Origin of the sequence: Planomicrobium sp. MB-3u-38, assembly GCF_002836425.1 — a bacterium.
GTDB classification, from domain to species: domain Bacteria; phylum Bacillota; class Bacilli; order Bacillales_A; family Planococcaceae; genus Planococcus; species Planococcus okeanokoites.
Genome location: NZ_PJBO01000059.1, coordinates 1 through 57,671 on the forward strand (window position 1 = coordinate 1; position 57,671 = coordinate 57,671).

The window sequence follows — 57,671 nt, forward strand, 5'->3', positions numbered from 1 at the left end:
TTAAAATATTTAAAACCTTTAAGTGTTTTAATTTCTCAATTCTGGCTATTTATTTATCTCATTCTAAATACCAAAAAAGGAGAAAATTTAATAGTATATCACTCACTTTGGTTAATGTATCCTTTATATGTAGCAAAAAAAATAAAAAAGTTTAAATTGATATTAGAAGTTGAGGAAATATATCAAGATGCTAGAAAAGTTTCAAAAATTAATTCACTTTTGGAACATAAAACGATTAACTTAGCAGATAAGTATATTTTCCCGACATCGCTATTAAACGATAAAATTAATTCGCAATCAAAAGGTCATACAATTCTATACGGCACATATAAAATAGAAGAAAGAAGAGTATCGAATTTTTCTGATGGTAAAATCCATATTGTATATGCTGGAACCTTTGATCCGAATAAAGGTGGAGTGCAGACAGCTATTGAAATAGCACCTCATCTATCGAATAATTATCACTTGCATATTATGGGCTTTGGAAGCTCAAGTCAATTAAAAGAAACAATAAAACAAATTACTAAAACATCCGAACTTTCTGAGTGTGAAATAACCTATGAAGGAGAATTAAAAGGTAAAGAATACGTTTCCTTTTTGCAGAAATGTCATATTGGTTTGAGTACTCAAAGACCGGATGCTGATTTTAACAAAACATCATTTCCTTCTAAAGTTTTTTCCTATTTAGTAAATGGTTTAAGAGTTGTATCTATAAAATTAGAGGTTTTATCGCTGTCACCAGTCGATTCTATTATCTATTATAGTCAGAGTTCTAGTTCAGAGAGTTTGGCTAAAGCAATTATGTCAATTGATGTAACAGAACGTTATAATAGTTCGAAGTTAATTAATATGTTAGATAATAAATTCGAGAAAGAACTGGAAGATTTAATAGGAATAATTAATGGCTAAATTTATTATAAATCGAGATAACAAAAGCCTTCTTGTCAATATCTTTGGCTCTTTGACTATCAAAGGTGGTGCTTTGATAGTTTCATTGGCAACATTGCCTGCATATATTAGTTATTTTGACAATCAGCAAATTTTAGGAATTTGGTTCACATTACTTTCTGTTTTAACTTGGATTTTAACCTTTGATTTTGGTGTAGGAAACGGACTTAGAAACAATTTAGTTAAAGCTTTTGTGTATAACGATCATGTTTTAGCAAAAAAGTATATTTCTTCAGCATACTTTTTTATGGGTTTATTGAGTCTAGTTACAATAAGCATTTTTTTACTTGTTTCAAAATATATAGATTGGAAGTCTGTTTTCAATATTACAGAACTGAGTATATCATCAAAAACTTTTAATTTAGCTATAGTAATAGTGTTTGTTAGTATAATTCTGCAATTGTTTTTAAAATTAATAAATTCTATTTTATACGCTATGCAAAAATCCGCATTGACTAATTTACTCACATTATTAACAAGTATATTAGTCCTTATATATGTCGCAAATTTCGGATCATTAGACACTTCTACAAACTTAATAAATCTTGCTTTAGTCTATTTAATTGCAGTAAACGCTCCGTTGTTAATAGCTACAATTATCGCTTTTAAGACAACGTTATCAAAATCAAAACCGAATTTTAAGTATTTGGATAAAAAGATTGCAAAGAATATTTTTGTACTAGGTGGTGTCTTTTTTTGGATTCAAATCATGTTTATGTTTATTACAACAACTAATGAATTTTTAATTACATGGTTTTTTGATCCTGCAATGGTTGTAGAATACCAAGTTTATAACAAATTATTTACACTGATAGGTACCCTTTTTAGTATAGGGTTAATACCTATTTGGTCTGCAGTAACAAAAGCTATAGCAGAAAAGAATTATCTTTGGATAAAAAAAATATTTTCAGTTTTGAAATTATTGACACTTGCAGCCATCCTTGTTGAATTTACTTTAGTTATTTTATTACAAGACGCTATTAACTATTGGTTAGGTAAAGATTCATTAGAAGTGAATTACAAATATGCTATAATCTTTGCGATTTCTGGAAGTTTATTCATTTGGAATGGCGTTATATCAAGTATTGTTAATGGGCTTGGGAAGTTGAAAGTACAAGCTATATTTTTAACTTTTGGAGCAATCCTAAAGATACCTCTTTCTATTGTATTGATGAATTACTTCGACTCTTGGATTGGGGTTATTGTAGCAAATGTAATTGCTATGAGCATCTATTGTATTATTCAGCCTATCACATTGGAAATTTATTTAAATAAGAAAGTTAAAGGAGATAAAAATTATGTTTAAAAATAAAGTATTATTAATTACTGGGGGAACCGGGTCTTTCGGAAATGCGGTGTTAAATAGATTTTTAGATACAAATATAAAGGAAATACGTATTTTTTCAAGAGATGAAAAGAAGCAAGAAGACATTCGTAAAAGACTTAATAACCCGAAAGTGAAGTATTATATTGGAGATGTTAGAGATATAAATAGTATAAATACAGCTATGAAAAATGTTGATTATGTATTTCACGCAGCTGCATTAAAACAAGTTCCTTCATGTGAATTTTTTCCTATGGAAGCAGTCAAAACAAATGTAGTTGGCACAGAAAATGTACTAAATGCAGCTATTCAAAACAATGTCAAAAAAGTCATTTGTCTTTCAACTGATAAAGCTGTATATCCCATTAATGCTATGGGGATTTCGAAAGCAATGATGGAAAAAGTAACTGTAGCTAAGTCTAGGACTGTCGATGTTGAAGATACTAACATTTGTGGAACTCGATACGGTAATGTTATGGCTTCGCGCGGCTCAGTAATACCGCTTTTCATTGACCAAATAAAAGCTGGTAAACCTTTAACTATTACGGATCCGGAAATGACTAGATATCTAATGTCTTTGGAAGATGCAGTTGAATTAGTCCTATTCGCTTTCTTAAACTCAAATCAAGGAGATATATTTGTTCAAAAAGCTCCTGCTTCTACGATTGGGGAACTTGCGCAGGCACTTAAAGATTTGTTTAAAGTTGATAATCCAATCGAAGTAATTGGAACTCGCCATGGTGAAAAATTATATGAAACTCTTCTTACTAGGGAAGAAATGGCTGTTGCTACTGATATGGGGGGGTACTATCGTATCCCAGCTGATAATCGTGATTTAAACTACAATAAATATTTCACTGAAGGTGAAGAGGAAATTTCCGAAGGTTGGGAGTACAATTCTCACAACACACATCGGCTATCAAATCAGGAGATTAAAGAGTTATTGCTAACTCTTGATGTAGTTAAAGAAGAACTTGCTAAAATGGGTGTCAAACAATGACAAAAATTTTAGTGACAGGTGCTAATGGATTTGTCGGTAAAAACTTAGTGGCAGAATTAAGAAATCAAGGTTACAAGGATTTATACCTATTTAATAGAGAGAGTTCATTTGAAGATCTAGAAAATTATACAAAAGACTGTGATTTTGTTTTTCACTTAGCCGGTGTGAACCGTCCGGAAAATGAAAGTGAATTCAAAAAAGGAAACCATGGCTTAACTTCTAGATTGCTTCAACTACTAAAAAAAAATAAAAATAAAACCAAAGTATTGATGACTTCTTCAATTCAAGCAGAGAAAAATAATCCATATGGACAAAGCAAAAAAGCTGGAGAAAATGAATTATTTGCTTATACACAAGAAACAGGTGCAAAAACATTTATATACAGGTTACCAAACTTATTCGGTAAATGGAGTAAGCCAAATTATAATACAGTAGTTGCGACTTACTGTTATAACATAGCAAGAGATTTAGATATTCACATAAGTAATTCAGCAGTGCTTCTAGAATTGGCTTACATTGATGATGTCCTGGAAGAATTTATGAGAGCACTGAAAGGCAATCCATCTGTCAATGGAGATTTCTGCATTATACCAGTTACTCATAACATTACACTGGGAGAATTAGCGAATCAGATTAGAAACTTTAAGTACAGCAGAACCTCCTTAGCAGTTCCCGTGATGAACGATGAACTGACGAAGAAGTTATACAGCACTTACCTTAGTTTCTTACCGGAAGATAATTTTTCTTATGATTTAAAAATGAATATTGATAACCGGGGTTCCTTTACTGAATTCCTCCGTACACCAGATCGTGGCCAGGTTTCAGTAAACATTTCTAAACCTGGTATTACGAAAGGAAATCATTGGCATCATACAAAAAACGAAAAGTTCTTAGTAGTAAGCGGGAATGGTTTAATTAGATTCAGAAATATTGATTCAACAGAGATTATAGAATACTATGTGAACGGTGATAAACTGAAGGTTGTAGATATTCCAACAGGCTATACACATTCAATCGTGAACATTGGAGAAACAGACTTAGTCACAGTTATGTGGGTGAATGAAAGCTTCGAGCCAGATAAGCCGGACACTCATTATTTGGAGGTTTAAAATGAAAAAATTAAAAGTAATGACTGTTGTAGGAACAAGACCTGAAATCATTAGACTTTCAGCAGTTATCAATAAATTAGAAGAATCTAATGCAATTGAACACATTCTTGTACATACTGGTCAAAACTATGATTATGAACTAAATGAAGTTTTCTTCAAAGATTTTGACTTGAGAAAACCGGATTATTTCTTAAACGCTGCAAACGGCACAGCTGTTGAAACAATCGGAAATATACTTTTGAAAATCGATCCGATTTTAGAAGAAGTGAAACCAGAAGCATTACTGGTACTTGGAGATACAAATAGCTGCCTATCTGCTATTGCTGCCAAGAGAAGACAAATTCCTATCTTCCACATGGAAGCCGGCAACAGGTGTTTCGATCAGCGTGTACCAGAAGAAACAAATCGTAAAATTGTCGATCATACTGCTGATATCAATTTAACCTATAGTGATATTGCCAGGGAATATCTTTTAAGAGAAGGATTGCCGGCAGATCGAATTATAAAAACTGGTAGTCCGATGTTCGAAGTTCTTAATTCAAGAAAAGAAGATATTAAGAACTCAAATATAATTGAGGAATTGAATCTTCAAGAAGACAATTATTTTGTAGTATCTGCTCACCGAGAAGAGAACATCGGTTCTGAAAAGAACTTTATGGATTTATGTAATAGTTTAAATGTGATTGCAGATCTGTATAGTCTGCCAATAATCATTAGTACTCATCCTAGGACTCAGAAAATGATTGATGCAAAAGAAATTAAATTTAACTCACTAATAAAGATGATGAAACCATTGGGTTTTAATGATTATGTGAAGTTGCAAATTAAAGCTAAAGCAGTTCTTAGCGACAGTGGGACTATTAGTGAAGAATCATCCATTTTAGGTTTTAAAGCACTGAATATAAGAGAAGCTCATGAGCGTCCTGAGTCCATGGAAGAAGCTTCGGTTATGATGGTGGGTTTGGAGAAAGAAAGAATATTACAGGGGTTAGAAGTTCTAGATTCACAAAGTGAAAACATCTTACTAAAAGTTCAAGATTACAGCATGCCAAATGTATCTGATAAAGTACTGAGAATAATTATTTCTTATACTGATTATGCAAATAAAATTGTATGGAAAAAATACTAAATAAGTTGGTGTTTGTATGTATAAAATAGCAGTAGCCGGAACAGGTTATGTCGGTTTAGTCGCTGGTGTCTGTTTTGCTGAAATGGGTCATAAAGTGACTTGTGTAGATATAGATGAAAAAAAGGTTAAGATTATGCAATCTGGCGTATCGCCAATTTATGAAGAAAACTTAGAAGAATTGATGCAGAAAAATTATGCTTCTGGAAAAATAGAATATACTACCGACTATAAAGTAGCGTACAAAGATGCCGACGCAGTGTTTATAGGTGTTGGAACTCCGGAGAACGAAGATGGTTCAGCGAACTTATCATATATAGCAACGGTAGCAAGACAGATTGCTGAGAACGTTGAAAAAGACTGCTTAATCGTTGTTAAATCTACTGTCCCAGTTGGTACTAATGATAAAGTGGAACAATTCATTAATGATTTTTTGGTAAATGATGTGCGGGTAGAGGTAGCGTCAAATCCCGAATTTTTAGCACAAGGCTCAGCAGTGCATGATACGTTATTTGCAAAACGAATTATAATCGGAACAGAAAGTGAATGGGCAGAAAATTTATTGAAGAAAATCTATGAACCATTTAATTTGCCGATTGTAGCAGTGAACAGAAGGTCCTCAGAGATGATAAAATATGCTTCTAACGACTTTTTGGCTTTAAAAATTTCTTATATGAATGATATCGCTAATCTTTGTGAATTAGTTGGAGCGGATGTGCAAGATGTTGCTCAAGGAATGAGTTTCGATGACCGAATCGGTAGTAAATTCCTAAATGCTGGAATTGGTTACGGTGGTTCATGTTTCCCTAAAGATACAAAAGCATTGGATTATTTGGCTACACAAAATGGCTATGAACTGAAAACAATTAAAGCAGCTATTGATGTGAATAGAGATCAGAAAACTTTGCTTTATAAAAAGGCAAGCAATCGCTTAATTACATTCAACGGATTAAAAGTAGCCGTTTTAGGCTTGACCTTTAAGCCAGGAACAGACGATTTGCGGGAAGCACCGTCTCTTGAGAATATTCCTCTTCTTCTTGCACAAGGAGCAGATATCTATGCGTTTGATCCTGTTGGTTCGGATAACTTTGCTAAAGTTTATCCAGAAGGGGCAAACGGAAATGGTACCATTACTTACGTACAAAGTGCAGAAGCTGCTCTGGAAGATGCTAATGTATGTTTCATTTTTACTGAATGGGGAGAGGTTAAGCAAGTTCAGCCTGAAGCATTCAAAATGCTTATGAGAACTCCTTTAGTATATGATGGCAGAAATCTCCACGCTGTTGAAAGCATGGCTGAAGCGGGAGTGGAATACTACTCTATCGGACGCGCACCAGCAAATAAAAATGGTTTGAAGGAGCTGAAGAAAGTTGAGTTACAATCTTCTAGACTCTGATAAAACTTACCTGGTGACTGGAGCTGCTGGGTTTATAGGATATTATTTATCTATGCAGCTACTAGATAATGGTTGTAATGTAATTGGTATTGATAATTTAAATGATTATTATGATGTTAAATTAAAGGATGAAAGATTGAAGAGTTTGTTAGAGCAGGAAAATTTTCTTTTTATAAAGGGAGATATTTCAGACCAATCTGTCATTAATCAAATTTTCGAGGAACGTAAGCCCAATCTAGTTATAAATCTGGCTGCACAGGCAGGAGTACGGTATTCGATTGAGAATCCCGACGTCTATATACAAAGCAACATTATAGGATTTTACAATATTCTTGAAGCATGTAGACATTATCCGGTTGATCATTTAGTCTATGCATCTTCCAGTTCTGTATATGGATCAAATAAGAAAGTGCCTTTTGAAGAAACTGATTTTGTGGATACACCGGTTTCACTCTATGCTTCTACAAAAAAATCCAATGAATTGATGGCTCATACATATAGTCATTTGTATAACATCCCTTCAACAGGTCTACGCTTCTTTACAGTTTATGGACCGATGGGAAGACCAGATATGGCTTATTTTGGATTTACTGATAAGTACTTTGCTGGAGAAGAAATTAAAATCTTTAATGACGGAGATTTCGAAAACGATTTATATCGAGACTTCACATATGTAGATGATATTGTCGAAGGCATTCAGCGTTTATTGTCGAATCCTCCAGTCAAAACTGAAAATGCTCCTCATAGAGTTTTTAATATCGGAAACAGCAGCCCAGAAAAGTTAATGACATTTATAGGAACACTTGAAAAGTGCTTAGAAAATAGTTTAGGTAGAGAAGTAGAGTTCAAAAAGAAATATGAACCTATCAAACCAGGTGATGTTCCAGCAACTTTTGCTTCCACAAAGTTACTTGAAGAAGCGGTTGGATTTAAGCCAAAGACATCAATTGAAGAAGGCTTACAGCAATTCACCGACTGGTATTGTAAATACTATAATAAAAAGTGATTAGTTAGAGATTGTGAAAAGAAGGTGTTTAAGTGCAGGTCAAAAAAGCGATTATTCCAGCAGCAGGCTTGGGAACTCGATTCCTTCCGGCCACAAAAGCAATGCCTAAAGAAATGTTGCCGATCGTTGATAAGCCGACTATCCAATACATAGTAGAAGAGGCAATTGCTTCTGGCATTGAAGATATCATTATTGTAACGGGTAAAGGGAAGCGGGCAATCGAGGACCATTTCGATCATGCTTTCGAACTTGAAGAAACCCTTTTGAAAAAAGGAAAGACAGACATGTTGGATTCTGTTTTACAAACGTCTAACGTTGAAATTCACTATATCCGCCAGAAACAACCACTGGGATTAGGTCATGCAATTTGGTCTGCCCGTAAATTTATCGGAAACGAGCCCTTTGCAGTTTTGTTGGGGGATGACATCGTCGAAAACGATGAGCCAGGCTTGTTGCAATTGATAAAGCAGCACGAGCAGGTTGGTAAGAGTGTAATTGGTGTCAAGCAAGTATCTGATGAAGATACACAGCGTTACGGCATTATTGATCCGGTATTGGTGGACGGCAAACTGATTGAAGTTAATAAGTTTGTTGAAAAACCTGCAGCTGGAACTGCTCCATCGAATTATGCAATCATGGGCCGTTATGTGCTAACTCCGGAAATCTTTAATTTCCTGGGTGAACATCAGTTAGGCGCGGGTGGAGAGATACAATTGACGGATGCTATTCAGAAGTTGAATGAGACTCAGTCGGTTTTTGCCTATGAATTTGACGGTCGCCGTTTTGATGTTGGTGAGAAGTTTGGGTTTATCGAGACAACTATTGAGTTCGCTTTACAGCGTCCAGAGTTGCGGGAGCAGTTGTTGGAGTTGTTTGAGAAGAAGTTGGAAGAATTAAATGTTAAAGATAGTAAGTAGTTAGTTTTTATAACTTAAAAGCGAAAAAGGGCGTTTAATAAGTTTATTCCAGATATTGGAGTCTTATTAGACGCTTATTTTTATATGATTTTTTAGCTTATATTTAATGTTAGACCATTTCTTGTTAAAAATTACTATTAACCAATAGATATATTTGTTTAAATTTTAATCACAATAATATTAAAATAAATGACCCTTAGAATTTTCATAATAAATTCGCGCCCCTGTGTCAGACACAACTCAGTTTATTCATGACAATTGCATACAAAAGAAGCTGTATCCAGGAACACCAATGGTTTTCGATGCAGTTTTTCTATGTTTATCCGAAAAGGTAAATAGTCATAAAAGTGTGCGACACAGGGACAATCTGGGAACTGCTGGAAATGGCTTTGGGTGCAGACCCGAAAATAGCTCGCGAGCCACCCTTCTCGTGAAAAGACCCACATCGGATGAAAGCGCGATTCCCTCCAATCCCGAGCAGCCATTCCATCATTTAAGAACATCGGGTCTGTCAAACAACTTTTACACCTTGGATTGCACAGCGCTCCGCCTTGTTTTATTGTATAGAGAGAACGAGAACAGCAAAGAGGTGAAGCGGCATGGAAAAATGCCAAACGTGTAAAAAGGATGAATCCACTATTCGTTACGGGGAAGAACGGTTCTGTTTAACATGCTACAATACCCTGATGACAGAGGAACTCGGTGTAGAGGCCACCAGCTATCCGAAATCGCTGTCTATAAGGGATGGACTAGGAGAAGTGCATCGTTATCGCTTACGTAAGCGCCTGGATCCGATTGGTGTCATCATGGAGGCTGAAGAGCAGGTGGAAGAAGGTGGCTATTTCTTTCAGCTGTCTGGTGACTTAAATTGTGATCAGGAGAAACTGTTGATGCAATTGTTGGCCAAAGCTGAAAAGGGGATGGCTGAAACATACGTTGAGGAGAAATTATTTGAAGATGAAACCACTTACCACGGTCTCCGTAACGAGCGTTTAGCGGGCCGAATCGAATGGAATCCGGCAGCTGAAGAAATTCCGTTGCTGGTGGTGGACGGAAAACCCTATACGTGGGAACAAATTGGGAAGCTGCTGATGCACTATGAAGGATTTCAGTTGAAGATGGAGATATTGGATCCTGGAGAAGAAATCGAATGGAACAAAGATAAATAGAAAAAGAGCAAGGACAGTAATTTCACTGTCCTTGCTCTTTGATCGTTTCGAAAAATACATCGGCTACCTCTATTTCTTTTTTGCCTTCTAATTGGGAATAGATATAATCCTGATCCAATTCATTTGCTTCATAGAGTTTCGTCATCCATTTGAGCTGCTCTTTCTCTTTCCAGTGCACTAGTGCCCGTAACCTGTCACAGAATATATCTTCCGGACTGATCATATGAACAATGCAACCGTCATCAGTCAGCACATCTCTTACTTTTTCGTAACTGCCAGCCAGATGGTTGTCAGGTACTTCGACGGAAACTTGCAATTCCTTTAAATAGCTGTCTTTTCCCTGTCTTTCGAAACCTAACTCCACAAGAGATTCCATAATTTTTTCATGGGAAGTTGCAACAAAATCAATATCAGCTGTTGCATATTGGCCGGTGGTATAGTATTCAACACTCAGACCTCCGACTACTATCAATAAAATATTCGGATGCTTGTTTTCAATATACTCTGTTACAAGTCCAGCAACACGGATATTCTTTTCTGCTAAAGGAAGGTCTTTCAAGCGAGCTAATTTTTCTTTATATTGTTCTATTTTGTTCTCCATACTCTTTTTCAAACATCAGAAGGATTTTAGTCTCATCTTCAGATCGGGGACGCTGTCTGCCCGGCTTTAAATCAGAAACAATTTCTCCTGTCCTCTCTTCTAAAGTTCTCAGGAAATCATCCGGCAACATCGACTTTGAATTTCGACGCTCCTTCATGGCAATGCTTGCAATTTCCAGTTTACGCTTAGAATCCATCGTCGATCACCTCTTTCTTATATAATAGCATATTTTTATTGTAATCAATAAGAAATCAATTCTGGACAGGAGCCAAATTTAAATCGCGCCCCTGTGTCAGACACAAATCAGTTTATTCACGACAACTGCATATAAAAAATGGTGCATCCATAAAACCACTAGGGTTAGAGGATGCGGCTTTTAAATTTTTATCGAAGCGGATAAATAGTCATAATTGCACCGGACACAGGGACAATCTGGGAACTGTTGGAAGCCGCCCGCCTACATCACCGGCGGCTCCATATCCTCCACATGCTTGTCTTCCTCCGCATTCTGGGCATATGTCAGGCAATACATACAATACGCCGTGTTGTTCTTCTCAAACGGTTCCGGCAATAACTCCCTTAACATCTCCCGGTCCAAGAAAGCCGGAGCGGCAATCGACTCATCCCAATACAACGGAAATGAACTGTACGGATACTGCTCCAGCCGCTCGACCATCGGCTTTTTCGTCTGGATCGGGTTACGGTGGATATAGCTGCTGACGGTTAGGAGCCCCAGACGGGAATCCACTTCCTTTGCAAAATAGCGCTTCTGGTAAATACGGCCGATGTGGTTATGGCGCTTCGCATACGACAGACTATAACGCCGGTTGATCTGACTCATGACTTTGTGGAGCGGATCTCGCAGCGGTTTGATCAGGATATGATAGTGGTTCGTCATAAAACACCACGCCAGGATTGTGAATGGATAGCTGGCATGGACTTCCACAAATACCCGCTTCAGTTCATGCATATCCTCTTTTGTCCCAAAAACCGACTGTCGGTTATTGCCGCGCAGAATGACGTGGTAATAGGAATTCGGATTGAATTCACGCTTCCTCGTCATCTTCGGTTACCGCATCAACGAATTCTGCGCAACTGAAGCGGAAATTTTCCACTTCAGCGCTTCATCCACCGCCCCATCCGACACGGCATCTTCATTCCGCACATCCGCAATCGTCCTTGCCAGCCGCAGGATTTTCAGCGTCGATCGGCTGCTCAGGTTCTCTTCGAAACTGGCCGCTTCGATCCGCGCCAGCTGTGCGGAACTGAAGGACACCTTCTCCTCGAACAGCTTAACCGGCACAATGGCATTCGTGTAGTTTGCGCCGTAGCGGAGCCGCTGCCGGTCACGTGCTACCGCCACCATCTCCCGCATTTCTTCGGACGTCGCCGATGTCACTTGTTCGAACACGCTCTGGCTTTTCAATGCCAGCACAAAGTCGATGCGATCAATGATCGGTCCGGTGATTTTCTGCATATACTTCAAGCGTACCTTGTCGCTGCAGACGCAGTATTTCTCCCGGGCGCCGTAATAGCCGCACGGACAGGGATTGGTCGCTGCGATCAGGTTGATGCTCGCCGGAAAACGGTCAGAGCCTTCAACCCGATTCACCACCGCGAATCCCGATTCGAGCGGCTGCCTTAAAGTATCAATGACACGTCGCGGAAAGTGACCTAGTTCATCAAGGAATAAAACACCCCTGTGGGCAAGCGACATCTCTCCGGGTTTCGGGTAACGCCCGCCGCCGACAATCGCACCTTCCGACGAAGAATGATGCGGCGAGCGGAACGGCGGACGCTCGGACAGGCTGCGTGCTTGTTTTGCCAACTGGTAGATGCTGTAGACTTCCAGCACCTCATCATGTGTCAAATCCGGCAGAATCGTGTGGAACGCGTTTGCGAGCAGACTTTTGCCGCAGCCGGGCGGACCGCTCATCAGCACATGATGGCCGCCAGCCGCCGTAAGCAGCAATGCCCGTTTGGCATCCGTGTGGCCGCGGATTGCCGAAAAACAGATATGCGGTGCTTTTTCCGTTTCTTCGTAAACCGTTTCCGTTTGGAGAAGGGTGATTTCATTGTCAAAAAGTGAAGGCTGGCCCTTGAGGTGGGCGAGCAATGAGGGCATGTCCGGCATACGGATCAACTCGATATCCGCTGCTAAGGCAAAAAGGGAGATTTCAATGGGTGGAATGTAAATGCGTTTAAAACCGAGCAGAATCGCCTGATGGATCGTCGGAATCATGCTGTGGAACGTCGTCAGCTGCGCGTCCAAAGTCAGCGCGACGATGAAACAAGTTTTTTCCGGTATCTTGATCGGCTGTTTTGCCATCGCCTGCAGCACCGCCAGGAGCATCGCTGCATCATATGAAGTGCCTTGTTTCCGAACATCCGTAGGCGACAGGTGGATGGTGATCTTTTTCATATCGATATCTTTGCCGAGCGCATGGAGACAATTCAATATCCGCTCCCGCGACTCTTTGATCGACACATCCGGCAAGCCGATGATGACACATGACTCCTTGTCGTCACGGACGGTCGCCTCGACTTGAATAATCTGCCCGGCAAGCCCGGACATGCCGACACTGTAAATGTAATTGCTTATGGGAATCCCTCTTTTCTAATGAGTATTGGCTTGCCCTATAAGTATAATAGAAGAAAAGTTTATTGTCTAAATAATCTGATAAAAATAAGTTGTTGGTAATCTTCATAATATCTTCTCTTAGAAAACACCAAATGTGCTATCCTAAAAACAATAAAAGCACGAGAGAAGGAAGTTAAATGAAGAAAATGAAAGAGAACCCCGATTTTATTCCATGTACAGCAGTGGAAGGAGACGAAATGCTCGGTGGCTTTCCATTCAATTGGCATATCACCCGCGCCACTGAATGGATAAAGGAGAACCTGGATCAGGTCGAACTGTCTGTTGTGCAGATTGGTCCGCCGGGTCCAGGTGCCGATTCACCGAGGCTCGATGAGGAATTCCTGCCAAAAGCGGATTTGACGAGACCGATCATCATGGTCCGCATGCGTCCGGAATTTTTCAGATTGATCGATGGCAACCACCGCGTGGCCAAAGCGAGACGCTTGGGTGTAAATGAACTGCCTGCCTATTACCTGACACAGGAACAGCACCGGCAATTCTTCACATCCAAAGACATGGACAAGAGGTATGTGGATTATTGGAATGGCAAGCTGAAAGATTTTAGTAAAGATAATGGGCGATGGGCCGTTGTAGGGGAAGTTGAAGTTTAAGAAAAATAGACGTTAATTGAAAATGGAACGATCAATAAAACCGCCTGCAGAAATCAAAAATTCTGCAGGCGGTTTAGTTCTGTATTAACTTTCTTTCTCAAGTGCTGTGTAATCGGGTAGTCTATGAGATGCTTTCCTGATTAGAAAAGCAATGATAATCCACATTAAAACAGAAATGATTTCAAACTTATATATTAGGTGACCTTCGAAAACCTGTAAAAATAAAATTGCAGTGAAGTAACCTAAAAGTATTCTAAAATCTGTATCAATTACTTTTGCTTTTCCAACAGCAAAAGCTATTGAAAAGAGCAATGCACCGACTAACACGAGACCGATGAAACCGGATTGAAAAAAGACCTGGACATATAGGTTATGCAAATAGCCGCCAAGCTCTTGAAATTCATTATTAACCCCTAACCCCGTCCAAAAAGCACTGTTTTGAAGAACGTTTTCTACAGCTTCGCTCCAAATACGGTCTCTCCCGGAAAAAAAGTTTTTACCTGTGACTTGGATGCTAAGATCATTCAATGATTGGCCAATGGAGGTATGTTTCAAATAGATATAGAGTCCTGTAATCATCGGACTTAACAGAATAAGAGAAGTCACTATATAGAATATATATTTATAGAGATATTTTATTGCGAAAAAAGTGAAGACAACAATGAAAAAAGCCATCATAGCGGTTCTGGATGTTGCGGTGAAAAGAGTAATAACCAACAAGATAGTGGTATAAATATTTAGCGATTTTAAGATGATATTTTTCTCTTTAAGGTTAATCAGACAAAAGAATAGCAATAAAAACGCGATTATCCCATTTGAGTTTGCTGCAATCAATTTATTGATGGACAACAAAATCGGTAAAAAGAATACATTAGCATAGATAAATACAAAGACAATCCACATACGCTTATCTACAATTCTATTCTTGAAAAATACGATTGCTGTAAAGAGCAAAACGATAGTTAGGAAGTATGTTATGTATTCAAGTTTTAACGGTGCATCTCGGTTGATATTCAATACATAATAAGTAGCAAAAAGTATTAGTGAACCAGTGACGAGTAAATTGTTCTTATTTGCGATCAATTTTCTATCGATCAGCAAGTGGTAGATCAATACAATGGAAAGGATAACGGTGGGAAAGATTAAAGACTCCTTGCTTGTAAAATGATGTACTGTGAACTGCATTCCCATAACGAGTAGAGTAGCAAATATAATGGCCGTTGCAATGAGTTGTGCAACTGGTCTTACTCTTGTTGAATCCAAATTCTTCACCTCAAAATCAATTTTGCAATCAGGATCAGAGCCTATGATAAGACGACCATATTCCAAAATCACACTTTTACTATTATATAACAATTTCTTTTATATAAGAATGGTGTAGTGAAAAATCATAAAACTGTTTTTAAAATGATAAAGCTTGTTATGTAAAGACTCTATTTAAGGGTTTTTACTTATTCTGAAATAACAGTTGTCATTAAATACCAGGATGAGATTGGTATGCAGAGTGAAATTGATTGTTCTACTAAAACTGCTTGTAAATATAGAAGTAATAACCATTATTTTGTATTTAAGAATTTTTATCCTAAACTCTCAAAGTTTCTAATTACCAAAAAAATACTAAATAGCCACACATTTTATCAAAATCAACTAGACACCAGAAAGGAGAATCTTTATACTATAATAATGTGTGCAAAAGAAATTCTTCTTTTTACACAAAATAACAACTTAGTATTTCTTACATAAGTTAGTAAATGGAGAATGAACGTGAAAAATCTAAATGAAATTAATATCATACGGGCAATCATGTGTCTTGCGATTGTTCTAACACATTCCATCTCGAATTATTTACGCAATGTAGAAGTCGACCAGGCTGCCTACGATCAATATATCCTCTGGATCCGTTTTGCACTTCTATGCTCAACCCCGATCTTTATTCTGCTGTCAGAAACCTTGATCTCCAAAAACTATCCGAACGGTTTGCAGAAAGGCTTCTTCTGGAAACGGATCAAGTTTATTTTGATTCCTTATCTGCTTGTTGGTTTAGTGGTCAGCTATAAGAGTGCCGGGGGAGACCTGGCCGTATTTATTGATGTGATCCAGAAGAAGGTGCTCTATGGCCAGTGGTACGGTTTCTTTGTCATCGTCATCTTCCAGTTTTATATCCTGCACTGGCTGATCGGGAAATACCTGGCACGCGTCAATCCGATCGGGCCGATCCTGATTTCGTTCGTCATCTCGTTTGCCCATGTCTACTGCTATGTACATATGGAGGCGTACCAAAATTTCATCCTGAACGAATATCCGCTCTGGTATAAGACGCATATCTTTACGTGGCTGTTCTACTTCATCGTGGCCTTCTATATCGGTCAGTATTATGAGCAGCTCGTCACTTTCCTGACCCACAAAATCTGGGTGCCGATCCTGATGACTGTCTCCAGCTATGGTGTCATTGTGTTCAACTACAAAGTCATGGACTATGGAAGAATCTCGAGCGAACGCTACGACATGTTCCTGTTCTCTGTAAGTGTTTTCTTCCTGCTGGTGGCGTTGATCCGGAAATTCAGTTTTGATAACCACACGTTGGTGATGATCAGTAATTTCTCATTCTTTATCTATTTGACACATATGATTTTCCTGCCATACTTCGTGAAGCTATCCATGACATTCGGCGATCACTTCTTCAGCTACGTCATCTCGATGGCGTTCCTGACGGTTGCATCTTGTATAGGTGTGGCGTTCTTGTTGTATCAAAGTAAGTTAACCAGGCATTTTACTGGGAAGATTAAGTATTTGGAGCCGGCTGTAAAAACTCCTAAAACGCAAACCACTCAGAAGAGAGAGCCGGAGTATGTGAATAATTGATTTGAAGTTCCTAATAAAGAATATATGCAATAAGCCGTATTCAGAACCTTAATCAGGTTTTGGATACGGCTTTTGCATTTTTATCAAGGCAGATAAATAGTAATAGCAATATCACACCACTGTGTTAAACGCAATTCACGATGTACAGTAAACTTGTATAAAAACTACTCGAATTGAGCATAACGTCGAGCTTGTTTTCATTTTTTTAAAAGAAGTAAGTTCTCATAGATGTGTAGTACACAGGGATATTCTGGGAACTGCTGAAAAAAAACACTTAAACTTGCCAGCTTCTATTTTTGAAATCCTCCACCATCGGTAGCTCTAAATCATCCAATCGTTTATCTTCCTTCTCATTCAACTCATATATCAAGCACTTATGTTTAGTGTTTTCATTCGATTACTAAATATTGGAAGTATTGAAATTGAGCCAGTAATACACTAATGAAAAGTTAATAAAATTAATTATTACATGAGAAACTCCTAGGAAAGATTTTTATCACGGGTTAAGTTCAATCCGGAATATGTATTATATTGTAAAAATAAGTGATATAATAACTAATGATTTTACAGATAGCTGATTATTTTAGTTGCTTGTTAAATTAATTATATTAAGTAAAAAGTCACCGGTTAGAGAAGGAGGAGTCAAAATTAAGTTAAGTAATAAGATTCCATTATTCTTAACTTCTACACGAAGTATACATAATTGAGAAAATATATTATGGATAAAATTTTGAGGTGTCATTTGGGTTACAAAATTATTAATTGCAATTATTGAGGATTTTACTACATTAGCGGAGGCAATCATGAAGAAACTATCATTTTTAATTATATTTATTATGTTTATTAACTTAGCAATACCGAAAGTTCAAGCGAATGAGTCAGGTACTATTTTAGGAGGAATTATCAATTCAGATACGATATTAACGGCCGCAAATTCGCCTTACTTTTTAACCAAAGACCTTCAATTAGCAGAAGGAGTTAAACTAACAATCGAAGAGGGAGTAACAATTGATGGAAAGGGATTTTCTTTAACTGCTTGGGGAGCTTTGGATATAAGAGGGACGAGCAATCAGGTTGTTAAAATTAACAACCTGCACATCAACACAGGAAGTCAAAGTTATTATAGTCAAGAATTACCACCTACTATTGACATTCAATTTGCTCATATTCAAGGGGGGAGTTTGTTGAATCCTGGAGGAAGTACTGGAGTAGGAAATTTGAGTCTTCGAGACAGCGTGATAAAAGAGGTTGAAGAGTATAAGTATTCTTATATTTGGTATCCTACAGAAGATGTATACATTGAAAGGAATATTTTTTTAAATGCAGGAAAATTAGATATAGGAATTGATAGCGATATCAAAGTCTATATAAATAACAATGTTTTTTATAATGATAGAGAGAGATCATATTATAATGATGCTGATATTGTCAACTGGGTTTCCTACAGTGAATCAGAAGTACTTGTAAGAAATAATAGTTTTCTATCTCCCGAAGGTTTTTCATTAAAGCTAAAAGAAGGATATGATCAAACGGCTATAGATGGTAGAGAAAACTATTGGGGAACTGTTGATGAGACAGAAATCAGTAATAAAATATTTGATAAAAATGATGACCTAAGAGCCGCTTCATATATTGAGTATCAGCCATATTTAGAAGAACCTCATAAAGATACACCTGAATTTCATTATATGAAAATCCCATTACCAACTGTTTTCACTGTATACGATTATTCTACAGTAGTAGAGGGACATCTTGGTATAAAGATTGCAAGTGGAAAAGTTATAGTGAAAGACTGGGCTGGAGAGGTTTTGGGTGTTCAAGAAGGTTATGATGGAGTAACTGATTTTAAGGTTTCAATTCCTAAACAGCATGCAGAGATTCCTTTGTATGTGACAATAGTAGATCAACATGGAAACGAAAGTGAGCCCTACGAGTTACTTGTTGAGGATGGAACTCCTCCGAAAGCGCCAACTGTCTACCCAATGACAGATGTATCGCTCGATATAAGTGGGAAGACGGAACCGTACATTTCAGTGAAATCAGTAAGTTCGGAGGGAAAATTCTTAGGTGAAACCCAATCCGATATGGATGGAGAATTTGTTATTCCAATTGAGATGCAAAAAGCAGGAACAAAGATTATTGTTACTGCTATGGACTACATGTCAAATGTTAGTGATGAAACAAGTGTGATTGTTCAGGATAGTACACTGCCTTTAATACCAAGTTTTGAACCTATTACAGATCAGACAACTCAAATTATAGGTAAAGCTGAGGCAATGTCGACCATAATAGTGACAGATAAAGATGGAATAAGACTTTATAGTGCGGTGGTTAAACAAGATGGAAGTTATTTAATTCCTATTGATAAACAAGATTCACAAAAAGTTCTTTATATCTTCGCTGAAGATACAGCCGGAAATCAAAGTGACAAAGTAGAAATAGTGGTCATAGATGCTACAAAGCCACTGGCCCCTAAGGTAGATGAAGTAAATGATAAGTCTGAAAAAATTACTGGAAAAGCCGAAGCAGATTCTTCAATTCAAGTAAAATCGGGTTCTACAGAAATCGGAATGGCAACAGCCAATGTAGATGGAACATTCACTGTTAGCATTCCTAAACAAAAAGCTGAAACTAAGCTATTTATTACTGCAACTGACGCAGCGGGAAACAGGAGTGATATTACTGAAATTATAGTTTTAGATACTACTGTACCTGCAATTCCCGTAGTTGACGAAGTCACAGATCAATCAGTAGAAGTGACTGGAACTGCTGAAGCTGCAGTACAGATTTCTGTTAAAGCCGGTGATTCAGTTATCGGTACATCGATAGTCAAAACAGATGGAACATATGCAGTATCGATTCCGTTACAAAAAGCAGGGACTAAGTTGAGCATAACAGCGACTGATGCAGCTGGAAATATCAGTACTGCAATTGAAATTGCGGTCCTAGATGTAACAGAACCAGCAGCGCCAACAGTTAATGAAGTCACAGACAAATCGACAACGGTGACAGGTACTGCTGAGGTAAATGCTTTAATATCTGTTAAATTAGGAAGTACAGTTCTTGGAGAAACGAAAGTTGAAGTTGATGGCACCTATGCAGTATTGATTGCTAAACAAAAAGCAGAAACAAAGTTGAGTGTTACAGCAAAAGATTCTACAGGTAATATTAGTTCTGCTAAGGACGTTATAGTTCTTGATGTCACAGCACCAACAGCACCGACTGTAAACAAAGTGACCGATCAATCTACAATAGTTGGAGGAGTTGCTGAAGCCGCATCGCAGATTTCTGTTAAAGTGGGGAATTCATTGATCGGTACATCGGCAGCCAAGGATGACGGAACGTATTCTGTTTCAATTCCGAAACAAAAAGCGGGAACGGTTATAGCTATCAAAGCAACTGATAAAGCAGGAAATATCAGTGCTGTAAAACAAGTCAGTATTCTTGATGGCACACCACCATCCATTGCAGTGATTAATAAAATCACTCATCATTCAACACGTGTAATCGGAACAGCTGAAGCAGATGCAAAAATTGAGGTTCTTGCTGGAACGAAATCCATCGGAACGGCGAATGCTGATTCTGCTGGCAAGTATGAAGTGACTATTGCTAAACAAAAAGTCGGTACTAAGTTATCAGTTGTGGCAACGGATGCTGCAGGAAACAGCAGTAAGCCGATACTTGTTACAGTTGCTGATGGCAACTACCCTGACTTGAAAATTACACACTGGGCATTAGAAGAGATTATGTATCTAGCTGACGACCAAATAATTGGCGGATATCCAAATGGCGAGTTCCAATCTGAAAAGAAAACGACACGTGCAGAAGCAGCTAAAATGCTGGTTTTAGCTTTGGATCTTCCTCTTAACGATGTATCTTCTGGCTATAAAGATGTTACAAGTAAACACTGGGCGAAGAATTACATTGCAGCTGCATCTAAAGCAGGTTTGTTCAATGGTAATCCGGACGGCACATTCGCACCGGATAAAACGCTGAAACGATCAGAAATGGCGAAAATTATCAGCATCGCCTATGACTTTAAAGCAAGTGGCCAAAATCATTTCACTGACGTGAAATCTGGCTACTGGGCAAAAGGCTATATTTCCGGCCTATATGATAACGGCATCACAACCGGCTATCCAGACGATACATTCCGCGCCGAGGAATCGACTACCAGAGCGGAGTTTTCTGTATTTCTGGCAAGAGCGTTGAATAGTGAATTTAGATAATTGGTATTGGAAACAGCTTGGACTTTTAGTCTGGGCTGTTTTTATATCTACTAATTAAACACATTAGTGGATACTCAAAAAAGAATAAACTGAATTTAAATGGTTATTTATTACAATTGAGTATATGATGTAGAAATAAGGTGAATGATAAGTTTCCTGCGCATCGCTCCTTTTTTCGGACACAACTCAGTTTAATCATGACAATTAGATCCATCAGAAGCTGCCTCCCAAAAACCTAATGGTTTTTGGGAGGCAGCTTCTCTCTATAGAGCCGGCAAATTATGAATACGTGTAGGTTTATATGGAGATATTCAGGTCAATATAAGTATATATAGGTATTTTTTCTATGCAAAATTGAATTTGGTAAAATATATAATTTTTTTGGAGCGCTGTTTATTAAAAGCAATAGCTTTTTTATTGTACAGAACCGTTATAAAAGGGCAGGTTCTATAGGTTTTTATTTTATAGCCCGGCTTTTGCCAAGGAGGGATGTCTGTTATGGAACATACGCAGGAAGAACTCACCGCAAGATTGAAAGACAATGTAACGTATTCAAAAAAAGGCAGCTTGAATATTATTAATAAGGAAATTCCTTTTGAGGAAGAGAGCCGCGGTTTGGATCCAAGGGTGAGGAACTTTCTGGCAAATGAGGTCGACCCGAATGCAAGACGTCCGCTCACAATCGATGACCTGGAGATTACTCGGAGCAAAACAGAAGTGAATAATAAAGATTTAAGCCGAGGCATCCGTTCGGAAAATGCGAAGTTTGTTTATGCGGATCATGAAGTTCCGTTAGGGATCTATAACCAGACAGAGGAAAAAAAGCCGGTCCTTATTTATCTTCATGGCGGCGGATTCTTTGAGCGGGATGTAGAGGTTATGGAGAATATATGCAAACTGTTGGCGCAAGAGGCCAATGCGGTAGTAGTAGGTGTAAACTATCGCCTTGCCCCAGAGCACCCTTATCAGGAAGGGGTGGACGACTGTCTGGAAACAGTGCGCTATATTTACGGAAACCCGGAAAAGTTTAATGTGGATGCTGAAAAAATCGGTCTTGTCGGAGACAGCGTAGGTGGCAATTTTGCACTGGGCGTGCATCAATTAAGTGAAGAGGAAGAGTGGAAGATAAGTTACATAGGGCTGTTGTGTCCACTGGTGGATTTATCTGACGTCTCCCGGAATACCTGGAATATCAACCACTACGACACGACTAAGGATTACGACTTGATCTATCAGGAGCTTGTGACCATGAAGGACTCGCTTCTTTTCATTCAGTCGCTGTATCTTACAAATTTAGAAGATGTGCTGCTGCCGCTCGTTTCTCCTTTACTGCGCGAAGTAAAAACTACCCTGCCGCCAATCACGCTCGTGACGGCAGAATTCGATTTTCTGCGCATTCAGGGAGAAGAGTTTTCAGCACAGCTGGTAAAAGCCGGCGTCCCGGTACGGCATATTGAATACAAAGGAATGGATCACGCCTTCGTTAGAAAGCTGGGCTATTATCCTCAAGCAGCGGATGCTATAAAAGAAATTGCCAGCCATTTTTTAGAGGAGCTGCGGTAAACTTTAATAAATTTGGATAAATAAACTCCCTCGCCTTGAACTGTTTGTTCAGGGTGGGGGAGTTTTGATTTTTATGCAGTTAATTTCCCCAATATTACTTTTATTTTATTTCTGTAAAAGAGGATTTAGAAGAAGGAGAATCGGTTATTTACGGAGAAACAAACTACAATCTTTCGGTGCTGGAACTCTTGGAGCCACTGGACTTATGCAGCAGGAGATTTTGGACATAGAGGAGGATTATTTATGCCGAGCATGAAAGACAGAGGAGATTATCTCGAAATTACAACTGGAGCCTCGCGGGTGATTTTTACGAAGCAGTGCAAACTCACAAGGACGATCAATGATTTGCTCGTCGGGATCTTCTTCGTGTTCGGCAGCTTGCTCAATTTTCTCGGAGCAGCGGAATTCTATGGCAATGTGCTGTATCTTCTCGGCAGTTCGATTTTAGCCGCCCGTGCCTTCTACAGCATCAGGGAAAACATTCGGGTGGAGCATGAAGTGAAGCAGCGGAGTTTTGATGAACCGGGAATTGAAGTGGAAGGTGCGAATTGGGATTGAAAGCAAAAGAACATCCGAAGCCAAGAGTAGTGCATTCTTGGAATCGGATGTTTTTTTAAAATCGCTTCCCTGCGCCAAACACAGTGAGTGCCTGGATTAAGCTCTTCCTATTAATGGGGAAGATTCAGTTGCCACGAAACTCCATAACGGTCATTCAGCCAGCCGAATTTCTTACTGAATCCATAATCGCCTATTGGCATAAGAGCTTGCCCGCCTTCGTTCAGTTTCTGATAAAGGCTGTCAATTTCTTCTTCCGTGCTGCAAGTGACATATAGTGAGAACGAAGGTGTGAAAGAGAACTCGTGTTTTATATTGCTGTCTATACACATGAATTCCTGGCCTTTCAGAGTGAAAGTTGCCTGCATAACAGTTCCTTCATCGCCCCCTTCATTTGGGCCATATCGAATGAGGTTTGAAATTGCTGAATCCTCAATCAGTGATGTGTAAAAATTCATTGCTTCTTCTGCTTTGCCCTCTTGAAACATTAAAAACGGCGTGACTTTTTCCATTATCAATCCACTCCTTTTAGTATCCTTATTTTATATTACTCCTTAACTATTCTATCCTTTCTACACTGAAACTGCGCGTTAGTTCAACAAGGCTTGTTAAATTCAGCTGAAATAAATATAAATATGTTTGCCTGCCTGGGAAATAAACCAAGATGGACTGCAAAAGCATCCGCTCCTAAGAGTAAAGAAATCTTAGGAGCGGATGCTTTCTGTCATCTATTCTTCGTCTTCGCTTTTCCGTTCTCTTTCTTCATCATCTTTCGGCTTGTAATCTTCTTTGTAAAAAGCCTGTTTCGCGCCTGAGACGATCTGCTGAGCTGCGTTGACATCCATTTCGTCTCCGGTCAACTCTTCATCCCGCTGTTTCTTATCGCTCATTTTGGCAGCTCCTTTCGTTTGATAGAGTTTAGTGTTTTATTTCCCATTTAGGTTATGAGATAAACGGTTCGTCGGCGATGCGAGATAAATGCTGAGTGTGTAATGAATGATCGTGTGTGAGAAGGAATAATTTCCTTGATTGTTGAATTTATTTTAAGAGGTGAGGGCTTTCGAAGCTTATTGGAAATTAGTGTGTATAAAAGGGAGGAATTTAATTGAGCTACAAGATTGTTACGCTGCCGTCCTATCGGGCAGTGGGGTTGAAATGGGAGGGAACGTTTGCTGAAATCGTGCCGGATTTAAAGAATGTTATTCGGCAGGCCAAAGAGCGTGCTGATGAATTGGAGCATAAGGTGAATCCCGGCGTTCAGCTTGGTTTATCGTATCATGTGGTCGAGGATGGTTTTGCGCATTACGCGGTGTATGAAGTGAGTGAGGAGCAGGAGATACCGGAGGGGATGGTTGAGATCTGGGTGCCGGAATGGACTTATGTGATGACGGCGCATCCCAAAGGCGAAGATGTCCAGCAGACGTATACGGATTTGCATCAGTGGCTGTTCGACAGCGAGTACACGGCATTGAGGGAAGCTGGTGTAGATTATTCTGATCCGTATATGCCGATCAAGCATGAGTATTATCCGGCGGACCAGGATCCGGATGATCCGCATTTTGAGGTTTATGTGCCGGTTGTGAGGAAGTGAATTGAGTCACAGTGTCATAGTGGATGCAAATAATCTTTTTAGAGATGGCGTCTTCCGTCGAGCTGCTGGTAGTAGCCGATATTACAGGAGATGCCTTTTTCTTTTTTCAGGATTGTTAAGAGCCTCATAACCATCAATTTCTGGTCAGGCAATAATCGAAACTTTTGAATACCGTAAAATAGTATAAATAAACAAAAAGAAAACCCGGGAATCGATTGGATTCCTGGGTGTATCTTCTACTCAATTAAGCTTTTGACCACGGTGGTGGTTGGATTCCTGCCATTTCGGTTTCTATTCCTATAGACCAAGGATTTGGCTGAATACCCGCTAGTTGTGGTTTTACCGACCAAGGATTTGGCTGAATACCCGCTAGTTGTGGTTTTACCGACCAAGGATTTGGCTGAATACCCGCTAGTTGTGGTTTTACTGACCAAGGATTTGGCTGAATACCCGCTAATTGTGGTTTTACTGACCAAGGATTTGGCTGAATACCCGCTAGTTGTGGTTTTACTGACCAAGGATTTGGCTGAATACCCGCTAACTGCGGTTTTACTGACCAAGGGTTTGGCTGAATACCTGCTAATTGTGATTTTACTGACCAAGGATTTGGCTGAATACCAGCTGTTTCGACTGCTATTGCAGCAAATTCTTTTGAAGTTGAACTATTAATTTCGGATGAAGTTAATCCATCGGCCGCTAGTACGCCGACCAGTCCGAATGTGAAGACCGCTAAAGTTAAACCGACTTTTTTTATCATGTTCATGTTACCCCCATTTTAGATTAATTAATAGATATTGCTTTTCTGTAAATTTCTCCGGATTTCCGGTATAGCTCCATTGCTTTTTCTTTCTGATCAACATTGCGGTAATAGTCAGCCACAAGTGTGCAATAGTATGCATGATCAATATCGTAACCATTTGTAGCGAAATGCGGAAGAACTTCCATTTCAGCAAGATACTCAAAGCGTTCATGATTCTCGTGGACCAGTGACTTCATCATATGGAATTGATTGAATACTTCAGCGATAATCTTATTGGATAGAGCACTTTCTTCCATGTCAATCGTAGTCCGAGTACCGAGTTCACACCATTGCAAGGCTGTATCTTTTCTGCCCAGCTCCCAGTTGGCTTTGATTAAGGTAGTATAGCATCGAAGTTCTTCAATTATGCTACCCGGTCCAATAAGTTCCAAACACTTTTCCGTATGACGGATCGTTGCTTCAAAATCTTGGAACTGGAAGTAAAAATAGCCAAAGTTGTATTCTACAATAAACTCAAGATCCGGCAGATTCACCTCTTCAACTACCTTCGCGGCCTTCGTCAAATAATTTAGACCATTTTTATAGTTGCGAGTTCTATGCTCTGCTAAACCTATACATACATTACATTCTGCTATTCTCTTTGGATAAAACATATCTTGATACAACTCTAGTGCTTTTTCCGAATAACGCACCGCGTCACGAGGTTTTACAAGTTGTGCTGAGGTGATGCCCAGTGTATAAAAAAGATCAGCCATTTCAGGTGAAGGTAAATCTAAAGGAGCGGCCGTTAAGCAGCCTTTATAAATATCCATTGCCTCTTGGTATTCACCTTCAGAATAATAAATGTTTCCTCTATATTTATTTAAGAAGAATAATTGATTAGAATTCATCAAATCTTTAAACTTATGAGCCTTTTTATACGTTTCTAAAGCTGCATTCACATCACCGGTAACGATGTAGTATCTGATGGTATGTATCAATAATTCAACACGGTAAACTTCTTTCAAATGATCTTTATTTTGGTTTTGAATAAAGTCAAACGCTTCAATCATTTTTGAGCGACTCTTGATATGAGTCAGTAATGATTTCAATTCTAAGATACCATTTTCTACTAAAGGCAGTACGAAAGGATCTGATGGGATTCCTAATCGAAGACAGAGCTTTTTATACACTTTGTCCTCTAGTGGAAATTGTTCCATTTCAGCTAGTCGTAAATTTTCTTGTGAAAGATTTCCTGCAGCAAGTTCTTTTAAAGATAACCCTTGCTCAATACGATGATATTTTACTCTCAAACCTCTACTGTAATTTTCAAATTCTGATTTGTATGTACCAACTCCTTCACTTCTATATACTGTAGAGCTTGAAGAAATTTCACGCAGCATAGTCATTAAATGACTTCCCCCTTGTAATGATAAACCACTTTCTCTATCTATTTCGGGTCTCTTAAGTTTTATTCCCTCAAATATTATACCATCTGGGTGAAATCAAACCACTAAATTTAATCAGTAAAATAGCCTATTTTCAATGACAATAGGCACTGTTAGAATTTCGATAATAAACCTTTATACCTATTTTATAATAAGCTTTTATTTTTTTCTTTATAAGCACTTATTAGAAGCTGTTCTTACCAAAATCATCACTATGATATAATTATTAATATTTTAATGGTTTATTAATTCTGATAATTTAGGAGGGCTCCTTTGGGAAAGCGAATTTTAATGGGTTCCGTATTAATGGGGCTGATCCTTGTCGCTGTGGTTCTAGTGATGACGAGGGAAACGGACAACACGCCGCCGGAAGTGCAGGGCGTTGAGAAGGATTTGTACAATGAAACGGTTACGCCGATTTTTGGTGAAGGCACCGGTGTGTTGAACGGCGAAGAGTTCTCTAGCGGTACGGCCATCTCGGAAGACGGCGCTTATACGCTGGAAGTGACGGACGAAAATGGGAATACGGCGGTGAAAGAATTTACGATTGACCAAACGGCGCCGGAAAAGCCAGCTGTAGGTGAAGTGGATGATAAGACGGAAACGATAGAAGGAAGTGCTGAGCCGAACAGCAAAGTGAAAGTGTGGTCGGATGAGGAACTTCTGGCGGTTGGGATGTCGGATGATGACGGTGGATTCAGTTTACCAGTGGCTGCTCTTGCTGGGGGTTCTGCAGTTTTTATTGCGGCGATCGATATGGCTAGGAACCAAAGCGCGATGACTGAGGTTGAAGTGCGCGACGTCACAGCGCCGGATGCGCCGGAAGTGACTGATATAACTGACAGCGATGACCGGATCGAAGGGCAGGCGGAGGCTCGCTCGACTGTTTTCATCTATGCGGGGGACGACAAGCTGGCTGAGCTGGAAGCGGAAGATGGGAAGTTTTCTGCTCCGGTTGAAAACTTAGCGGCTGGAAATGAGCTTAGTGTGTATGCCGTGGACGAGGCAGCCAATAAGAGTGAGGCGGTTACTGTGACAGTCAAAGATGGCACCGCGCCGGCTGTACCGGAAGTCAGTGCAGTGGCTGTTGGGGCGACGGCGGTTTCCGGGAAAGCGGAGGCGGGAGCTGTCGTTCGGGTTTTTGCGGGTGATGAGAAAATAGGCGAAACCGCTTCTGGTGTCGATGGTTTATTCGAGGTGAAAATTCCTCAGCAGGCGAGCGGGAAGGAGCTGGTGGTTACGGCCACTGATGCGGCTGGCAATAAAAGCGGTGCGCGGACTGTAAAAGTAGGTGAGGGCCAGGGAGCGGCGGTGGAGCCGACTTATATCGACGGCATTCTCGTCGCCAATAAAAAATACGGCCTTCCGCCAAGCTATGCGCCAGGCGTCGATCCGACAGCCCAGTCAGCGTTGAATCGGATGCTTGCGGATGCGGCGAAAGCCGGCCATGATTTGAGCATCATCAGTTCTTACCGGTCCTATTCATACCAGAAGGATTTGTATAATCGCTATGTAGCAACGCATGGCGAGGAACAGGCCAAGCGATTTGCGGCGCTGCCGGGTCACAGTGAACATCAGACCGGGCTGGCGTTTGACCTCGGCGGCACGGAAAGCGAGGGCGACTGGCTGAGCGGCTCGTTCGGCGATACGCCGGCTGGCAAGTGGCTCGCTTCAAATGCGCATGAATATGGTTTTATTGTGCGCTACCTGAAAGGCAAAGAAGCCATCACCGGCTACATTTACGAGCCGTGGCATTTCCGCTACCTGGGCGTCGAAAACGCGACGGCTGTTTATAACAGTGGATTGACGCTGGAGGAGTATTTGGGGATTAGCGGGAGGTAGGTTGTTGGTGGTAGGGGGAGGATATCGGGTGGAAATTGGCGAACGTCGATATAATCTTCTGAGTGTTGATATAATTTCCTGAGCGTTGATATAATTCGCTGAACGGAGATATAAATCGCTGAGCGTTGATATAATTCCCTGAACGCCCGATTAACTCACTGAACGCCTGAATAATTTTCTGAACACCCGAATAACTCGCTGAGCGCCTGAATATTTTTTTGAACGCCCGATTAATGCCCAGATTACGGATATCTCCTGATATTCAGACGCTAATATGAAAAAAATGATGTATAAAACCCTAAACAGCCCCCAATAAGGCGGCCATTCCTTCAAATATCAAATTCAAAAGACTGAATGGATGCTTTTCGCAGGCGAAAAGCGATGAAAGATCTGGCGACTGGTTTGGAACCAGTGCAGAATCTCCACAATAATTGCGTATATGAAAAAGCTGTCACCAGAAAGCCCATAGGGTTTCTGGTGACAGCTTTTCTTCTTGTTTCAAAGGTCACGCGTTAGCCGCTTCGTCCTCAGCAATCACTTGCTGCAAAGCCTGGACGAACAGCTCAGTCGGCTGGGCGCCGGTGAGGGCATATTTTTTATTGATCAGATAAAATGGCACACCGTTAACGCCGATCTGACGGCCTTCTTCTTCATCCGCGCGGACGGCATCCGTCATGTCGCCGCTGTCAAGCATCGCTTTGACGTCTTCACGGTTGAGGTCAACTTCGGCAGCGAGGTCCGCCAAGGTTTCGTGATCGCCGATGTGCTTGGACTCCGTGAAGTAGGCATGGAGAATGCGTTCGGTCATTTCGGCCATCAAGCCGTGTTCTTTCGCGAACATGGTCAGGCGATGGGCGTCGAAGGTGTTCGTCAGAATCAGTGTATCCATTTTATAATCCAGGCCGGATTCTTTCGCCATCTGGACCATATTATCAGTATTCGCTTTCGCTTGCTCGATTGTCATGCCGTATTTCTGGGCAAGTTTCTCGTGCATATTTTCTTTGATATCCCGCTCTATCGTCGGATCCAGCTCGAAGCTTCTGTACGTCACTTCGATTGGATGGTCAATCTTCTGAATGGCGTCTTCCAGACGCCGTTTGCCAATATAGCAGAACGGTCAAGCAAAGTCGGTCCACATTTCAATCTTCATGGTTAGATCCCTCCAAAAATGTTGTTAAGTAAAAGGATATAAGAAATTGGGGGAAATTACACGTGATTAGATTTGGAGGATGACTGCATCGATAAGTAGCTGGACGAGGGAGAAATGGACGAACGCGGATATAAATATTTGAACACGGATATAATTTTCTGAGCGCAGATATAAATCGTTGAAAGCGGATATAATTTTTTGAGCACCGATATATTCAACTGAATACGGATATCCGCTTTTATTGCCCCAATGGTGAGGGGAAAAGTCGCTCAAAATCAATATCGGGAAGACTATTCTTCACATATTAAGTTCAAAAGACTAGAATGGATGCTTTTCGCGGGCGAAAAGCGAAAAAGAGCAGGAAGGATCATTGTAAAGAAGTATGGTGATCGAAGAAAGGGAAGCTTTAACGCAATTTTTCAATCGTAAGCGAGCGGCAATAGGCTTTGTTACAAAAACAACTCTTGCATTACTATTTGGGTAAAGTTTCCGATTTTATTATTTAATAGGATATAATGAAAATCGTAGAAGAAACTAAAAATATGCTGAAGGAGACAACTATGACTGACAAAACGAAGACTCTTCTCAAAAAGCTGAATTTTTATAGCGGCAGCCGCATTGCTGTTCTTTATTTTCGCGGCAGCGCCGACCTCGGCCGCGTCGTCGTTCTCGGATGTTTCGAAGAGTTATTGGGCGTACAACGAGATTACGGAGCTGGCTGGTAAAGGCGTGATCAAAGGGCATACCGACGGCACATATCGGCCGAATGACGATGTGACGCGTGCGCAGAGCGCCATGATGATTGTTCGTGCGCTCGGCATCTCGACAGCCAATCGGCCGGACCCGAATTTCCAGGATGTAACGCCGAAGACGTCGGGTTACGCGGAAATTGCGGCGCTGGTTGACCTTGGTGTGTTTTCGAAGGATAAGAAATTCAATCCAACACAGCCGGCGACACGTGCGCAAGTTGCGAAGATCCTTGTAGAGGCTTTCGATTTGACTGGATCGGGTTCAGGCGTCAGGGCGTTTACGGATGTCTCGGCATCGCAGTGGTATTATTCCTATGTCGATACACTGGTCCATAATGGCATTACGACAGGCACGACAGATACGACATTCAGTCCGAATCAAAACGTCAGCCGCGTGCAGATGGCGGTATTCATCTACCGCAATTTGCATGCGGATGGGGTTCCGGTTGGCGAAACGGCGATGATGACCGAAGTGTTGAACCTGGTCAATCAGGAGCGGGCGAAAGTCGGCGCGCCTGCATTGAAATCGCATAAAGGTTTGCAGGATGCAGCGTTGCTGAAATCAAAAGACATGGCTGACAGGAATTATTTCAGCCACCAGTCGCCGACATATGGCAGTCCGTTTGATTTGCTTAAGTTACGCGGGATTTCGTACACAGCAGCTGGCGAAAACATCGCTGCTGGCCAACGGAGCGCTGAAAGCGTCATGACTTCATGGATGAACAGTCCAGGGCATAAGGCGAATATCTTGAACAAGGATTATACGCATTTAGGTGTTGGAATCTATAAAGGCGGCTCGTACGGCATTTACCATACGCAGTTGTTTATACGGCAGTAAGAGGGAAGACCACTTCAGGGATGGGGTGGTTTTTCTTTATTCTCATAAGTGATTGCAGGTTTACGATTCGGGAATCTCCTTTAAAATAAAGAAAGGAGGCGAACGCAATGACAACGAAAATGTTTGCAAGCGATAATAATTCAGGGATCCATCCCGCCATAATGGAAGCCATTGCTCGGGCGAACGACGGGCATGTGCCTGCTTATGGCAGCGATCAGTACACGGCTGCGGCCATAAAAAAGTTCAAGGGACATTTTGGGAAAGAGAGCAAAGTCGAGTTGGTTTTTAATGGCACCGGCGCGAATGTGACGGGACTGAAAGCGATGGTGCGGTCGCATCAGGCAATCATTTGCACGAACGGCGCGCATATCAATTCCGATGAAGGCGGCGCGGCGGAAGGGTTCATCGGCGGCAAATTGCTGACGGTCCCTTCGGCGGACGGCAAGCTGACGGTTGAAGGGATTGAGCGGCATTTGCACAATATCGGCAATCAGCAGCGGAGCCAGCCGAAAGCCGTTTCCATTTCGCAATGCACGGAATACGGGACGGTTTATACGATTGAGGAGATTAAAGAAATCACTCGTTTTGCGCATGCCAACGGACTTTATGTACATATGGACGGGGCGAGGCTGAGCAATGCGGCGGCTCATCTGGGTTGCAGTCTGGCTGAAATGACGGTGGATGCCGGCATCGGTATGTTGGCGTTTGGCGGAACGAAGAATGGCCTGATGATGGGGGAGGCCGTCGTTTGTTTTAATAAAGAGTTGTCCTCTGAGCTCAAATACATCCGTAAACAAGGAATGCAGCTGGGTTCGAAAATGCGTTTTATCGCTGCGCAATTCGAGCGCTTATTGACGGATGATTTGTGGCTGGACAATGCCCGCCACGCCAATAAGATGGCTGGGCTGCTTGCGGAAGGTTTGACAGAGTTCCCGGAAATTTCACTGACGCAGCCTGTCGAATCCAACGCTGTCTTTGTTTCATTGCCAAAAGCCCAGATTGAACGGCTTCAAGAAAAGCATTCGTTTGCGGTATGGAATGAAGGAAAGAATGAGATCCGGCTTGTCTGTTCTTTCGACACCTCTAAGGAAGATGTGGAAAACTTTCTTGCGGATGTCCGGAAGAGCTTTTCATAATTGCTACATATAAGGTGCGTGGAGACTTGGGTCTTCATGCATTTTTTGATGTGTGTAATGGATTGCCGGATGTTTATAGCCAGGCAGGAAGGGAATAAAGACGATAGAAATAGCTGAAGCTAATTCAAAATAACAGAAGAATTTCAATTTGGAGGTAATCGTATGAACAAGACAACTCAGGCAAAACACATGGACGAGCAGCAGGTCATTTTCTTCAAGAGCCAGGAAGATTTTGCAAAGGCTTTGAGAGAAAGCGCGGCTGAAGAAAACGGATTTATGGAAGAGCTGGGCGAAGAATAATAACGAAGCGAAGCAACTCCTATAGGGAGTGCTTTTTTATTTTCAGGGGAATTATTGGCTGAGCGATAGTTAGGTTTAGACATCTTTTTCATTTCCATCCTCCGTGATTTGGTGTTTAATCTGGAACAGAATTCTGTCCTTCCGGATCAGGATATTGATATGATGGATGGAGTAAAAAGAGGCGATGAGGTGGAGACGATGAGGAAGATACATAGCGATATTGTGCAGTTCCGTGGCAGCCATTTCGATTTGGGCTATTTGCACGGGCAGTATTTGAAGGATTCGATCACACTTGAGAACAGACGGAAGCAATGGACTGCGAAGCGGCCGCGATTTGAAATCGATGCGAATGAAACGATGGATGCGTTTCGGCAGTTTGCGCCTGGCGTCTGGGATGAGTTGCTGGGGATGCAGGAGAGTCTGGAGCTGCCGATGGAAGAGGTGCTGCGCGATTACGGCGGCTACCGGATTGATGCGCTGCCTTCGGGGTGTTCGATTGTAGTGGGCGATGATTTTCTGGTGCGTAATTATGATTTCCATCCGCAAACTTACGAAGGACGCTATGTTTTATTTCAGCCGACGGATGGGCATGGTTATGCGACGATTGGTCCGGCCCAGCGGATTACGGGCAGAATGGACGGCATGAACGAGAAAGGGCTGGCGATGGGCTATAATTTCACGCACCGCAAAAAGCCGGGCGACGGATTTGTGTGTTATACGATCGGCCGGATCATTTTGGAGACGTGCGCGAATGTGGATGAAGCGGTGGCGCTGTTGAAAGAGATTGCGCACCGGGGTTCGTTCAGTTATGTAATAAAGGACCGGTCGGGGAAGAGTGCGATAGTCGAGGCGAGCCCGCGTGCAGTCGATGTGCGGTCCGCGAATGTCTGCACGAATCATTTCGAGATTCAGCAGGCGGAGAACCGTAATTATTTGAAGGATTCTTATGAACGGCTTGAGGCGATGGCTGCTCGGCCTGACGATACAGGGGATGTGGCGCGGGCTTTCCGATTGTTGAATGATACGGATGGCGGCGTTTTCGCTAAGCAGTATAAGAGCTGGGCGGGGACGATTCATACGTCAGCGTATGTGCCGGAGAAGGGGCAAGCCTGGTTTGCGCTGGGCGGCGATCAGGAGCCGGAGGTGTTTGATTTTGACAGCTGGCTGGCTGGCGAAGAGTTAAGTGTGAGGAAAGTTTACGGCGAAGTGGATACGGATATCGGGTTTGGGCATTTGGATCGGCTTTATGGGCAGGTTGTTTCGAAAGGATAGCCCTGTTTTAGAGTGTGAGATAGGGTAAGTAAATTGTATAAAGGTTTTAGCGGCCCGTCGGCACGACGGGCCATGTTTTTTGTAATTGGGGTTTTGGGTTGGTTTTTGGTGAGGGCGGGAGCGGGGGCGGATATGCAGCTGAAATGTGTGAACGCCCGATTAAGTCGCTGAGCGCCGGAATAATTTTTTGAACGCCTGATTAAATCGCTGAGCGCCTGAATATCTTTCTGAACGCCCGATTAATCATCTGAGCGCCTGAATAATTTCTAATTTGAGATATCGGCGGGATTGTACTCAGGAATATAAAGAAAAGCGGTTGGAAAACTGCTACTGACTAAGGTGGGAATGAGTATTCCTTCAAATAGTAAGAGCAAAACCTCATAATGATTGCTTTTCGCAGGCGAAAAGCGAAAAAGAACAAAGAAATATAGGAGAGAATTGGCGAACGCCGATATAACTCGTTGAACGCCGATATAATTCGCTGAACGCCGATATAATTTCTGACCGGTCATACCTGGTGGTTTCAAAGCTTTTAATTTGAGAAAAAAGAGCAAAAAAAGCTGATGCTAACAAAATTACGTCTACTTTCCTTCAAAGAATAAGACCGAAATCCAAATTACATGCTTTTCGTAGGCGAAAAGCGAAAAAGAACAAACCAAAGCCAGTCGCCCAGCGGCTGGCTTTATTTATTTGCTGTCAATAGTCTTATTTGCGTTTCCGGCTGTCAGCATTTTGTAATTTCTTAACAAATTTCGATTCGATATGCCAATTACTGTTTACGCCTCAATTCCTGCGGGAAGAATTCGTTATCGTACATAATTGAGGGGGAAGTATTTTGGATCGTTTTTTGCAAGGAGTCGCTGATTTTTCAGCATGGTTATGGGGGATTCCGCTCATTACCATGTTATTGGCGGCAGGGCTTTATATGACGTTTAAGCTTGGATTTTTTCAGTTCCGTTATTTCGGATACATAATTGGACAGACGCTCGGCAGTATTTTCAAGAAGCCGAAAGGCGAAGGGACGGTCACGCCGCTGCAGGCGCTGACTTCAGCTTTGTCTTCAACTATTGGGGCGGCTAATATTGTCGGGGTGCCGGCGGCCATTATGTTTGGTGGACCCGGTGCTATATTTTGGATGTGGGTGATTGCCTTGATCGGCATGGCGCTCAAGTTTTCGGAGAGTGTGCTGGCGGTTGAGTACCGCGAGATCAATGGGAACGGCGAGTATGTTGGCGGACCCATGTATTACATGACGAAAGGTTTGAACATGAAGTGGCTGGGGATCTGGTTTTCATTCGCGTTGATGATTGAACTGATTCCAAGCATCATGGTGCAGGGGAATTCGGTGGCCAACACGGTGGAGGCGTCGTTTAATATTCCTCCGCTGTGGACAGGGATTGCGAGTGCGCTGCTGGTGTCGGTGGTCGTTTTCGGCGGCATTAAGCGCATCGGTAAGGTGACTGAGATTTTTGTGCCGTTTATGGCGCTGATTTATGTCGGCGGGGCATTTGTGATTCTTTTGATGAATGTCAGTGCGGTTCCGGAATTCTTCATGCTGATTTTCAGCAACGCATTTTCACCGGCGCCTGTGATGGGCGGTTTTGCCGGAGCGGCGATTGTGGAAGTGATTCGCTGGGGCTTTGCGCGCGGACTCTACTCCAATGAATCCGGACTCGGCACCGCGCCGATCGCCCATGCGGCGGCGACGACGGATCATCCGGTGCGCCAAGGGTTCTGGGCAGTCATCGGTGTGGTGATCGATACACTGATCGTCTGTACGGCGACCGCATTTGTGGTTTTATCTTCAGGCGTTTGGATGAAAGAAGGGGCGATGGAGAATTCATCGGCGCTAACAACGCTCGCGTTTGAAGCGTATTTCGGCGAATTCGGCGGTATCCTGGTAACGATCGCGCTTATTTTCTTCGTGTTTTCAACAATTCTGGTTGTCATCTTCTACGGCGCGAAGCAGGCTGAATTCCTGTTCGGCTTGAAAGCGTCGTATGGGATCCAAGTGGTTTATGTAGTGGCAGTCGTGTTGGGAGCTGTAGGTGCGGCTGAAGTGATCTGGGGCTTCCTGGACATCATGCTTGCAGCAATCCTTATCCCGAATTTAATCGCGATTCTGCTGCTGAGCAATAAAGTAAAACAACTGAAAACGGAATTCTTCACATCGGACAAGTACTATAAGAAAGATATGAAAGAGAAGAAAGCGGCTAAGTCGAATTAATAGTTTGCAATAAATATTATGAAACCAATTTAAATTATGCAAGAAAAATGCATGAGGATTTACATTCTGCAATAAAAGAATGAATCTTCATGCATTTTTATGCTTTATATTAAATTGTCATAATTGAACGTTTAATGGGTATTCCTTTCACTAACTAAAGTTTTTTTCGAAAAAAAACTTTTTAAAAAACATTATATTATAGTTGTTTTATAGTGACTCTTTGGAATGCGTTTTCAAAGAGGAATACAGCTAAGTCAGTGGAAGTAAGCTTTCATTCCCTTTTCAGAAACCTGCTCTGCGTATAGTCTTTAGACTGAAAGTATATAAGAAAAACGAAAAGATGTCTGAATTATAAGAATTTTATCCAGGTACTTTACATATTTTAGCTTGTAATATAGGTTAATGGTATCGGTATAAGAGATAATTGCTTATACAAATTTGCTCTTTATTGATAAGAGTTTATCATTTAGAGGGTTTAGGGTTACTCATTCATGTGGAGAATAGAAAGGGTGGACGAGATGGCTGGAAGTGATTCACAGGCGATGACGGCAGACAACGAGAAAGTTTTTATTGGCACCGAGGTGGAGTTGGATAGAAAGTTCTGGCAGCTTCACAAGAAACGTTTGATCAAAATGCGCAGGGATTCCGCTAACCGCGCTGGCTTGTCGGTGGATCTCGAAGTGCCTTTGAAGATTTTCCGTGATGAAGAGAAAGGTGTAAATGAGGCGGAAGTTTTTCTGGTGCCGGAAGAGCTGGCGGTTTTTACAAAAGCTTTCATCCAGCATTCTATTCTGCTGCCGACCAGTTACTCACAGCACCTGTCCATGGAGCGGGGAATGTATTGCCTGCGTTTGAAATCCGAGGAACCCTATGAAGATTTCGCTAATCGCCTGTCCAAAGCAGTCAGCAAGCTGGGCTAAGGAAAACGGCAAGTAATATACTTTATTTTTATAAGCTTTTATCAATAAGTCATTCAGGATTTACGCTTTACTTTCATATTTTATCTGTTGCTGGAAGTGGACTTCGATGCTGGCCATGGGATCAATGTATTTGGTGAACCATACTGAGGAGGATGAATCGGATGACTGTTATCGCGAATGAAGAAAAGAAAATGGATGGCGTTGTAAAGACTTATTTGGAAATATATGAGGAACACATCAAGGACTACAAACAATATAAACTGGAGAAAATCGCTGTCAGCATCGAAATGATGGAAGCACAGAATTTCGGTGATCTGACGAATTAAATAATAGAATAAAAACTGAGGGTCCGGCATATTGCCGGGCTCTTTTTTATTGAGAAAGAGGAGAAAGTATAATTCCTAAATTTTTTCAACCCCTATATTAAGAAGTTAAAGGCAGTCCACATTATTAAAGAAAGTAATCTGAGATATGGAGCAAAACAGCGAAGACTCCCAGGGGATTAGAACCTGAGTTGGCTTTCCAACTCAGGTTCGAGCGAAGTGCTGAGATCCACTCGGGCGAAGTGTAACGAGTCCGAGTTAGCTCAGTGCAAGCCCCCAGGAAAGCGAGCTGTTTAGCGTAATATCGATTAATAGAAAAATTTACACATCAAAATACCCATCAGAAATCCCTTTTTTGAGTATATTTTGTAGTGACACAGTGTAAAAGTAATGTTAAGATTATCTTTATTTATTAGAATTTTCAGTTATTTATGCAGAAGATTATCAAAGAAGGAGTGCAAACTATGTTCTCAATTTCTAAAAGGGTCTTCGATGTTTTATTATCATTAGCTGTAATCATTACGCTGTCCCCGGTTTTCCTGCTGTTGTTCATGTACATTAAAGTGGATTCGCCTGGGCCGATTCTTTTCAGGCAGAAGCGGGTCGGAAAAGGGAAAGAGGAATTCGAAATTCTGAAGTTCCGAACGATGAAGATTGACGCGCCGAAAGATATGCCTACGCATCTTCTCGATAAACCGGAAGCTTACATAACAAGGTCAGGGAAGTTCCTGCGAAAAACAAGTCTCGACGAACTGCCCCAATTCTTCAATATCCTGAAAGGGGACATGAGCCTGATCGGTCCGCGGCCGGCGCTGTGGAATCAGTTTGATCTGATTGAGGAGCGGGATAAATATAAAGCCAATGATGTGATGCCGGGTTTGACTGGCTTGGCGCAGATCAACGGTCGGGATGAGCTGCCGATCGAGATGAAAGCCAAGATTGACGGTGGGTACGTGGAGCATATGACGATGCTGCTGGATATGAAGATTTTGGTCTGGACATTTGTCTATGTATTCAAGAGTGAAGGGGTCAGGGAAGGGGAAAAAGCGACGAAGAAATTATAAAGGAATAGTAAAAAAACGAAGCGGTATTGTGGAGCTGTATATATTATGCGTGAAGAGACTGATCAATCCAGTAATGGAGCGGTTTCTTCGCGCGTTTTTTGGTTTCGGAAAAAACGCCTGGATTTCCTTAAAGAGAAAGCCTTCCAACACTATTGTATTTGACTATAATGTTGTTTTTCGGTATTCTTAACAACTATGTATCAAATAAATCGTTAACGGGAGGCAACATGAAGAAAGCTACAAAAGTTTTTTATATCACATTTGCTTTGGTAATTTTAACGGTCCTATTCGGAGTGGTGGCACCTGACATCTTTGAAGAAGCCACAGGCAACATCAGAACATTCATCAACACAGCATTTGGCTGGTATTATCTTGTCATTATGGCTGTCCTTTTACTCCTCGTTTTTGTCATCATTGTCAGTCCCTACGGCAAAATCCGTCTCGGCAAAGACCGGGACAGACCCGAATTCTCCACCATCACCTGGATGGCGATGCTGTTTTCAGCGGGCATGGGAATCGGTCTTGTTTTCTACGGCGCATCAGAACCTCTATCACATTTCGCGAGTCAGCCTGCAACAGCAGAAGCGGGAACCGATGCCGCGTTCAAGGAATCTCTTCAGCGCACCTATTATCACTGGGGCATCCATGTGTGGGCGATGTACGGCATCATTGCATTATCCCTTGCATTTTTCCAATTCCGCAAAGGCGAACCGGCATTGATCTCGTCCACCTTGAAACCGATTTTCGGTGACCGGATGAACGGTCCGCTTGGCACATTGGTCGATATCCTGGCCGTTTTTGCCACCGTTTTCGGCGTCGCGACGTCACTCGGTTTCGGAGCTGCGCAAATTAACGGCGGAATCTCCTATTTATTCGGAGTGCCGCAGACGGAATGGATGCAATTGGCGATCATCGGTGTGGTCACGTTGCTGTTCATCATTTCCGCGTGGTCCGGACTGAATAAAGGAATCAAGTACCTGTCGAACACGAATATGGTATTGGCGATTGCCTTATTGATTCTTGTATTGGTTATGGGACCGACGATCCTGATTTTGAATATGTACACAGAAACTTTCGGTGCTTATGTCCAAAATCTGATCAGTTTGAGCACGCAAGCCGCTCCGCTGAATGCGGAGAATCGCAGCTGGCTCGACGGCTGGACGATTTTCTACTGGGCATGGTGGATTTCCTGGGCGCCATTCGTCAGCATGTTCATCGCCCGCGTTTCCAAAGGGCGCACCATCCGTGAATTCCTGATCGGCGTCGTGCTGGTGCCGACCATTTTCGGTTCGCTCTGGTTTGCTGCTTTCGGCGTAACGGCGGTCGATATCCAAAAGAGCGGCATCGATTTGACGGCGCTGCCGATCGACCAGACCTTGTTCGGTATGTTCAATGAAATGCCGGGTGGCATGCTGCTGTCGATTCTCGCCATTCTTTTGGTCAGCACATTCTTCATCACCTCAGCAGATTCAGCCACTTTCGTTTTGGGCATGCAATCAACGAATGGTTCATTGCTGCCAAGCAATCAGATCAAGATCCTCTGGGGTGTGGCGCAATCCTTGGTGGCGGCCATCCTGTTATGGGTCGGCGGTTTGGACGCGGTCCAGAATACGATCATCATTGCGGCGCTGCCGTTTTCCTTTGTCATGATCCTGATGGTCGTGGCGTTGTTTAAAGCATTGAATGCAGAATTGGCTGCAATAAAAGTGAAAAAATAAATGAAGAAGCTGTATCCATAAAAATGGGATACAGCTTTTTATTACGGTTAAAAGACCGAATAATCAGATTATTTTATATCTATTTTATTTGAGTTCGATTATAATGAGATTAAGGAAATGGAGCGGATGTGACGAAAAGCGGAGGGAGTGAGCGTCGTGGAAGCCACCTTTGGACTTGTGCCGATGCTGATTATGTCAATCATTGCAGTAATCGGCATCCTGTCCTATTTCTTCCTGCATCACTGGACACATTGAGTGGTTATTGCAGAAGAGCCGTGCCGGAAATCAATGATTTCCGGCACGGCTTTTTTGAGTGTGGGATAGTGAGGGGAGCTGCTCAACCCAAGCAAGCTTTCGCGCAAAAGCTGAGCAAATTATCGGAGTGATGTTCAATTTTTAACGAAGTTCGACCCAGCCTCTTTTCAAGGCTTCAACGACAACTTGTGTGCGATCTTTTAACCCCATTTTACGTAATATAGTAGAAACATGGTTTTTGACCGTCTTGATGCTGATGTCCAACTCTTCACCCAATGCTTTATTGCTGTAGCCATCTGCCAGCAATTGAAGGACTTCCGTTTCGCGGGCTGTGAGGAGATGGTAGGGAAGTGTGAGTTCTGATTGAACGAAGGCGCCGACATTTTCATCAAGGGATAATTTGTTGAACTCGGACACGAAATCCTTCGTGATTTTGGGATGGAGATAAATTCCGCCATTGGCCGCTGTTGTAATGGCTTCGGAAATCGAAGTCAAATCCATTTCTTTCAGCAGGTAGCCTGCTGCGCCAGCTTGGATTGCCTGGGAGACATTCGGAAAGCTATCATCCACCGTAAAGATCAAAGCGACTGCCTGTGGAAATTGCTCGGTAAGATCTTTTACTGCATCAATACCGCTTTGCTGCGGCAGGTTCAGCTCGATCAGGACCACATCAGGTTGGAATTCCTCATACATCGGAAGGAGCTGCTCGCCGTTTTCTCCTTCAGCTATTATTTGGATCCGCGATTCTGTTTCAAGGACGCGCTTCAGTCCTTCGCGAAAAAGGGGGTGAGGTTCAATGACTAACACATTGATAGGACGAACATTCTTTTGATTCATGATGTGTGTTTCTCCTTTTATTGGTCTATTATCTATATTCACACAATTGCCAATATAAGTATACCATAAATATTTTTGTATAAATTTGTCTATTTAAAAACAAGGTAACTAAGTAAAAGTTCCTGTAAATTTCGATTAGCACTAGTTATAAAGTTGTTTAAAGGGTATAATCATTTATAAATAATTACAGAAAATTCAGTACTCATATAAAATCTGACTGGAAAGTAGGATGATCTGTATGCATCCCTATCAGGATTATCTGGAAAAGCTGGAGAAAGAACATCGTAAAAGTGCAGAAGAAGTGATTCGGCAAGTGTATATCGACCGCAATGAAGGCCCTTCTGTAACTGCGCGGGAACTGGGCATTTCAAGGCAAGCAGTCCTTTATTTCATCAGGGAATATGATTTGCGTGCGGAGAAACACCAGCGTTTGGCTGATCACAATAAACTTTAATAATCGATCGGTAAATTATGCGCTTAATCAGGCTGTTCCTAATTGTCATAACAGATGGCTAAGGACAGCTTTTTAGCTTGTCTGAAGAATTGCGGCTTGAAAATTTCATGGTTGTACATCCAAGCTTGAAGGAGCTGTCGTGCAATGGAAGAAACCATCAGTTTACAGGATCTTTTTAAAACCATTCGGAAACGGTTCGGCCTTATAATATTACTTACATTATTGGCTATAATTATTGCAGGCGTTGTATCATATTTTTTGCTGACGCCTGTTTATGAAACATCAACAGAGATTCTCGTCAATCAGAACCCGGCAGAGACAGGTCAATTGATCAATCAGAACATCCAGACCGATCTGCAGTTGATCAATACTTATTCCGGCATCATCAAAAGTCCCGCAATTCTGGATCAGGTCGTTGAAGAACTGGATCTCGATATGAACTCCGATCAGCTGGATAACAACATCACCGTCAGCAATGCTGATCAATCACAGATCATAAACATTGCCGTACAGGACGAGGATCCGGCAAGGGCAGTGGATATCGCCAATACAACCGTCGATGTCTTCGAAACTGATATTCAGGATTTGATGAACGTCGACAATGTCTCGGTCCTGTCGCCGGCTGTACTGAAGGAGAATCCGGAACCGGTGTCTCCAAATCCGCTGCTCAATATGGCGATTGCTGCAGTAGTAGGATTGATGCTGGGAGTCGGAATTGCATTTCTTCTGGAATACTTGGATACGACAATAAAAAATGAGCAGGATATTGAAGAGTTTCTCGGCATTCCAGTGATTGGCGTTATTTCGCCTATCCTGGAAAAGGCTGAACTGGTGAAGGAGGAGAAAGTTGTTAAGAGAAAGAGAGAGAAATGAGGAGAAAAGCCAGCTTGTATGGAATACTTCCTTAAACGTAAGAAAGACCTGGCATTTTGCCAGGTCTTTCTCTGTTTAATTTCCAATTCCTAAATCGTCCAGCGGTCATTCACAATCGCGATCAGCACCCAATCGCCGTTGCTGTTTTTCTCGAATACCATGTTCAGGCTCTGCCAGTCCATTCCATCGTATTGGTCGGTGCCTGGATAATAGAACTCGACTACAGTTGCATTAGGATATTTACGGTGGATCAGCTCATGCGTCATCGGCTGTTCACTGCGTCCATACCGCTCTTTGGCATTGTAGTCTGCTTCCATTAAATACTCCTCATAATACTCGGCAGGCGTCAAATTGATCTCAAAGCCACTTCCATCTTCGTATCCCCATAAATAATCATTCGGATCATTCATGAAGCCGGGAAGCTGCGCTTTGGTGAAAGTGACTCCGCCGCTGTCGATGCAGCCGCCGGCGTATGGGCAGAATGTCAATCCTTTCGCGGAGCTGACATAAGCGGCAACATCGTCAAAGTCTTCGGCCTGCAGTTCTGCCAGGATGTCATTGGCGGTCATCAGCAGGTCCTGTTTTTCAGGAATGAAACTCGGCTCGATGGCCCGTGCAAGGAATGCCGCAAACTGCGCACGTGTTACTTCAATGTCCGGACGGAAAGTATTGTCCGGATAACCGCGGGCAACGCCTTGGTAAGCCAGTCGTGAAACGGCATCAAAGGCGTAATGGCTTTCGCTCATGTCCCGGAAATTATTGTCGGGCGCATCCGGGAAGTAGAGGGCGCGGTCCAGCATGGCTGCCGTTTGCGCGCGTGTCACAGTCCAATCCGGACGGAAATAATTATTCGGGTAACCGAATATGATTTCCTCTTCAGCAGCAGAAGCGATATAACCGGAAAACTCGTGGCTGGCCGATACATCACGGAAACCTGTGTTGCGCGGCGTGTCATCCAGATTCAAGGCGCGTCCGATCATGGCGACAGCGTGCGACCGTTTGACAGGATCATTTGGCCGGAAGGTTCCATCAGGGTAGCCATTGATGATGCCTTCTTCATGAAGAAACGCGATTTCATAGGCGAACGGATGGTCTCCAGGCACATCGTCGAACAGCACAATCGCTTTGGCGGGTGACGAAAACGAACTGATCATCAGGATGGCAGCGGCGATTAAAGACATTACCGTCTTCATAATCTATCCCTCCCTGTTTGTTTCTATCTTATCACATTTGTAATCAAATAGTAATATTTAATTGTTAGTATTAATAAAATATTGACAATTATCTGATGCGATAAAAGGGAAAGGCGTTAAACATGATTTGGAGAGAAATGGTTCGTATTTTTCTGTTATTTTATTAATTAACTGATGTTTTAACATGCAGTTGGTGGTAGAATGAAGGCAAGATGAAGCAATACGGAGGAGTGACATTGATGAAGAAAGTGATGGGTGTGCTCATCGTTCTGCTGTCAGTCATTTTGGCCCTGCCTGCCGCTGCCGCACCGGATCTGTCTGAAGATCATCAGTTTTATGAGGAAATTATGTATCTGATGGACCGCGGAGTCATTGAAGGTTATCCGGATGGCACCATTCGGCCCGATGCAGAAGTCACACGTGCAGAAGCCGTCGTGATGATCGGCCGCCTGATGGATTTTGATAGAACGAAAAGAGCGACGGAGTTTACTGATGTGCCGGCCGGCCATTACGCCAGCGGCTGGATCGCGGAAGCTGCCGAAGCCGGTTATGTACTGGGTGTCGGGAACGGTAAATTCGAACCCAACGCGCCGATCATCCGAGGCGACATGGCATTGATTGTGGAGCGGGTATTTGACCTTGTTTTTGGAATTGAATCGACTTTCACAGACGTTTCTGCCGATGCCTATTACGCGGAAGCCATCAACAAAATCCTTGCCGCTAATATCACGATCGGTTATCCTGACCGCACTTTCCGCCCGCAAGTGGAAGTGACGCGCGGCCAGTATGCAGCATTCCTGGCGCGGGCACTCGAACCTGAATTCAAAAATGATGCCGTCATTGAAGGCTCTTACCAGAAAGACAAAACCAAAGTCTACACTTATGAAAATGCAGACGGCACAACAGAAGCCCACAGTTTCGAAGATGTCCCGGACCGCGGCGGTCTTATCTACGGATTCATGTGGACCGTCGACACGGATGACGGCAACTATGAATATCTCGAGCTTGAAAATTATGACTACCTTGCTTACGGTTATCCGTACTCCGAAGGCGATGTCGCCATCGTTTACCCGGTGCAGGTTGGCAAAACATTCACCAATGGCATGGAGGATGAAACGATCACTCTCGAAATCACCGGAGTCAATGTTACCGTGGAAACCGCTTATCAAACTTTCAGCAATGCAGTCGAAATTACAAATGAAGACGGCGACAAGTATTACATGGTCGAAGGTTTTGGAACCGTCAAATCGGTCAATGCTGAGGGAGATGTAATAATGGAGTTGTTGAATGCAGAATAATGATTTACCGAAGCACCAGTCCTTATACTATGAAGGCTGGTGTTTTTTTGCATCGCTGAAACTATTCTTCAAAATCATCGTCTAAGCAATAAAGGAGGGGAATGACGTTGAAGAAGCTTTTGCTGGTGATGCTCGCGGCAGGTATTGTTTTACTGATTGTTAATTTCGTCCTTCCATCCAATGACTTTAAAGAAGTCCCGGTGCAGCTGGAAGTGTCAGCTTATGACTATGCGAATGAAGAATTTGAAGAAACCTTTGTAATTGACGATCAGCAAGAAATTGAGGATTTTACAGCCTCACTCAATAAAGCGAATCACAAAAATGGATCATACGAACTCTCTCGGCAGCCAGACTATAGCATCGTAATGCTCTACAACAATGGCTCGATTGACACACTCAGATTATGGCTCGATTTTGATACTGATTTAGACTTATTCAATAGCGATAAAACAGATGGCCATTACAGACTGAAAAACGATGGAGCAAGAGAAGTTATTCTGGAGATATTGGAGTAGGCAACTGTAATGAAAATTAGAATGATTAGGGTTTTGAAGTTTTTAATCGCTTTTCGCTTGCGAAAAGCATGAAATTGAGGCTTGGGTTGGTTGGGAGAGGGAGATTTGGCTTTGGGAGGTGGGGTGAAGGCTAATTTTTGAGATGGAAAATAGCTTATAGATATTAAATCGGGCGTTCAGATGAATAATCAGGCGCTCAGGAGAATAATCAGGCGTTCAGAACATTAATCAGGCGTTCAGGAGAATAATCCGGCGCGCAGGGAAATATTCCGGCGTTCAGCAATTCGGGCATAAAAAAACGCCGTTTTTAGACGGCAGATTATGATTATTCTTTTATTCGATATCGTCGTGATTTAGTATCTCCAAAAACTTTAAAGTCATACTGCGAGAGTATCCTTTTTGCCACATCAGCACTCCCCAACAAACAAAACTCCCGAAATTCCTTATTCGACAAACTGTCATCCACAAACGAAAAATACTCCTGCAGCGCAAAATGGTGGGCGGCCGAATTCTTCGCCCCGCACCCTGAACACACCCAATTCCTTTTCACCCGCGCCATCTGATATCCCTTGCAATCCGCGCAATACACGCCTTTTTGCAAATCGCCATATGCGATCTTATAGGTTTCGCAAAGCGGCCTCCGCACATACGGCGAGTGATTCGCCTCGATCAGCCTCTTGATTTTATTTATTTTCAAAGGCGCAGGATCTGGAGGAAGAGGACGCAGAATGTTGTAGAGATAATCATTCATCTGATACGTTTTGCAAATCGGAGCGCCGGACGGCTTCGAGTGGAACAGGCACTGGTTCGCCGTGTACACAATCAGCCCCTTCACACGAACATCGATTTTCCGCTTCCCGAGCCAGCGCTTCAAAAACTGTATATTCTTGTTCAGCTGAAACACCGGATTATCCAGAATCAGCCGCTGCCCTTTCGAATCCATGCGAATAAATTCACCCGTCTTCTCATCGAAATGGAGGTCTTCGCTGACATTCTTCGAGTCAAGGATGATTATGCACTTTTCCGTTATCACCAGCCCGTCAAACTGCGTCTTCCAACCGCCGTCTATCAGGCCGATGTCCCATAACGCCGCAAAATTCTCGTCCAGGTGAAACTCCTGGAATTTCTTCCGCATCTTTTTTTCCCCACGCTCGCCGGCCGTTTTGCGATGCAGCTGATTTTCCAGATATTCTCGCTGGTCATGCGTTTTAGGAAGTCTTGCAATAAAATAGTGAATAGCCTGTCCATGCGGCAAAAGCCCAATCGATTCCTTTATAGTCGCCACCTCTTTCTTCCATATGGATAAATTATAGCATTCCGAAACGCTATTATTTAAAAATTCTAAAAATATTTTTAGCTGGAGTTTGGTTTTGCTTTTTCGCTTTTCGCATCGGCGAAAAGCATCCATAATAGCACTTTCTTTCAGTATTTGAGTTAAGGGGAGAGTTTTTTCTCATTAACCGACAACAGGGCGAGCGATTTCACTTTTGAAAAGGGGCGGGGAGGATTAATCGGGCGTTCAGGGAGATAATCGGGCGCTCAGGAAGATAATCGGGCGTTCAGGGAAATAATCGGGCGTTCAGGGAGATAATCGGGCGTTCAAAAAAATAATCAGGCGTTCAGCAAATTTTCCCCTCAACTCCCACAAAAAAATCCCCAAAAGCCGCAGCTCCCGGGGACACAATTATCAAACTCAAACTCAAACTCACATACTCACAACTCTCACAACTCCCCAACTCCTAAAACAACCCAACAGCCTCACCATCAGGTCCAACATCCATCTTCAAAGCCGCCGGCTGCTTCGGCAACCCGGGCATCGTCATGATGTCGCCCGTCAGGCACACCAGGAAGCCCGCGCCAAGTTTCGGCATGATCTCGCGGATCGTCACCGTAAAGCCTTCCGGCCGGCCGAGCAGTTTCGGCTGGTCGGATAGCGAATACTGCGTCTTCGCCATACAGATCGGCAGCGCATCCCAGCCGAATTTCTTCAATTCGACCAGCTGCTTCTGCGCCTTATCAGTCAGCTGAATATCAGCACCGCCGTATACTTTCTGCACAATTACACGAAGCTTCTCTTCCACCGAATCGCTTTCGTCATACAACATCGAAAAGTCTTTCGGCCGCGCCAATTCTTCTTTCACAAGCTGCGCCAATTTCAAACCGCCGGCGCCGCCTTGCTCCCACACATTCGTCAGCGCAACACGCACACCCGCAGCTTCACACCACGCCATAATCTCCGCAATTTCTTCCTCACTATCACTAACAAACCGGTTCAACGCCACCACCGGCTCGACACCGAATTGTCGGATCGTATCAACGTGTTTGGCCAGATTGACCATGCCGCGTCGCACTGCATCCGCATCCGCGTCACCCAGCAACGATTTCTCCACGCCGCCATGCATCTTCAGCGCCCGCACCGTCGCCACGATCACGACCGCATCCGGGTGGAATCCGCCTTTGCGCGATTTGATGTGCATGAATTTTTCCGCACCCAAGTCCGCGCCGAATCCCGCTTCGGTCACGACGATATCCGCCAGCCGTCTCGCCGTGTTCGTCGCCATCAGCGAGTTGCAGCCGTGCGCGATGTTCGCGAATGGTCCGCCGTGGATGATCGCAGGCGTGCCTTCGATCGTCTGCACCAAGTTCGGTTTGAAAGCTTCCTTTAGCAATAAAGTCAGCGCCCCTTCAACACCGAGATCACGCACCATAACCGGCATTCTGTCATACGTATAGCCGACAACCATGCTCGCCAGCCGTTCTCGCAAATCTTCCAAAGATGTCGCGAGGCACAGAACCGCCATAATTTCAGATGCCACTGTAATATCGAAACCGTCCTGGCGAGGGATGCCGCCAGCCGGTCCACCGAGCCCGATCGTCACTTGGCGCAGCGCACGGTCGTTGATATCAAGTGCGCGTTTCCACGTGATTCGCCGAGGATCGATGTTCAGCGTATTGCCTTGGTTCAGGTGGTTATCAATAAACGCGGCCAGCGCATTATTCGCAGACGTGATGGCATGGATATCACCGGTGAAATGCAGATTGATATCTTCCATCGGCAGCACCTGTGCGAATCCGCCGCCCGTCGCGCCGCCTTTTACGCCCATGACGGGTCCAAGTGAAGGTTCACGCAAAGCCACAATTACCGATTCATCCATTCTATTGAATGCATCCGCCAACCCGACTGTCACCGTCGATTTGCCTTCACCCGCAGGTGTGGGGCTGATCGCCGTCACCAGTACGACTTTCCCTAAGCCGGCAGCCGGAGGCAAGGAATTGACATCTATTTTCGCTTTATATTTTCCGTATAACTCCAGCGCTTCATCCGGAACTCCGGCACGTTCGGCAATTTCCTGGATGGGCAGAATCTTAGCATCAGCAGCAATCGATAAATCCGTAAACGACATTCAATTTCCCACTTTCATTTTTTATTTATTATAACCATAATGCCATACGGAAAAGAACGCCAGCGCATTTACCCGAATTCAATGAAAAATGGAAATACCCGCGAACCGTTGGCTATTGCGGCCGGAAAACGGTATCATAAAATTATCTATAAAAGTTGCACTAATATGCTTTAGTAGTCGATATTCCGCAAAACAGCTCCGAAGACATTAGCCGAAGTATACGAGGCTAATTCTTTGCGACGAAGCAGCGCAGCGATGCAGGAGCACGGTTTTTACATCTAGCTGTGGCAGTATCTCACTAGAGTGGATCTTGCACTTCGTCGAAACGGAGTTGGAAAGCCAACTCCGTTTCTGTTCCCTTGGGAGTCTCTGCTGTTTTGCTCCATATCTCTTGAGACTTCTTTCATTGGAAGAAAGGAATATATGACTGCTATTTGTTGATGCAACTTTTTTATAATCTTGATTAGAAGGGGGCCCACCCATTGCCTTATCAATTACGCAAAAACTTCAAATTGTTCACCTTGAATTCCAACCCCGATCTGGCACAGGAAATTGCTGAGCTGCTCGACGTCAAACTGGGCAAAAGCTCCATCACGCGTTTCAGTGATGGGGAAGTCCAGATCAATATCGAAGAGAGTGTCCGCGGTGCGGATGTTTATCTCGTGCAGTCGACTTCGCAGCCTGGCAATGAGCATGTGATGGAACTCCTCATCATGATTGACGCGTTGAAGCGGGCATCCGCCAATACGATCAATGTGGTTATCCCTTATTACGGCTATGCGCGCCAGGACCGGAAAGCGGCTTCCCGCGAACCGATTACGGCGAAGCTCGTGGCCAATATGCTTGAAAAAGCTGGCGCGACGCATATAATCACACTGGATTTCCACGCCCCTCAAATCCAGGGATTCTTCAATCTGCCGGTTGATCAGCTGCGCGGCGGCAAGATTCTCAAAAAACATTTTGCGGATAAGAACCTGGAAGATGCCATCGTGGTAGCGCCTGACAACGGAGGCCTTGGCAGAGCCCGCAATCTGGCGGACCACCTGAACGTGCCGATCGGTTTCATTGATAAGCGCCAGGAAGAGCCGGGCGGACCTGAAACCGTGAATATCGTCGGTGACATCAAAGGCAAGAACGTCATCATCATCGTCGATATTGTCGATACGGCGACCACAATTGCACTCGCTGCCGATATGCTTGTTGAGAACGGCGCAAAAGCCGTTTACGCCTGCTGTACGCATCCGGTGCTGTCCGGCCGGTCGATCGAGCGCATCGAGAACTCGGCTTTGACCGAGCTTGTCGTCACGAACACGATCGATGTGCCGGAAGAAAAACGCACGCCGAAAATCACGATTCTTTCGGTCGCGCCGTTATTGGCGGAAGCGATTGAACACGTGCATAACGAAAAGCCCGTCAGTCCTTTATTCGAATAAAATCAGAAACACCCTCCGCTGAGCTGCCGGTATGTCGATACCAGCTTGTCAGCAGAGGGTGTTTTGTTATGCGTTTAATAGTTTTCGAGATTCGGGGCAATGCGTTTTTTGGAAGCCTGCTCGTAAGCATAAGCCAGTTCGATCAAACGCGCTTCGCTGAACGCCAACGCGCTGAACGTCACGCCGACGGGATGGCCGTTGCTTGTGTAGCCGGCTGGAACGGTGATGGACGGGTAGCCCGCTTTTGCCGGCATGCCTGCGCCGCGATTGTCCTGGAATAACAAAGCATCCAGATTGTGCTGCGCCATGGCGGCGTCGATGCCTTCCGTTTTTGCCGTCCGCAAATCGGTTTCACGGTGTTCCAGGTATCTCGGGTCTGAAGGGTCGTCGCTCATCGACTGCGATTTCTCCAATTCCGCCTGGCCGAATTTCATGCGGCGCTCGGGATCTTGTTTGTTGAACTCAATCACTTCTGCCACCGTTTTGACAGGGACGTCATCGGATGTGGTCTGCAGATAAGCATTGACGCCGCGTTTGAATTCGTACCAAAGGACGTCTGACTGGAACGGTTCGACGGGAATCTCCACTTCTTCGATGATTGCACCTTGTGCTTTCATCACTTCGATGGCCTGGTCGATGATGGCGCGTTCTTCCGGCTCTTCGTCATTCAAAAACGAAACGTCGACGCCAATGCGGGCGCCATTCAATCCGTCAGCTTTCAGATGAGATGTGTAATCGGTCAACGCTTTTTCAACGCTTGCCTGCGTAGCCGGGTCGCTTTCGTCGATTCCGGTCAGCGCACCGAGCAGAATCGCCGCGTCAGTAACAGTGCGAGCCATTGGTCCAGCGGTGTCCTGGCTTTCCGCAATGGGGATGATGCCAGTACGGCTGATGAGGCCGACGGTCGGCTTGATGCCGACAATCGAATTGGCGCTGGCCGGACTTAAAATCGAACCCGCTGTTTCCGTGCCGACGCCGACAACTGCGAAATTCGAGGCGATGGCAGCGCCGGTTCCAGAACTCGAACCGCCGACATCACCGGCCTTGAATGTGCTGACACCATAAGGGTTGAGGACCTGTCCGCCGAGTCCGCTGTAGCCGCTCGGACCATCCTTCGACATGAAATAAGCCCATTCGCTCAAATTGACTTTGCCCAAAATGATGGCGCCAGCTTGCCGTAATTGGGCAGCGACAAACGAATCCTGGCGCGCGAAATTATTTTCAAGCGCGATGGCACCGGCTGTCGTCGGCATCGCATCAGTCGTTTCGATATTATCTTTCAGGAGGACGGTAATGCCGTATAACGGACCTTGTCCGTCCTGTCCGCGCATTTCATCCAGTTCGGCTGCGATTTTGAGCGCGTCAGGATTCAGTGACAGCACCGAATTGATTTTCGGGCCGTTCTTGTCATATTGTTCAATCCGGTCGAGGTAGCTTTGCACCAGCTCGACGGAAGTAAGGCGGCCTTCCTTGAAAGCCTGCTGAATTTCATTTATTGTCGTTTCTTTGATCGCGAATGTAGTCGTTTCCATCAGTGTGCTCCTTTGTGGGTTAATAAAATCCTAATGTTAGTGTACACTATTTGTGTTTTATTGAAGACAGGAAATTGTTTGTTTAAATAACAGCCTTAATTTATGGTGAAAAAGGGTAGTATATGGAGTATAGAAGAAATCCGCTGGCTCTTCAGCCGGCGTGCAAGAGGTGGTACATAGATGATCAAAGTGATTGGCATTACGCATGATAATGAATTAGAGGCGGACATACCGCTGGAAAGCGTGGATTTTTCGCGATATCAATGGTTCTGGACGGATTTTGACCAGCCGACGGACGAGGAGCTTCAGCATTTGGCGTATACATTCAAGTTCCACCCGCTGGCAATCGAGGACTGCATTCACCGGCTGCAGCGGCCGAAGCTGGATTATTACGACGACCACACGTTTTTCGTCACGCATAATGTGCGGGAAGAGGAGATGGAGCTGGTCAAAGAGGAATTGGATTTCTTTGTCGGTGATTCGTTCATCGTCACATTCCATTGGAGCGCTTCGAAAGAAGTAAATCAGGTATGGCAGCGGCTTTTGGCGCACCGGAACCTGGAGAAATGGAATCCGTTCTATGTGTTTTACGAAGTGCTCGACAAAATCGTCGACAATTATTTCCCGCTCGTTTACGAAATCGAAGAAAGCCTGGCAAAAATCGAGGACAATACGCAGCAGAAATCGATGGACGTTCTCATGACGGAACTCTTCGATTCGCGTTCGCTGCTGCTCAGCCTGCGGCAGACCGTCAACCCGATGCGCGATCTTTTATACCGCATGCTGAATTCGCATCATTTAAATGAAATCCAGGACCGCCGCGAGTATTTCTCGGATATTTACGACCACCTGCTGAAACTGTCCGAAATGGTCATGTCGAACCGGGAGCTGACGGCGGATATCCGCGACAGCTATCTTTCCCTTAATTCACATCAGACCAATAACGTCATGAAAGTCCTGACCATCATCACGTCGATTTTCGCGCCGCTGACATTCATCGCGGGAATCTACGGCATGAATTTCGAACACATGCCAGAGCTGACGTGGCAGTATGGCTACTTTCTGACCTTGGTCGTCATGGTGGTTCTGGCGGTGGCGATGTTTGGCTGGTTCAGGAGGCTGGGTTGGTTTAAGTAGGGGACAGGTGTGTGGGTTTTAGGTTGGGAATATTATGCAATGAAGAATTGGTGTAGCTTAGCCTTCTAGTCTGCATTAGAAGGAAGCAGTTCGAGCTGAAAATCTCTAATGGACAGTAAACAGCGTCTAATGGACAGTAAACAGCGTCTAATGGACAGTAAACAGCGTCTAATGGACAGTAAACAGCGTCTAATGGACAGTAAACAGCGTCTAATGGACAGTAAATGGACTCTAACGGACAGTAAGTCCAAATACTGGAAATAAGAGCGGCTACATGCCCCCTCAAACCTCTCCAAAACCCCAGAGCCAAAAACAAATGGATGCTTTTCGCAGGCGAAAAGCGAAAAACCAACAAAAACATGAGGTTTCAAGACCATTTTACGAACTTTATTCCATAAAAACTCCGGATGATCACTCATCCGGAGTTTTTAGGTTGTCGAGACACATCAACTTCTTCAATCATTTCGCTGCAGCCTGACGCGTTCCGCAGGAGGCTCAGGACTCGCTCTGTATCCTGCAGGAAAGACATTGGCCGAAGCTAGCGAGGACAAGTCTTTGCGACGAAGCAGCGCAGAGATGCAGGAGCACCTCTTTGATCTTCGCCGGCTGCTGCTGCATTTTATATCTGTATAATAGATGAATATTTTTATCGGAAAAAATTGTTAGACTACGTCCTTAATAGAAAGCGATTCTGAGATATGGAGCAAAACAGCGAGACTCCCAGGGGATTAGACACAGTTGGCTTTCCAACTGTGTTTCGAGCGAAGTGCTGAGATCCACTCGGGCGAAGGGAAGCGAGACCGAGTTAGCTCAGTGCAAGCCCCCAGGAAAGCGAAGCTGTTTCGCGGAATATCTGTTTCCTGACTTTCTCAACAAAATAAAAAAAATCCGGATGATCACTCATCCGCATTTTTCTTTGTCCAGACTCCGGTGACCCAGCTCTTCGAGTCATAAGCCAGCCCATCTCCCGTGGCACAGAACGCCACTCTGCTGGTCCGTCTTATGCTTTTCAGAGCTGAACGGGTACCGTCGCTTTTCTTTTATTATCTCACATTCATCTCATTAGGATGTGCGCCTTTGCGGCGGTCTTTATTTAACGCATTAATCTGCTCCATTTCATCCGCTGTCAGCTCGAAGTCGAAAACGTCGAAGTTTTCCTCGATGCGGGAAGGTGTGACGGATTTCGGGATGGCAATGGTGTCATTCTGCAGGTGCCAGCGAAGGACGGCTTGGGCAGGCGTTTTGCCATGCGCGTCAGCGATTTTCTGGATAGTTTCATCCTGCAGCACTTCGCCGCCTTGTTCAAGCGGGCTCCATGCTTCCAAATAAATATTATGCTTGGCGCAGAATTCCTTCAGCTCGTTCTGTGCCAGGTACGGATGGCATTCGACCTGATTCAATACCGGCGGCACGTCGCATTCCGCAAGCAGGCGCTCCAGATGCTCGATTTCAAAATTGCAGACGCCGATCGCTTTGACGCGGCCATCTTTATACAATTTTTCCATCGCCTTATATGTATCGATGTACTCGTCGAATTCAGGCGTCGGCCAGTGGATCAGGTAAAGGTCCACATATTCAAGACCCAAACGCTCAAGGCTTTCATCGAATGCCCGTAAGGTATTTTCATAGCCTTGGTCACTGTTCCAGACTTTAGTTGTGATAAACAATTCTTCACGCGGAATTTTTGTTTCTTTCAGTGCTTTACCCACACCGATTTCATTTTTATAGATCATAGCGGTATCGATGGAAGTGTATCCTGTTTCCAACGCTTTCGCTACAGCTTCCGTCGCTTTCGCATCTTCCACTTGCCACACGCCGAAACCGAGCTGCGGCATTTTTAAATTATTGTTCAATGTAACAAAGTTCATCAGGCATTTCTCCTTTTCCATTTTAATCCTGCTACTGTCAAACTTACCCTATAATTCTAATCGATAAGCTTATCCCGAGCATTTATTTTGAATCAACCTTATGGAATAAAAGAATGGTTACTAAATTCTGCCAGGCAAAATGAAAGAGTTCAGGAGTATTTTCCTGTATACTTGGATAGGTCATAAAGCATAGGTATTCCAAGATTAATGCAATCATACAAATTATCAAACCTGGCTGAAGACATACAGGGAGGGCAAATGATGAAAAAAGTACTTCAAACGATTTTATTTTCACTGATCGGATTACTGCTGCTCGGCGGTGCCGGCTACTGGTTCGTACAGGATTTTCTTGAAGATGATGGCGGTGAGATCAGTAAAGTCGCCGAGGAAATCGAACAGCGCGAAGTGAGCGCGGAGACGACAGAGGCAACAGAAGAGACAAAAACGGTGGATAAGACAGATGCCGATATGGACGAAGAACGGGTGCAGATTTATCTCCACCAGATGACGCATCAAAAGATCACCGCTGATAAGAAGCGGGGAGCGGTCGAGATGTCCGAAGAAAATATCGGGAACATGCTGAAGATCGTCAAAGAGAACTACGATCATTATAAGCACAGCGATTTCTACGAAAAGACGCTCCTGTCCTGGCAGGAAGGCGATTTCAGCAATGCGGTATCTGTCCATAATACAATCTGGAACTGGCATAATGGCACAGTCGGACGGGCGACCGGGTTGATGTCTGCGGAGCAGGAAGCGGAATATGTGGAGAAGAATTTCAGATAAGAGAAAAATAGCTGCGGTTCGGGACCTTTTGGGGTTCTGGATCGCAGCTTTTGTATGGGATGAAATAAAGGACTTTATCCTCCGGCACAACTTATGAGATATGTAGCAATTGCTGTTCAACGTGTTTATTCTTTTTCAGCAGGGGAAAAACATGTTATCGAATAAAAAAATATGGAAAATATTACATAAATGAACGGAGGGAATACTGGATGGATATGCATCCTCTTCTTTTGATCGTCATCATTTTCAGTATCAGCCTCAGCTTCGTCACCTTGTCGACGATTCGCATGATTCTGACATTAAAGGGCTATCAATATTCGGCAGCCGGCTTGTCGGTGCTGGAAGTCATCATCAACTTGCTGGGACTGGGAATGGTGCTGGATAATGTCGGGAATATCCAGAATTTATTGGCGTATGCGCTCGGCTTTGCGGCCGGTATCATCGTCGGTTCGAAAATCGAAGATAAACTGAGCCTTGGCTATGTGACCGCCAGCGTCATTTCGCAGGATAACAGCGGGGCGCTTGCGCTGCAATTGCGCGAACGCGGCTATGGCGTAACGGACTGGGAGACGAACGGCTTTGAAGGGAAACGCAGTTCGCTGCAGATCCTGATGCCGAAAAAGCAGGAAGTCAATCTTTATAAGACAGTGAAGGAACTGGATCCGAATGCGTTCATCGTGGCGTATGACGCGAAAACGATATACGGAGGATTTTGGATTCGGGCGATTAAGAAACGGACAATTGTGAAGTGAGTGAAGTGGAAATGCATGGGTATTGGAACCTGTGCATTTTTCTTATGTTATGCTAAAAAGAAAAAGCGGGTGTTAGGATGAAGGCTTATATCATATATGTAAAAATGCAGGATGTGGAGCCCAAGGTTTGGCGACGCATCATTTTGCCGGCAGGTGCAACGTTTCAGAAATTGCACGCCATTATTCAGGAATCGACAAACTTTCAAAGCTCCTCTATGCAGATTCCTTATCATTTCCATGAATTCCGTTTACCTGAAGAAAATTTAGTGGTGACGGATGAGCCCGTCATCTATGAAGAGTCGAAAGGGAAAAAGAAAGGTCCGATGAAAGTGCGCAAGCCGCAGTCCCTGAAAATTGATGTTTATTTGGAGAAATACCGCTCACTGTCTTATACATATGATTTTGGCGACAATTGGCAATTTGTAATCGAGCTGGAGCAAATTGTAGACGATTATCATTTTGGCTATCCGACTTTATTGGACGGAGCAGGGGATGCGCCACCTGAAGACGTTGGCGGCGTTCCCGGTTTTATTCATATGAAACAAGTGCTGGCCGACCCGCAGCATCCTGAACATGACCATTTGCTGTGGTGGAGCAAAGAACAGAATTTCCGTACATACGACCGGAAATGGACCAATCAAATATTGAAGCATTTAAAAATCCAGAAGACGGAATGGAATAAAATCAATCACTTGAATCATGAAATCATCTCTGATAAATACTTAGTAGAAGACGAAAAAGAGCGCGCAGAACTGCCGGATGGCTTGGATGAAGCCCTGTTCTATGATTACGTCCGGGCCTGTACAAATCTCTACGGCATCGTGCCTGATAAACAAGTTCTTGCGATTTTTAATAAACAGAATCCGCAGATGTATGTAAAGCTGAATACTTTTGTAAGCTTGGTCACTTCGAAAGAATGGTCAGAACAAACGGATGGCGCTGTGCTGAGGGAAGGGATGA

The 57,671-nt window shown here is 43.3% G+C and carries 51 protein-coding genes (1 of these 51 running past the window's edge); 35 read left to right on the plus strand and 16 right to left on the minus strand.

Going from position 1 to position 57,671, the window contains the following annotated elements:
* From CXF70_RS10375 to CXF70_RS10415, 9 genes are all read left to right on the plus strand, one after another.
* A partial coding sequence (locus tag CXF70_RS10375; protein WP_145990720.1) for a glycosyltransferase occupies positions 1 to 909 on the plus strand: 909 nt, incomplete at its 5' end.
* The gene (locus CXF70_RS10380; RefSeq protein WP_101802600.1) at positions 902 to 2,254 is read left to right on the plus strand and encodes an MATE family efflux transporter; all 1,353 of its coding nucleotides are present in this window, start codon (positions 902 to 904) and stop codon (positions 2,252 to 2,254) included. The genes CXF70_RS10375 and CXF70_RS10380, both read left to right, overlap by 8 nt.
* Positions 2,247 to 3,272: a nucleoside-diphosphate sugar epimerase/dehydratase gene (locus CXF70_RS10385; RefSeq protein WP_101802601.1), complete on the plus strand. Its 1,026-nt coding sequence runs from the start codon at positions 2,247 to 2,249 to the stop codon at positions 3,270 to 3,272. The genes CXF70_RS10380 and CXF70_RS10385 overlap by 8 nt, the downstream gene beginning before the upstream one ends.
* Complete coding sequence (locus CXF70_RS10390) at positions 3,269 to 4,381, plus strand: polysaccharide biosynthesis C-terminal domain-containing protein (RefSeq protein ID WP_101802602.1); 1,113 nt, start codon at positions 3,269 to 3,271, stop codon at positions 4,379 to 4,381. Before CXF70_RS10385 ends, CXF70_RS10390 begins: the two co-directional genes overlap by 4 nt.
* Before the next feature lies 1 nt (position 4,382).
* Positions 4,383 to 5,510, plus strand: coding sequence for a non-hydrolyzing UDP-N-acetylglucosamine 2-epimerase (gene wecB / locus CXF70_RS10395; RefSeq protein WP_101802603.1), 1,128 nt, complete (start codon positions 4,383 to 4,385; stop codon positions 5,508 to 5,510).
* 16 nt (positions 5,511 to 5,526) lie between these two features.
* Positions 5,527 to 6,903, plus strand: coding sequence for a UDP-glucose dehydrogenase family protein (locus CXF70_RS10400; protein ID WP_101802604.1), 1,377 nt, complete (start codon positions 5,527 to 5,529; stop codon positions 6,901 to 6,903).
* Positions 6,878 to 7,909, plus strand: coding sequence for a GDP-mannose 4,6-dehydratase (locus CXF70_RS10405; RefSeq protein ID WP_101802605.1), 1,032 nt, complete (start codon positions 6,878 to 6,880; stop codon positions 7,907 to 7,909). The genes CXF70_RS10400 and CXF70_RS10405 overlap by 26 nt, the downstream gene beginning before the upstream one ends.
* A 32-nt stretch (positions 7,910 to 7,941) precedes the next feature.
* Positions 7,942 to 8,826, plus strand: coding sequence for a UTP--glucose-1-phosphate uridylyltransferase GalU (galU, locus tag CXF70_RS10410; protein ID WP_101802606.1), 885 nt, complete (start codon positions 7,942 to 7,944; stop codon positions 8,824 to 8,826).
* Positions 8,827 to 9,425: 599 nt separating this feature from the next.
* Positions 9,426 to 9,995, plus strand: coding sequence for a DUF7713 domain-containing protein (locus CXF70_RS10415; RefSeq protein ID WP_101802607.1), 570 nt, complete (start codon positions 9,426 to 9,428; stop codon positions 9,993 to 9,995).
* Positions 9,996 to 10,017: 22 nt separating this feature from the next.
* On the opposite strand, the gene CXF70_RS10420 is transcribed toward CXF70_RS10415, so the two are convergent.
* The 4 genes from CXF70_RS10420 to CXF70_RS10435 all read right to left on the minus strand — a co-directional run bounded on the left by CXF70_RS10420 (position 10,018) and on the right by CXF70_RS10435 (position 13,204).
* Entirely contained in the window at positions 10,018 to 10,596 is a 579-nt protein-coding gene (locus CXF70_RS10420) for a hypothetical protein (protein ID WP_101802608.1), read from the minus strand.
* Positions 10,571 to 10,792, minus strand: a complete 222-nt coding sequence (locus tag CXF70_RS10425; RefSeq protein WP_101802609.1) for a hypothetical protein — start codon at positions 10,790 to 10,792, stop codon at positions 10,571 to 10,573. Before CXF70_RS10425 ends, CXF70_RS10420 begins: the two co-directional genes overlap by 26 nt.
* Before the next feature lie 261 nt (positions 10,793 to 11,053).
* Positions 11,054 to 11,659, minus strand: a complete 606-nt coding sequence (locus tag CXF70_RS10430) for a transposase (RefSeq protein ID WP_101802610.1) — start codon at positions 11,657 to 11,659, stop codon at positions 11,054 to 11,056.
* Between the two features lie 6 nt (positions 11,660 to 11,665).
* A complete protein-coding gene (locus tag CXF70_RS10435; protein WP_369916939.1) occupies positions 11,666 to 13,204 on the minus strand; it encodes a YifB family Mg chelatase-like AAA ATPase in 1,539 nt (512 codons plus the stop codon).
* A gap of 170 nt (positions 13,205 to 13,374) precedes the next feature.
* On the opposite strand from CXF70_RS10435, the gene CXF70_RS10440 reads away from it, so the two are divergent.
* Positions 13,375 to 13,848 (plus strand): ParB N-terminal domain-containing protein, encoded by a 474-nt coding sequence (locus CXF70_RS10440; protein ID WP_101802612.1) that lies wholly within the window; start codon positions 13,375 to 13,377, stop codon positions 13,846 to 13,848.
* 84 nt (positions 13,849 to 13,932) lie between these two features.
* Here CXF70_RS10440 and CXF70_RS10445 read toward each other — a convergent pair whose 3' ends face one another.
* Positions 13,933 to 15,177: an O-antigen ligase family protein gene (locus tag CXF70_RS10445; RefSeq protein WP_101802613.1), complete on the minus strand. Its 1,245-nt coding sequence runs from the start codon at positions 15,175 to 15,177 to the stop codon at positions 13,933 to 13,935.
* A 435-nt stretch (positions 15,178 to 15,612) separates the two neighbouring features.
* Here CXF70_RS10445 and CXF70_RS10455 point away from each other — a divergent pair, with 435 nt between their 5' ends.
* From CXF70_RS10455 to CXF70_RS10470, 4 genes are all read left to right on the plus strand, one after another.
* Positions 15,613 to 16,710: an acyltransferase family protein gene (locus CXF70_RS10455; RefSeq protein WP_101802615.1), complete on the plus strand. Its 1,098-nt coding sequence runs from the start codon at positions 15,613 to 15,615 to the stop codon at positions 16,708 to 16,710.
* An 803-nt stretch (positions 16,711 to 17,513) separates the two neighbouring features.
* Complete coding sequence (locus CXF70_RS10460) at positions 17,514 to 20,939, plus strand: Ig-like domain-containing protein (protein ID WP_101802616.1); 3,426 nt, start codon at positions 17,514 to 17,516, stop codon at positions 20,937 to 20,939.
* Positions 20,940 to 21,437: 498 nt separating this feature from the next.
* The gene (locus tag CXF70_RS10465; protein ID WP_158241181.1) at positions 21,438 to 22,502 is read left to right on the plus strand and encodes an alpha/beta hydrolase; all 1,065 of its coding nucleotides are present in this window, start codon (positions 21,438 to 21,440) and stop codon (positions 22,500 to 22,502) included.
* Positions 22,503 to 22,745: 243 nt separating this feature from the next.
* Positions 22,746 to 23,060, plus strand: a complete 315-nt coding sequence (locus CXF70_RS10470; protein ID WP_101802618.1) for a YrhK family protein — start codon at positions 22,746 to 22,748, stop codon at positions 23,058 to 23,060.
* Between the two features lie 110 nt (positions 23,061 to 23,170).
* Here CXF70_RS10470 and CXF70_RS10475 read toward each other — a convergent pair whose 3' ends face one another.
* Positions 23,171 to 23,569 carry a VOC family protein gene (locus CXF70_RS10475; RefSeq protein WP_101802619.1) on the minus strand — a complete coding sequence of 133 codons (399 nt, stop codon included), beginning with the start codon at positions 23,567 to 23,569 and terminating at the stop codon, positions 23,171 to 23,173.
* Between the two features lie 216 nt (positions 23,570 to 23,785).
* Entirely contained in the window at positions 23,786 to 23,947 is a 162-nt protein-coding gene (locus CXF70_RS18180) for a hypothetical protein (RefSeq protein ID WP_158241182.1), read from the minus strand.
* A 215-nt stretch (positions 23,948 to 24,162) separates the two neighbouring features.
* Between CXF70_RS18180 and CXF70_RS10480 the strand changes: the two genes are divergently transcribed.
* Positions 24,163 to 24,648: a GyrI-like domain-containing protein gene (locus CXF70_RS10480; RefSeq protein ID WP_101802620.1), complete on the plus strand. Its 486-nt coding sequence runs from the start codon at positions 24,163 to 24,165 to the stop codon at positions 24,646 to 24,648.
* 244 nt (positions 24,649 to 24,892) lie between these two features.
* On the opposite strand, the gene CXF70_RS10485 is transcribed toward CXF70_RS10480, so the two are convergent.
* Positions 24,893 to 25,405 (minus strand): hypothetical protein, encoded by a 513-nt coding sequence (locus CXF70_RS10485; RefSeq protein WP_101802621.1) that lies wholly within the window; start codon positions 25,403 to 25,405, stop codon positions 24,893 to 24,895.
* Between the two features lie 23 nt (positions 25,406 to 25,428).
* Positions 25,429 to 26,796, minus strand: a complete 1,368-nt coding sequence (locus CXF70_RS10490; protein ID WP_101802622.1) for a tetratricopeptide repeat protein — start codon at positions 26,794 to 26,796, stop codon at positions 25,429 to 25,431.
* A gap of 312 nt (positions 26,797 to 27,108) precedes the next feature.
* Here CXF70_RS10490 and CXF70_RS10495 point away from each other — a divergent pair, with 312 nt between their 5' ends.
* On the plus strand, positions 27,109 to 28,677 hold the full coding sequence (locus tag CXF70_RS10495; protein WP_145990721.1) for a D-alanyl-D-alanine carboxypeptidase family protein: 1,569 nt from the start codon (positions 27,109 to 27,111) through the stop codon (positions 28,675 to 28,677).
* 505 nt (positions 28,678 to 29,182) lie between these two features.
* On the opposite strand, the gene CXF70_RS10500 is transcribed toward CXF70_RS10495, so the two are convergent.
* Positions 29,183 to 29,782, minus strand: a complete 600-nt coding sequence (locus tag CXF70_RS10500; protein ID WP_199172822.1) for a DsbA family oxidoreductase — start codon at positions 29,780 to 29,782, stop codon at positions 29,183 to 29,185.
* A 663-nt stretch (positions 29,783 to 30,445) separates the two neighbouring features.
* Between CXF70_RS10500 and CXF70_RS10505 the strand changes: the two genes are divergently transcribed.
* The 9 genes from CXF70_RS10505 to CXF70_RS10535 all read left to right on the plus strand — a co-directional run bounded on the left by CXF70_RS10505 (position 30,446) and on the right by CXF70_RS10535 (position 40,374).
* Positions 30,446 to 31,414, plus strand: coding sequence for an S-layer homology domain-containing protein (locus tag CXF70_RS10505; protein WP_101802624.1), 969 nt, complete (start codon positions 30,446 to 30,448; stop codon positions 31,412 to 31,414).
* 107 nt (positions 31,415 to 31,521) lie between these two features.
* Positions 31,522 to 32,550 carry a threonine aldolase family protein gene (locus tag CXF70_RS10510; protein WP_101802625.1) on the plus strand — a complete coding sequence of 343 codons (1,029 nt, stop codon included), beginning with the start codon at positions 31,522 to 31,524 and terminating at the stop codon, positions 32,548 to 32,550.
* 162 nt (positions 32,551 to 32,712) lie between these two features.
* On the plus strand, positions 32,713 to 32,850 hold the full coding sequence (locus CXF70_RS18185; protein WP_158241183.1) for a hypothetical protein: 138 nt from the start codon (positions 32,713 to 32,715) through the stop codon (positions 32,848 to 32,850).
* Between the two features lie 198 nt (positions 32,851 to 33,048).
* Positions 33,049 to 34,122, plus strand: coding sequence for a C45 family autoproteolytic acyltransferase/hydrolase (locus CXF70_RS10515; RefSeq protein WP_101802718.1), 1,074 nt, complete (start codon positions 33,049 to 33,051; stop codon positions 34,120 to 34,122).
* An 835-nt stretch (positions 34,123 to 34,957) separates the two neighbouring features.
* Positions 34,958 to 36,349 carry an alanine/glycine:cation symporter family protein gene (locus CXF70_RS10520; RefSeq protein WP_101802626.1) on the plus strand — a complete coding sequence of 464 codons (1,392 nt, stop codon included), beginning with the start codon at positions 34,958 to 34,960 and terminating at the stop codon, positions 36,347 to 36,349.
* A gap of 518 nt (positions 36,350 to 36,867) precedes the next feature.
* Entirely contained in the window at positions 36,868 to 37,269 is a 402-nt protein-coding gene (locus CXF70_RS10525; RefSeq protein ID WP_101802719.1) for a hypothetical protein, read from the plus strand.
* A 161-nt stretch (positions 37,270 to 37,430) separates the two neighbouring features.
* Positions 37,431 to 37,595 carry a hypothetical protein gene (locus CXF70_RS18365; RefSeq protein WP_199172818.1) on the plus strand — a complete coding sequence of 55 codons (165 nt, stop codon included), beginning with the start codon at positions 37,431 to 37,433 and terminating at the stop codon, positions 37,593 to 37,595.
* Between the two features lie 461 nt (positions 37,596 to 38,056).
* Entirely contained in the window at positions 38,057 to 38,656 is a 600-nt protein-coding gene (locus tag CXF70_RS10530; RefSeq protein WP_101802627.1) for a sugar transferase, read from the plus strand.
* A 227-nt stretch (positions 38,657 to 38,883) separates the two neighbouring features.
* The gene (locus CXF70_RS10535) at positions 38,884 to 40,374 is read left to right on the plus strand and encodes a glycine betaine uptake BCCT transporter (protein ID WP_101802628.1); all 1,491 of its coding nucleotides are present in this window, start codon (positions 38,884 to 38,886) and stop codon (positions 40,372 to 40,374) included.
* 396 nt (positions 40,375 to 40,770) lie between these two features.
* On the opposite strand, the gene CXF70_RS10540 is transcribed toward CXF70_RS10535, so the two are convergent.
* Positions 40,771 to 41,466 (minus strand): response regulator, encoded by a 696-nt coding sequence (locus CXF70_RS10540; protein ID WP_101802629.1) that lies wholly within the window; start codon positions 41,464 to 41,466, stop codon positions 40,771 to 40,773.
* A 238-nt stretch (positions 41,467 to 41,704) separates the two neighbouring features.
* Between CXF70_RS10540 and CXF70_RS10545 the strand changes: the two genes are divergently transcribed.
* Together CXF70_RS10545 and CXF70_RS10550 are read left to right on the plus strand one after the other, a co-directional pair.
* Positions 41,705 to 41,920 (plus strand): hypothetical protein, encoded by a 216-nt coding sequence (locus CXF70_RS10545; protein ID WP_101802630.1) that lies wholly within the window; start codon positions 41,705 to 41,707, stop codon positions 41,918 to 41,920.
* Between the two features lie 144 nt (positions 41,921 to 42,064).
* Entirely contained in the window at positions 42,065 to 42,793 is a 729-nt protein-coding gene (locus CXF70_RS10550) for a YveK family protein (protein WP_101802631.1), read from the plus strand.
* Between the two features lie 89 nt (positions 42,794 to 42,882).
* Here CXF70_RS10550 and CXF70_RS10555 read toward each other — a convergent pair whose 3' ends face one another.
* Entirely contained in the window at positions 42,883 to 43,986 is a 1,104-nt protein-coding gene (locus CXF70_RS10555) for an S-layer homology domain-containing protein (protein ID WP_101802632.1), read from the minus strand.
* Between the two features lie 239 nt (positions 43,987 to 44,225).
* Here CXF70_RS10555 and CXF70_RS10560 point away from each other — a divergent pair, with 239 nt between their 5' ends.
* Together CXF70_RS10560 and CXF70_RS10565 are read left to right on the plus strand one after the other, a co-directional pair.
* Positions 44,226 to 45,284, plus strand: coding sequence for an S-layer homology domain-containing protein (locus tag CXF70_RS10560; protein WP_101802633.1), 1,059 nt, complete (start codon positions 44,226 to 44,228; stop codon positions 45,282 to 45,284).
* Between the two features lie 107 nt (positions 45,285 to 45,391).
* Positions 45,392 to 45,799: a YhfM domain-containing protein gene (locus tag CXF70_RS10565; protein WP_101802634.1), complete on the plus strand. Its 408-nt coding sequence runs from the start codon at positions 45,392 to 45,394 to the stop codon at positions 45,797 to 45,799.
* Positions 45,800 to 46,124: 325 nt separating this feature from the next.
* Here the strand turns inward: CXF70_RS10565 and CXF70_RS10570 are convergent, their stop codons facing one another.
* Together CXF70_RS10570 and CXF70_RS10575 are read right to left on the minus strand one after the other, a co-directional pair.
* Entirely contained in the window at positions 46,125 to 47,084 is a 960-nt protein-coding gene (locus CXF70_RS10570; protein ID WP_158241184.1) for a nuclease-related domain-containing protein, read from the minus strand.
* A 454-nt stretch (positions 47,085 to 47,538) separates the two neighbouring features.
* Positions 47,539 to 49,203: a formate--tetrahydrofolate ligase gene (locus CXF70_RS10575; RefSeq protein ID WP_101802636.1), complete on the minus strand. Its 1,665-nt coding sequence runs from the start codon at positions 49,201 to 49,203 to the stop codon at positions 47,539 to 47,541.
* Between the two features lie 482 nt (positions 49,204 to 49,685).
* Between CXF70_RS10575 and CXF70_RS10580 the strand changes: the two genes are divergently transcribed.
* A complete protein-coding gene (locus CXF70_RS10580) occupies positions 49,686 to 50,636 on the plus strand; it encodes a ribose-phosphate diphosphokinase (RefSeq protein ID WP_084244448.1) in 951 nt (316 codons plus the stop codon).
* A 74-nt stretch (positions 50,637 to 50,710) separates the two neighbouring features.
* Here the strand turns inward: CXF70_RS10580 and CXF70_RS10585 are convergent, their stop codons facing one another.
* Positions 50,711 to 52,168, minus strand: coding sequence for an amidase family protein (locus CXF70_RS10585; protein ID WP_101802637.1), 1,458 nt, complete (start codon positions 52,166 to 52,168; stop codon positions 50,711 to 50,713).
* Between the two features lie 180 nt (positions 52,169 to 52,348).
* On the opposite strand from CXF70_RS10585, the gene corA reads away from it, so the two are divergent.
* Together corA and CXF70_RS18190 are read left to right on the plus strand one after the other, a co-directional pair.
* Complete coding sequence (gene corA, locus CXF70_RS10590) at positions 52,349 to 53,305, plus strand: magnesium/cobalt transporter CorA (protein WP_101802638.1); 957 nt, start codon at positions 52,349 to 52,351, stop codon at positions 53,303 to 53,305.
* Positions 53,306 to 53,413: 108 nt separating this feature from the next.
* Positions 53,414 to 53,569, plus strand: coding sequence for a hypothetical protein (locus tag CXF70_RS18190; RefSeq protein ID WP_158241185.1), 156 nt, complete (start codon positions 53,414 to 53,416; stop codon positions 53,567 to 53,569).
* A gap of 779 nt (positions 53,570 to 54,348) precedes the next feature.
* On the opposite strand, the gene CXF70_RS10595 is transcribed toward CXF70_RS18190, so the two are convergent.
* Positions 54,349 to 55,173, minus strand: a complete 825-nt coding sequence (locus CXF70_RS10595) for an aldo/keto reductase (protein WP_101802720.1) — start codon at positions 55,171 to 55,173, stop codon at positions 54,349 to 54,351.
* Between the two features lie 261 nt (positions 55,174 to 55,434).
* On the opposite strand from CXF70_RS10595, the gene CXF70_RS10600 reads away from it, so the two are divergent.
* The 3 genes from CXF70_RS10600 to CXF70_RS10610 form a co-directional block, all read left to right on the plus strand.
* Positions 55,435 to 55,959: a DUF6241 domain-containing protein gene (locus tag CXF70_RS10600; RefSeq protein ID WP_101802639.1), complete on the plus strand. Its 525-nt coding sequence runs from the start codon at positions 55,435 to 55,437 to the stop codon at positions 55,957 to 55,959.
* Between the two features lie 209 nt (positions 55,960 to 56,168).
* A complete protein-coding gene (locus tag CXF70_RS10605; RefSeq protein ID WP_084244458.1) occupies positions 56,169 to 56,711 on the plus strand; it encodes a DUF2179 domain-containing protein in 543 nt (180 codons plus the stop codon).
* Positions 56,712 to 56,788: 77 nt separating this feature from the next.
* Positions 56,789 to 57,671, plus strand: the 5' portion of a protein-coding gene (locus CXF70_RS10610) for a plasmid pRiA4b ORF-3 family protein (RefSeq protein WP_101802640.1). It continues 530 nt past the right edge of the window; the window shows 883 of its 1,413 coding nt (coding positions 1-883); its start codon is at positions 56,789 to 56,791; its stop codon lies off the right edge, out of view.

Coding starts and splice junctions, on each gene's coding strand:
- CXF70_RS18180 (WP_158241182.1), bottom strand. CDS start 23,947: ATGAGCGATAAGAAACAGCGGGATGAAGAGTTGACCGGAGACGAAATG.
- CXF70_RS10380 (WP_101802600.1), top strand. CDS start 902: ATGGCTAAATTTATTATAAATCGAGATAACAAAAGCCTTCTTGTCAAT.
- CXF70_RS10400 (WP_101802604.1), top strand. CDS start 5,527: ATGTATAAAATAGCAGTAGCCGGAACAGGTTATGTCGGTTTAGTCGCT.
- CXF70_RS10390 (WP_101802602.1), top strand. CDS start 3,269: ATGACAAAAATTTTAGTGACAGGTGCTAATGGATTTGTCGGTAAAAAC.
- CXF70_RS10555 (WP_101802632.1), bottom strand. CDS start 43,986: ATGAAGACGGTAATGTCTTTAATCGCCGCTGCCATCCTGATGATCAGT.
- CXF70_RS10475 (WP_101802619.1), bottom strand. CDS start 23,569: ATGGAAAAAGTCACGCCGTTTTTAATGTTTCAAGAGGGCAAAGCAGAA.
- CXF70_RS10470 (WP_101802618.1), top strand. CDS start 22,746: ATGCCGAGCATGAAAGACAGAGGAGATTATCTCGAAATTACAACTGGA.
- CXF70_RS10595 (WP_101802720.1), bottom strand. CDS start 55,173: ATGAACTTTGTTACATTGAACAATAATTTAAAAATGCCGCAGCTCGGT.
- CXF70_RS10560 (WP_101802633.1), top strand. CDS start 44,226: ATGAAGAAAGTGATGGGTGTGCTCATCGTTCTGCTGTCAGTCATTTTG.
- wecB (WP_101802603.1), top strand. CDS start 4,383: ATGAAAAAATTAAAAGTAATGACTGTTGTAGGAACAAGACCTGAAATC.
- CXF70_RS10600 (WP_101802639.1), top strand. CDS start 55,435: ATGAAAAAAGTACTTCAAACGATTTTATTTTCACTGATCGGATTACTG.
- CXF70_RS10535 (WP_101802628.1), top strand. CDS start 38,884: ATGAAGAAAGCTACAAAAGTTTTTTATATCACATTTGCTTTGGTAATT.
- CXF70_RS18365 (WP_199172818.1), top strand. CDS start 37,431: ATGACTGTTATCGCGAATGAAGAAAAGAAAATGGATGGCGTTGTAAAG.
- CXF70_RS10460 (WP_101802616.1), top strand. CDS start 17,514: ATGAAGAAACTATCATTTTTAATTATATTTATTATGTTTATTAACTTA.
- CXF70_RS10490 (WP_101802622.1), bottom strand. CDS start 26,796: ATGACTATGCTGCGTGAAATTTCTTCAAGCTCTACAGTATATAGAAGT.
- CXF70_RS10530 (WP_101802627.1), top strand. CDS start 38,057: ATGTTCTCAATTTCTAAAAGGGTCTTCGATGTTTTATTATCATTAGCT.
- CXF70_RS10540 (WP_101802629.1), bottom strand. CDS start 41,466: ATGAATCAAAAGAATGTTCGTCCTATCAATGTGTTAGTCATTGAACCT.
- CXF70_RS18190 (WP_158241185.1), top strand. CDS start 53,414: ATGGACAGTAAACAGCGTCTAATGGACAGTAAACAGCGTCTAATGGAC.
- CXF70_RS10575 (WP_101802636.1), bottom strand. CDS start 49,203: ATGTCGTTTACGGATTTATCGATTGCTGCTGATGCTAAGATTCTGCCC.
- CXF70_RS18185 (WP_158241183.1), top strand. CDS start 32,713: ATGAACAAGACAACTCAGGCAAAACACATGGACGAGCAGCAGGTCATT.
- corA (WP_101802638.1), top strand. CDS start 52,349: ATGATCAAAGTGATTGGCATTACGCATGATAATGAATTAGAGGCGGAC.
- CXF70_RS10510 (WP_101802625.1), top strand. CDS start 31,522: ATGACAACGAAAATGTTTGCAAGCGATAATAATTCAGGGATCCATCCC.
- CXF70_RS10425 (WP_101802609.1), bottom strand. CDS start 10,792: ATGGATTCTAAGCGTAAACTGGAAATTGCAAGCATTGCCATGAAGGAG.
- CXF70_RS10585 (WP_101802637.1), bottom strand. CDS start 52,168: ATGGAAACGACTACATTCGCGATCAAAGAAACGACAATAAATGAAATT.
- CXF70_RS10485 (WP_101802621.1), bottom strand. CDS start 25,405: ATGATAAAAAAAGTCGGTTTAACTTTAGCGGTCTTCACATTCGGACTG.
- CXF70_RS10545 (WP_101802630.1), top strand. CDS start 41,705: ATGCATCCCTATCAGGATTATCTGGAAAAGCTGGAGAAAGAACATCGT.
- CXF70_RS10525 (WP_101802719.1), top strand. CDS start 36,868: ATGGCTGGAAGTGATTCACAGGCGATGACGGCAGACAACGAGAAAGTT.
- CXF70_RS10515 (WP_101802718.1), top strand. CDS start 33,049: ATGAGGAAGATACATAGCGATATTGTGCAGTTCCGTGGCAGCCATTTC.
- CXF70_RS10440 (WP_101802612.1), top strand. CDS start 13,375: ATGAAGAAAATGAAAGAGAACCCCGATTTTATTCCATGTACAGCAGTG.
- CXF70_RS10605 (WP_084244458.1), top strand. CDS start 56,169: ATGGATATGCATCCTCTTCTTTTGATCGTCATCATTTTCAGTATCAGC.
- CXF70_RS10420 (WP_101802608.1), bottom strand. CDS start 10,596: ATGGAGAACAAAATAGAACAATATAAAGAAAAATTAGCTCGCTTGAAA.
- CXF70_RS10385 (WP_101802601.1), top strand. CDS start 2,247: ATGTTTAAAAATAAAGTATTATTAATTACTGGGGGAACCGGGTCTTTC.
- CXF70_RS10415 (WP_101802607.1), top strand. CDS start 9,426: ATGGAAAAATGCCAAACGTGTAAAAAGGATGAATCCACTATTCGTTAC.
- CXF70_RS10465 (WP_158241181.1), top strand. CDS start 21,438: ATGGAACATACGCAGGAAGAACTCACCGCAAGATTGAAAGACAATGTA.
- CXF70_RS10430 (WP_101802610.1), bottom strand. CDS start 11,659: ATGACGAGGAAGCGTGAATTCAATCCGAATTCCTATTACCACGTCATT.
- CXF70_RS10550 (WP_101802631.1), top strand. CDS start 42,065: ATGGAAGAAACCATCAGTTTACAGGATCTTTTTAAAACCATTCGGAAA.